Below are 56521 nucleotides of genomic sequence, written 5' to 3'. Positions count from 1 at the left end.
CCAAAGCGCTTGCCCAGCCAAGTCGAACCGAAGTTATCGGTTAAGAAACCCATCAGCGGGCTGACGACTGCATCCAGCACCCTTGCGGTAGCAAAGATGAAGGTGGCCTCGATAGGCGTTAAACCACAAAACGTTGTGTAGAAGTAGAGGAGCCACGCAGCGGTCAACGCTGTCGTCCCGGCCCCTAAAAAGTCACCGGATCCGTAGGCGAGGTAGTTCGCCAGTCCAATTTTACGTGTTTTCATTGCCGCCAACCCTTTTTGTTTTGGGAGTACTTACACGGCTAAAGTAAGAGGATGCGCCCGGAGAAACCTTTCTGTTTCTGCCACTGCGCAGATACGGTTGGCAAAAATACAAAGAGTCTCACTACGCGTGTCACTGATTTATAAAACAGTGTTTCTAGCACATCAAAAGGCGGGGTCAAAAATTGAGAGCCAGCCATCATAATCCCATTGAAAATGGTGATGACTGGCGAAGAATGAAGCGGTTAGCGGTAGTTAACGATAACCTCATTGCGGCTGACCTTCAGCGCTGGCAGCAGGCGTCCGCCGCCAGGTACTTCCCAGATAAAGCGCAGTGGCTCAGCGGCAGAAATGCCGCTGAAAGCGTGGGTTGTGCCGCTCTCTCCGTCCAGCTCCGTACAGCGGATCTGCGAGCAGAGGCGCACCCGCAGCCCGGCCGGGGTCGGGCCGTTAAGCTCGTAGCGCCACGCCACTAGCGTCATCTGACCGGAAACGGGCTGAGAGGAGGCCAGCGGTCGGGAAGAGATCGACTCCCCCCGGTGGTTGAGGGTGATGCCGATGCTGCTCGCCTGCCATGCCCCCTCGCCTGCCGCGTGAGCCAGCAGGGGCAGCGCCAGCAGAAGTCCTAAAAATCTACGCACTATTTACCTCCAATGGTGGCGGTCATGCGGATGTTGCGGTTATCCGACAGCTCCATATTGGAGAGCACCACCAGCTGGGTCAGGCTACGGCGCAGGAAGCGCGACAGCAGCGGACGCAGGGCGTGGTTCACCAGCAGCACCGGCGGCGCACCAAGCATCTCCTGACGGGCCAGCGCCTCCTGGGTCTGGGCCAGCAGACGATCCGCCAGCCCCGGCTCCAGGCCACCACCGCCCTGTAGCGCCTGCAACAGCAGACGCTCAAGCGGCGTATCCAGACCAATCACCTGCACTTCCCCGCTGCCCGGGAACCACTGCTGGGTGATCGCCCGGCCCAGCGCCACGCGCACGACGGCGGTCAGCTCATGCGGATCGCTCTGGATCGGCGCATGCTCGGCCAGGGTTTCCAGGATGGTACGCATGTCACGAATCGGCACCTTCTCATCCAGCAGGTTCTGCAACACCTTGTGCAGGGTGGTAAGAGTGACCACGCCCGGAACCAGATCTTCGGTAAGCTTCGGCATCTCCTGGCTCACGCGATCCAGCAGCTGCTGCGCCTCCTGACGGCCAAACAGCTCGGAGGCGAACTGGCCGATCAGGTGGTTAAGATGGGTTGCCACCACGGTGCTGGCCTCCACCACGGTATAGCCCTGGATCTGCGCCTGCTCTTTTAGGGCACTTTCGATCCAGATCGCCGCCAGGCCAAAGGCCGGATCCACCGTCTGCTCGCCGGGCAACGTACCCGCCGCCGTGCCCGGGTTAATCGCCAGCCATCGGCCCGGATAGGCCTCGCCGCTGCCGATCTCCACGCCTTTCATCAGAATACGGTAGCGCGCCGGGGGGAGATCCATATTGTCGCGGATGTGCACCACCGGCGGCAGGAAGCCCATGTCCTGAGCAAATTTCTTACGGATGCTGCGAATACGCCCGAGCAGCTCGCCATCCTGCTGGAAATCGACCATCGGGATCAGGCGGTAGCCCACCTCCATGCCGAGAGAGTCCTCCAGCTGAACGTCGTTCCAGGTGGCCTCTACCGCCTGGTTGTTCTCCGGCATCTTGACTGGCGCGGCCTCAACCGGCGCCTTCTGCTCACGTCCGCGCATCCACCAGGCGAGACCGAGCAGCCCGGCAGTAAAGAGCAGGAAGACAAAGTTTGGCATGCCCGGCACCAGGCCCAGCAGGCCCAGCACGCCGGCACTCAGCAGCATTACGCGCGGGTTACTAAACAGCTGACCCACCATCTGCTGGCCGACGTCCTGATCGGTCGCTACGCGGGTTACGATCACGCCCGCAGCGGTGGAGATCACTAGCGCCGGGATCTGCGCGACCAGACCATCACCGATAGTCAACAGGGTATAGCTCTCCGCCGCGTGGCCCATGTCCATGCCGTGCTGCAGAACGCCCACCAGCAGGCCGCCGATAACGTTGATCACCATGATCAGGATGCCCGCGATGGCATCACCGCGCACAAACTTACTCGCACCGTCCATGGAGCCGTAGAAGTCGGCCTCCTGGGTCACTTCCGAGCGGCGTTTTTTGGCTTCGTCCTCGCCAATCAGACCGGCATTAAGGTCGGCGTCGATCGCCATCTGCTTGCCTGGCATCCCGTCGAGAACAAAGCGCGCGCCCACTTCCGCGATACGCCCGGCACCCTTGGTGATAACCATAAAGTTGATGATAACGAGAATGACGAACACCACGATACCGATGGCAAAGTTACCGCCAACGAGGAAGTGGCCGAAGGCTTCAACCACCTTCCCCGCCGCCGCGCCGCCGGTGTGCCCCTCCATCAGGATAATACGGGTCGAGGCGACGTTCAGCGCCAGCCGCAGCAGGGTGGTAAACAGCAGAATGGTCGGGAACGCGGCGAACTCCAGCGTACGCTGGGTGAACATCGCCACCAGCAGCACCATGATGGAGAGCGCGATGTTAAAGGTAAACAGCAGGTCAAGGATGAACGCCGGAAGCGGCAGCACCATCATCGACAGGATAAGCAGAATCAGTATCGGTCCAGCAAGAATCTGCCATTGACCTGATTTCATGTTGCCAGGCAGGCGCAACATCGTCACCAGATTATTCATCAGTGTCCTTCTCGTCGTTCATAAAATCCAGTGCTTCAGGCACCGGAAGATTGGCGGGTTTCACCGGCGCTTGCCCACCAGCGAGCTTCCAGCGTTTGAGCTGCCATACCCAGGCCAGCACTTCGGCTACCGCCGCGTAGAGCTGCCCGGGGATCTGCTGGCCGACATCGGCATGGCGGTAGAGCGCACGCGCCAGCGGTGGTGCTTCCAGCAGTGGAATACGGTTTTCAGCGGCAATTTCACGAATGCGCAACGCCACCAGCCCGGCACCTTTCGCCAGCACCTTCGGCGCACTCATTTTGTTCTCATCGTAAAGCAGCGCCACGGAATAGTGCGTCGGGTTGGTGACCACTACGTTGGCCTTCGGCACGTCCGCCATCATGCGGCGGCGCGCGGCGGCGCGCTGCATCTGGCGAATACGTCCTTTCACATGTGGATCGCCTTCGCTCTGCTTATGTTCATCGCGGATATCCTGACGGGACATACGCAGCTTTTTGATGTGGCTGTAGATCTGCCAGATTACGTCAAAGCCCACCATTGGAATGATGCCCAGCACCACCAGCAGCACGCAGAGCCCAACTAAGTTGAGGGCATTGCTCATGGCCGACAGCGGCGACTCGCTCATCAGGCGCATCATATCTGGCCACTTGTGGGTCAGGTAGAGACCCGCCACGCCACCCATCAGCACCGCCTTCAGCACCGCCTTCACCAGCTCCGCGCCAACCTGGGCGGAAAAGAGGCGCTTAAGACCGCTGAGCGGGTTGAGCTTGGAGAACTGGAACTGCAGCGACTTGCCGCTAAACACCAGTCCGCCCAGCAGGATCGGGGCGATCAGCGCCACCAGCACCACGCCGGTGATGAGCGGCAGCAGCGCGATCATCGCCTCTTTGATCAGCAGAATGGTCTGGCCGAGGATCAGATGGGGATCGTTGACGATGCCGTGGTCGAAGCGAAGGCCGGATGAGAGCAGTCCCGCCAGCCTGCGGGCGAGTGACTCCCCTCCAATCCAGATCACGCAGATGCCGACCACCAGGATTAGGAGCGATGTCAGTTCTTTGGAACGGGGAACCTGGCCCTCCTCACGCGCCTTCTCTAGTCGGTGGGGTGTGGGGGCCTCTGTTTTGTCCTCGTTGTCTTCTTCAGCCACGATAGATACTCGCGATACATTTCGTCACGGGTATCATGCCAGACGCCTGAAGAGACAATGGGACGATAAGCTCGCTTTAACACGGCTTTTTTACTGTTTAGGCATAAACCCCCGCCCCCCTTTACCAGCAGAGGCGGGGTTGTTTATCAGAAGCCGAGGCTGTCCAGCAGGTCGTCGACCTGATCCTGGCTCGCCACGACGCCCGCTTTAGTGGTGTCGAGCTGCGGCCCATTGAGCAGGCTTTCGTTCTCGCGCTTCGGACGCGCAGAGGGCTCCGGCATGTTATCCAGCAGCACCATCAGCAGCTGACGCTCAATCTCCTGGATCACATCCATCATGCGCTTGATCACCTGACCGGTAAGGTCCTGGAAATCCTGCGCCATCATGATGTCCAGCAGCTGGGCATTGGTGAAGCTGGTATGGCCCGGCACGTCGCCAAGATACTGACGGGTGTCTTTAACCAGCTCTTTAGCATCTGTCAGCTCAATCGGGTTTTCAAACCATGCGTCCCAGCGTTTGCTCAGCGATTTCGCGCCGCTCTCCATCGCGTCCTGATGCGGCTGAGATGCCTCAACGCTGTTTAGCGCACGCTCGGCGGCCTGGGCCGTCATCTGCACCACATAGTCCAGACGATCGCGGGCATCGGGGATCGCTTCCGCCGCTTCGGCAATTGCCTGGTCAAGGCCAAGCTCACGCAGGCTGTCGCGCAGCATACGCGTCAGGCTGCCGATGCGGGCGATAATGTCCCCGGGCGATTGCTCATCCGTAGGTTTCATTTGCGATTGCATCATCATCATCCGGTCCTCACATGCCGAGTTTCTCGAAGATCTTGCCGAGTTTTTCTTCCAGGGTTGCGGCCGTAAACGGCTTCACCACGTAACCACTTGCACCCGCCTGCGCGGCCGCAATGATGTTCTCTTTCTTCGCCTCTGCGGTGACCATCAGCACCGGCAGCGAAGCCATTGCGCTATTGCCACGAATGGTCTTCAGCAGCTCCAGGCCGTCCATGTTCGGCATGTTCCAGTCGGAGATAACGAAGCCAAAGCCGCCCGCCTGGAGCTTGTTCAGCGCATCAACGCCGTCCTCTGCCTCTTCTACGTTATTGAAACCCAGCTCTTTCAGCAGGTTGCGCACGATGCGACGCATGGTGGAAAAGTCATCCACAACCAGAAACTTGAGCTCTTTGTCCGCCATAAAACTACACTCCTCGTTAAATACGTATTGCCTGTCCGGCACTGATTTTTGCCAGCATCTGCTGACTTACCTGACTAAGATCGACCACTTCGCTTACGCCACCCATATTGATAGCTTCGCGCGGCATGCCGAACACCACACAACTTGCTTCATTTTGCGCAATCGTCCAGGCGCCCGCCTGGTGCATTGCTAACATGCCGGCCGCGCCATCGTTGCCCATACCGGTGAGGATCACCCCCACGGCGTTGCGCCCCGCGTGTTTTGCGACCGAATGAAACAGTACATCTACCGCCGGACGATGCCGGTTAACCGGCGGTCCGTCGTGAATTTTGATCTGATAGTTTGCGCCGCTGCGCGCCAGCTCCATGTGCTTATCGCCAGGAGCAATATAGGCATGGCCCGGCAGCACACGCTCGCCGTCCTCAGCCTCTTTTACGCTGATCTGGCAGAGCTTGTTTAACCGCTCGGCAAAGGAGCGGGTAAAGCCCGGCGGCATATGCTGGGTAATAAGAATACCGGGACTGGAGAGCGGCAATGGCTGGAGTACATGGCGAATTGCCTCGGTTCCGCCAGTTGACGCACCAATCGCCAGCAACTTTTCTGAGCTTAATAGCGGCCCGGCTTTCAGGGTCGCCGGAGCAGAGACCGGATTGTGCGCGGCCAGTCTGGCTCGTGATGCGGTACGTACCTTCTCAGCAATCATTTCGCTGTAGGCGAGCATTCCTTCGCGGATCCCCAGCTGCGGCTTGGTGACAAAATCAATCGCCCCCAGCTCCAGCGCGCGCAGGGTGACCTCGGAGCCTTTTCCGGTCAGGGAGGAGACCATCACCACCGGCATTGGCCGCAGGCGCATCAGCTTCTCAAGAAAGTCGAGGCCGTCCATACGCGGCATTTCGACGTCCAGGGTCAGAACATCCGGATTGTATTTCTTGATCAAATCCCGTGCGACCAGCGGATCTGGCGCAGTAGCAACCATCTCCATATCACTGTGGCTGTTGATAATTTCCGTCATGATCTGGCGCATCAGCGCCGAATCATCAACAGACAGTACCCTGATTTTACTCATGCTTTATCCTTACTCAGCGCATAAACCGTCTGCCCACGCAGGGTAAACTCGCGCACAAGGTTGCTGAAATTCTCCGAATGCCCAGCGAACATCAGTCCGTCAGGCTTAAGCATTGGAGCAAAGCGGCGCAAAATGTCCTGCTGCGTCGTTTTATCAAAATAGATCATCACGTTACGACAAAAAATCGCGTCGAACGGGCCCGGCACGTTGTACTGCTTATCCAGCAGGTTGAGCGGCTGGAAGTCGACGAAGTTGGCGAGCTCCTGGCGCACCCGCACCAGGCCGGCATGGGGTCCGGTGCCGCGCATAAAGTAGCGCTGCAGCTGCTGGGGAGAGAGCGTTTTCAGCTCATCCAGGCGGTAGATGCCGCTGCGGGCTTTCTCCAGCACCTCGGTGTCGATATCGCTGGCGATCACTTTCCAGCGTCCCTGTACCATCCCCAGCGCATCCGCCAGGGTGATGGCAAGCGAGTATGGCTCTTCGCCGGTCGACGCGGCGGCGCTCCAGACGCGATACTCACCACTGTGCTTGCGGGCGTGATCGGCCAGCACCGGGAAGTGATGAGCTTCGCGGAAGAAGGCGGTCAGGTTAGTGGTCAGCGAGTTGATAAATGCCTGCCACTCGGCGCTGCTTTGGTTCGCTTCCAGCATGCTCAGGTAGCGGCCAAAATCATCCAGCCCCAGCGTGCGCAGGCGGCGAACCAGCCTGTTGTAGACCATGTCTCGCTTATGGTCAGCTAGCACGATCCCCGCACGCTGGTAAATCAATTGACATATCCGACGAAAATGCGCATCGGACAGCGCGAGGCGCTGAGGGAACTGCATAGTCAATGACGTTTGCCCGTTGGGCAGTGTTGATGTCATAGCGCCTTCTTAATTACATTCAGGATAGTGCCGGCACGGCCCTGGGCGGTGCCACTTCGGGTTGACCGACGTACTCTTCTAACTTAAATACCGCAACCTGGGATGTCAGACGATCCGCCTGGTGCGCTAACTGTTCCGTTGCCGCAGCCGCCTCCTCTACCAGAGAGGCGTTCTGCTGCGTGACCTGATCCATCTGGCTGACCGCCAGCGCGACCTGCTCAATACCCCGGCGCTGCTCATCGGAGGCAGAAGCAATTTCGCCCATGATGTCATTCACCTGGGTGACGGAGCGGACGATGTCCGTCATGGTCTGCGCCGCCGTATCCACCAGGGCGGAACCCTGCTGCACGCGGGCAACGGAGTCTTCAATTAATCCTTTGATCTCTTTGGCTGCATTAGCGCTGCGGCTAGCCAGGTTACGCACCTCGCCAGCCACGACCGCAAAGCCACGCCCCTGCTCGCCGGCCCGCGCGGCCTCAACCGCGGCGTTCAGCGCCAGGATATTGGTCTGGAAGGCAATGCCGTCGATCACGCTGATGATGTCGCCAATCTTTTGCGAACTGGTGGCAATTTCGTGCATGGTGTCTGACACCCGCGAGGTCTGCTCCCCACCCTTTCTCGCCGTTTCCGCTGCGCCGTGAGAGAGCACCGACGCCTGACGGGCGTTGTCCGCGTTCTGGGCAACCGTCGCGGTAAGCTGCTCCATGCTGGCGGCGGTTTCGGCCAGCGACGCCGCCTGCTGCTCGGTACGCGCCGAGAGATCGTTATTGCCCGCAGCAATTTCTGAGATGCCGGTGTGCATCGACACGCTGCCTTCGCGCACGTTAGCTACCGTGGCGCGCAGCGCGGTCTGCATCTTCTGCAGGCTGGCAAAAATGGCTGAGATTTCGTTTCGGCCATAGACCGAAATTGGCCGGGCCAGATCGCCCCCGGCGATACTGTCAAAGTGGCTGCTGATAATCGCCAGCGGCTGCACGATCATCCTGCGCGACCAGAACAGCCCCGCTGAGATCAGCCCCGCGGCCAGAATCAACACGGTAATAAAGGTTGCCGCCGACATGTGGTAGTTAGCGCGGCTGGCTGACGTCGCGGTCACCACAAAGCGATCGATATAGTGCTGCCAGGCGGTAAAGGTCGCCTCAAACGCCTCCTGGGACTGCTGCACCGGCGCGGTCATAAAATCAGAGAGTTGGTTGTTTTCCAGCCAGGTCGCCTGATGCTCTAAGTCACTCATCCAGGTGCTGTAGGTGGCCTTCGCCTGCTCCTTGAGCTTCTCCCCTTCCGGTGAGATCGCCTCGATCCCTTCAAACTCTTTAAGCTGGTCGGTGGCGAGCTGCAAATTGCTGCGCGCAGAACTCATCAGCCCTTTGATATCATCCGGCGGATAGCTTAAGGCGGTCAGCGTGCCGGCCTTGTTCAGCGAGGTGCTGGTCTGCAATAAAACGGCGCGCATCTGGGCCAGCGTGTTGCGCTGGTGGTTGCTCTTTTCAACCTGCTCCAGATGCTGAAAACCATCGCGGAAGGCCCAAAAAGAGAGGCCGTTGCTTCCCACAAGCAACAGGCCGCAAACAATCAGTAAGATAAACAGTGTGGTCGAGATACGAATACGATTAAACATCTACGCTCCCATCAGGCGGCTAACGCCGCAATATCAATACGATCAAAAAGTTTCCCAGTTATCATCCTGTCCGGTACTGAGCTGACTACCGACCGGGGCAGAAACGAACTTCCTCCCCTGCGAGCGGCGCTGCGCCGGATTTTCAGGGACGGCGGCAAGGCGGAAAGCAGAGACCGCCTGCGTGAGTCGACTGGCCTGTTCTTCTAATGCTGCGGCCGCGGCCGCAGACTCTTCTACCAGCGACGCGTTCTGCTGTGTCACTCTGTCCATCTCCGATACCGCCAGCGCCACCTGGTCGATGCCTTTGCTCTGCTCATCAGATGCGGAGGCAATCTCGCCCATAATGTCGGTCACCCGGGTCACTGCGTTGACGATATCGTTCATGGTCTCCCCGGCGCTCTCAACCAGCACCGAGCCGGTATCCACGCGCGAGACGGAATCTTCAATTAAGGCTTTGATCTCTTTGGCTGCGTTGGCGCTGCGGCTGGCGAGGTTACGCACCTCGCCGGCGACCACGGCAAAGCCGCGCCCCTGCTCGCCCGCGCGGGCAGCCTCTACGGCGGCGTTGAGCGCCAGAATATTGGTCTGGAAAGCGATGCTGTCGATCACGCTGGTGATGTCGGCAATTTTCTTCGAGCTGGTGGCGATGTCGTGCATGGTTTTCACCACGCCGTCCACCACTTTGCCCCCGCGTCCGGCCGTCTCGGAGGCGCTGAGCGCCAGCTGCGAGGCCTGACGGGCGTTGTCGGCGTTCTGCTTCACGGTGGCGGTGAGCTGCTCCATGCTGGCGGCAGTCTGCTCCAGCGCGGAGGCTTGCTGCTCGGTACGGGAGGAGAGATCGTTGTTACCGGCGGCGATTTCGCTGGTGCCGCTGTAGATGGCGTCCGACCCTTTGCGCACGTTAGTGACGGTATCGATCAGCGAGCGCTGCATATGTTCAACGCTGTCCGCCAGCTCGGTAATTTCGTTTTTGCCGTTAATGACCAGCGTCTGAGTGAGGTCGCCGCTGGCGATTTCACGAATGTGACGGATCACATTAGCCAGCGGATTAAGCAGGATATGACGAATGCCGTACCACACCGCAGCCAGCACGATCGCCAGCGCCACGGCGAGGATGGCTATCTGCCACTGGGCGAAACGGTAGTCGTGAGTGCTCTGGGTAAAGGCATCGTGATACAGCTCGCTGCTGAGCTGGGCATACTGCCCGAGCGCGTCACCCATTGCATTCTGCATTCCCTGGGTCGGCTGGGCAAAGAAGGCGTCCATATTGCCGCTCTCCAGGAACTGGATCAGCTCCGTGAGCGCAGCATTATAGGTGCGGTACTTCTCATCAAGCTGCTGGCTCACCTCGGCCATGGCAGGCACCGGCGGCAGCGCTTTGTAGGCGTCGTAGTGTTGTGCCGCATCGGCGAGCGAAGCATGAGCACTCTTCAGCAGATCGGTTTTGGCGCTGCTCTGCTGATTGGCCGGATCCATCATCATCCGGGCTGACGAACGGCTGAGGTTAATGCGCGTCTGCAACATCAGCTCCCAGGTTTTGGTCAGCTCGGTCTGCTGCTGGCGAAGATCGTTAGCGTCAGCAAAGCTCTGCTGATTCTGTTTCAGCGACGAAAACAGAAGCCCACCTGATACCAGCTGTAGAAGTGCGAAAACCACCAGCACCATCATCAGCATTGTGACAACGCGGATACGGTTCAACATGCAACACCTTATTGATGACTTATTAACGGTGTTATCGGCATGTGTGGTGGGAACTTTACATTTGCGAAAGGGAAATAATCCGCTACCCCCCTGGCTGATTAAAAGGCGATATCCACTACCACCGTATCGCTGTAGGTTCCGGCCGGAGGCGTCGCCTGGTTAGTTAATACCCGCGCCGTATAGTTATAGGTACGCACCAGGCCGTTGGCGCTGAGCAGTGACGAGGCGCTGCTGGCCCAGCGCTCGGTGCCGCTGCTGCCCCAGCGCTCGCTGGTACTGCCTTTGTAGATCTCGTAGCTCAGCCGATTATTGCCGGAGGCCATTCTGCGCACGTTGCCGCTGGCGTTGCTGCCGTTGTTGATCCCCACGCTGTAGACGCTGCCTTTGGTGCAGGTCACCGCGACGCCCTGCGACACGGCGGGGAAGTCTTTGACCAGCGGCGCGCTGCCAAAGTTGACGTTTGGCGCGGTGATGGTGATGCAGTCGTTAGTGATATTAATGGTTGCCGTGACGGCGACGGGCACGGTGCCAGTTTGCCAGGCAAGGCAACCAGCCAGCCCCAGCGAGCATATATTATAGGTTACGTTGAGGTTAAAGGTGGCCTGGTACTGGCCCGCCGCGACGGTCTGCCCGGAGAGGGTGCGAAAATAGATTGGCAGGGTAAAACGTCGGGTACTGAGCAGATCGAGCAGCGCGTTTCCGCTCCAGACGTAGCTGCCGCCAATCAGCGCCTCGCTGTTGTTATTGCACCCTGCGGCCCCGCACAGCCGCACCGGGATGGTATCGGTGCTGGCCGGATTATCAACGCGGCGCATAATTGCCCGGTTACTGACCGCGGCGCTGGCGCTGGTTAACCGCATGGTTATTGAGTTACCCGTTAACAGATTGAGCAGAACGGCATCGCACGCAACCACCAGGTTGCCGCTGATCTCCTGCTCGGTGCTGTTAAGCGCAAACGAGGTGACGGTACCAAAGACGCCGTTGGTCGGCGTCACGGTACAGGCTGACCACGCCAGCGGGCTGGCTCCCATCAGCAGCAGAAAAAGCAGAATAGCGCGGCGCATCAGCGTCTCTCCTCACAGGTAAGCGGCCCGTAGGTCTGTAATTTATGTTCGGGATTTGCGCCGATCGTCAGGCGGGCGTCGCAGGTGCGGTTATCTGGCGTGGTTACCCGCAGGGAGTTTACGTCGCCGAGGTTTTCCAGGAAGGCGATGCCGTCATAGCCCACCGGCGTCGGCGATCGGCCTTCCCGGTAGACCTGGCTGCCCACCGGCAGCGCATCTCCCCGATCGTCATGCAGGATGACGCTGGCGACCCGTTCCTGCTCCATCGGAAACTCCACCAGATAGCCGCTCTGGCGGCGCAGGGCGATCCGCTTCTCGGTCTCCTTCAGACGCGTATCGGCTGGCAGGTTGAGGGTGTTAATGCTGTAGCTGGCGGGATAGTAGGCTGAGACGCCGCTGACCAGCAGATACCCTTTGTCGTTAGTCCTGCCTACCGGCTGGTTCTCATAGCTGACCGGCACGTCGGCATTGCCGCCGGTGCTGACCACCACGAAGGCATCGTTGATCTTGTTAGCCGCAAAAACCTGGCCGTCCATTAGCACCAATGAACCCAGCGCCTCGCCCCACCAGGTCATCATCCCGCGCTCGCCGTAGCCGCCCCCCTGCAATTCAACGCTGTTATTGCGCCAGCCCAGCGTTGCCTGCTGGTAGTTATCCGACTGCGGCTGGCGGGCAAAGGCCATATTCCAGCCGAAACCGCCGTCGGTAGGCATCGCGTGGTTATAGTTGATGCGCTGGCTGGTGCCCGCATCCGGCGTTCTCTCCACGCTGATTGCCGCGCTGTCCCGCTCACCGATGGGGATCTGCAGCGACATAGCGAAGGTCCAGTCGTCCCGCTGCTTATCATGGCTGGCTGCCAGGTAGAGGCTGCTGCTGCCCCACAGGTTACGGCTCCAGGAGAGGTTCAGCAGCTCAGTCTTCTGATTATCAAAGCTGCGCACGCCAATCCACGCCGCGCCGACGTTGCCATAGTCGCCCATGTTAAAGGTCAGCGAATATTGATCGGTATTGCGGCTAAGCGTCGCCAGCGGCTGCGATCGTCGTCGTAAACGATGGTCTGATCGTAAAGAGCCAGGTTGCCAAACCCGCGCTCACGGCGAGTGTGCTGGGTGGCGATGCTGAAGGTGCTGGTGCTGTACTGGTAACCCCAGTTGAGCTGATTGCCGCTGTTGCCGCGCATCCGGCTCTCCGTCCACGATGAGTTGACGACGCCATACTGACCCAGCTTTACCACCGCACCCGCACCGCCGAGGGCCAGCTCTTCGGCGGCTTCACCGTGGCCTTCAAAGGTGAAGTAGTCCGTCACCCCGTAGCGCAGGGAGGCGCTGCCCGCCGCCGGACCGTAGTTGAAATCGTCAATGCCGTAGTTACGTCGCAGGCTGCCGAGAGTGATTGCCCCATCGGTGATGCCGCTTTTCAGCACGTCGCTGGAGACATAAAACGGCAGCGTGGTACTGACCTGCCGTCCCAGCGCGTCGGTGGTAACCAGCACCGCATCCCCTGCGCCGTTGATGTAGGGCAGATTGGTCAGGGTAAAGGGGCCGGGCTGGAGCTGGGTGGATCCCGCCCGGTAGCCGTTGATAAATACGTCCACCGCCGTGGGAACCGCCGCCTCCCCCGTAAAAGCGGGCAGCGGCCAGGTGACCAAATCGGGGCGCAGCGAGAAGTCGCGCCCGTAGCGGATGCCCCCCATCCGCACGCTGCTGCTCCAGCTCAACGAGTCGGAGATAACGTCCCCCAGCTGCCACTCGGTGGCATTCTCCTCGTTGGTAAACAGCAGCGTCGTGTCGTAGCGGGTATAGCCCTCGTTTTGTCCGGCGGTGCCGGAGAGATACTCCCGCAGCGTACCGGTTGAAGAGAAGACTGCGTTGCTGTCGAAGTAGCGAAACTCATGCCACAGAGAGGCCTGGCTACCGGCATGCTCGGTGCTGCTGGTATAGAAGTCATAGTTTACCAGCGCGCCCCGACCATAGTGCGGCTTAGCACGCGCCCTTTCGCCGTTAAAGGAGGTGGCGCGATCCCCTACCCACTCCCGGGGAACGAACAGTAGCAGCCGCTGGCGGTTGCTATCATATTCGGTCCGTACATCAGGCAGGGTCGAGAGATCAACGTCGCCTGCGGGCAGATGCTCTGCGGGGATCCCGGCCCGCTGCAGATCGCGGCTGGCGACAATATAGCGTCCCTGCTGCTGGGTGACCGGCACGACCAGATCGGTATCGTAGTGGTTGACCACCAGCGAGAGGTGAAAGACTGCCTGGGCGTTGATCGCCTGCGCATCCGGCGGCGGCGGCAGGGCATCATCCCCCTCCTCTGCCAGCGCATCCGTCACTCCCCCCAGCAGCACCATCAGCGGCAGGATCAGTTTGCGGGAGACGACTGCCATTGCGTATCCCTGGCATTAATCGTCGCCGTCATGGTAGTCGGATTGCTAAGACCTGAGGGGAGCGGCCAGCTACGCGCCCCGCCCGGCAGCACGTATCCCAGCAGGCCATCCGCCATCTGCCGGCGCTGGCTGCCCTGCTGCACGCTAACCTGGCTTAGCCTAACGTGTACATCGCTACGGTTGCGCACCTCCAACGCCGGTTTGCCCCCCTCGCGGATCACCCGCCAGCTTAAATCGCGGGTGTTAACCAGAGCATGGTTTGCCCCCTCGGTGGTGGTTGCCACGCCCTGGCCATAGACAAAGAGCGGAATCGAGTAGCGCATCTGAATTTTCAGGCCAATCTGCGGCGAATTGCCGTTAGCGGGCTGGGGGATCTCATCCACGATGATCCGGTAGCCTTGCTCTATGCCAGCGGGAACCTGAGTCTGCTTAATGAGACGAATAAGCTGCTTGCCACCTTTATCAATGCGCACAATGGGCGGGCTGGCGACTACATCCTGCTGGGCCTGGTAGCGCTCGTGTCCACCCTCCTGGGTCCAGCGCATGATGCGCACCTGCATGGTGGTTGGCGTATCGCCCTGATTCTGGATCCACAGCTCCGTTGCGTTAGCATCGGCGGCCAGCCACGGATCGATCGGCCAAAGTAAGATGGTTGCGGCGCCCTGCGCCTGCTGCGTCATGCCCGTCAGCGCCAGCAGGGCCCCTGCTATTAGGCTCCGGCCCATAATGGTTTTCATGATCCTTCTCCCTGTATGACCTTACCAGGACAACGTTACGGTCAGTTGATCGGTATAGTTTCCTGCGGGGCTAAACCCCGTGAGCTGCGCTGCACCAAACAGCGTCAGCGCAATGTTGTTGCTATCGCTATAGGTGATCGACCAGGCCTGATTCACACCTACTTCCGTATTGGCCGCCAGCGTACTGCTGCGATAGAGCCGGTAAGGCACCCGATCCGTGCCCCCGCTGCGCTGCATATTGCGTACGGTGCCGTAGTGCAGACCGCCGTTAATGCTCATGCTTAACGCTACGCCGGGAGTGCAGGCGAGCGAGAGCGCACTGTTAGGAACAAAGCTGGTGGTGACCTGACCGCTTGCTACGCCGCTACGGCTCCCGAAGTCCAGCGTGCCCAGCAGGCCATTGCTGCCGCTGGCTACCGAGCACCCTGCCGCAATCGTTGCCCCAACCTGAAACGACTGGGTGCTGACCGTCAGCGCGGCGGCGATCCCTGCCCATCCCAGCATTCCCAGCCCGAAGACGATGCACAGCATGCTTCGGCCTGGCGCCGGGAGAGTAGCGGCTCCCTCAGGTTTCATTGCGCTGGCGTCAGTAGATCACGCTCACGTTAATTGTATCGGTATAGGTACCGGGAACGACGGTCACGCTGTTGCCACCGCCCTGGATGCGGCCAAACAGGGTGTAGTTATTCACCCCGCCAGCGGTCGAGGCTACGGGCAGCGGCGCGTCATTGGCGATGATGTTACTGAAGCCGCTGTCGCTATAGAGGCTGTAGGCCACTCCCTGCGTTGCATTAGTGGTGTTAACCAGATAGCGCGCTGGTGTACCCGGCGTGCCGATCACTGTGGCAGGCGCCGTGGTATTGGTGGTGCCGGTGATCTGTACGGTGTAGGTATCGGTGGTGCACTGGATAGCGAAGCTGTTACCACCGTTAGCCCCGGTGAGCTGGGTTGTCAGCTCGGAGAAAGTCGCGGGATGGGTACCAAAGTCCAGAGAGCCAAAGTTGATGCCGCTCTGGTTTGGCGAGCCGTTAATCAGGCAGCCGTTGGTTAAGGTCAACGTCGCGTTGATGGTCCCACTGCTGGTTACCGCATGGGCAGAGTGTCCGGCCAGTGCCAGCGCACCGCTTGCCAAAACGAGGAGGATTTTTCTGTTCATGTTGTCGCCTCTGTTAAAAAGCAGGATTAACAGAAATTTAGCTTACGGGGTTGCAAAGAACCACCCTGTAAAGCCATGCTCAAACCATCGGCGTATTGACATAAAATTGCATTATCTTTCAATGGATTAACATTGTTAACGGCTCGTAACAAAGTGCAACAAGAATGATATATTCACTATCGCGTGATCTACTTCACAATATATTGTCTGGTGTTACATTCGCAGTTTTAGCAAAACTTAAATGTTATTAATGGGTAATGAAGAGGCGGCATGAAAAGCGGTTAAAAAACGCTCCCGGGGCCGGGAGCGTTGAGAGTTATCAGGCAACGTGAGCCGCTGCGCTGTCCAGCAGGGCCATCTCTTCGCTGTTCAACAGCTTCTCGATGTTCACCAGGATCAGCATCCGGTCGCCCAGCGCGCCGAGGCCGGTGAGATATTCCGTTGACAGGGTCACGGCAAACTCTGGGGCCGGGCGGATCTGATCGGCCGCCAGCGACAGCACGTCGGATACGCCGTCTACTACAATCCCGACCACGCGCTGGCCCAGGTTGAGCACGATCACCACGGTGTTATCGTTATACTCCACGTCCTGCTGGCTAAATTTAACCCGCAGATCGACGATGGGCACGATCACACCGCGCAGGTTGGTGACCCCTTTAATAAAATCTGGCGTGTTAGCAATACGGGTTACCTGATCGTAACCGCGGATCTCCTGCACTTTCAGGATATCGATGCCGTACTCTTCATCGCCTAAAGTGAATACCAGGAACTCCTGACCTGATGGCTCGCCAGCCAGTTTCGTTACATTACTCATACCGGTCATATTTTTACCTTTTTAACTAAATCAGGCGGCTGTGTACGCCACACGTTGCTCACGGTTTAATCCCTGTAACGCCGACACATCGACGATCAGCGCCACGCTGCCATCGCCGAGGATAGTTGCAGCGGAGATGCCCGGCACCTTACGGTAGTTGCTCTCAAGGTTCTTCACCACAACCTGGTGCTGACCAATCAGCTGATCTACCAGCAGCGCGTAGCGACGGCCTGCGCTCTGTAGGATCACCACAATGCCTGTCGTTGCCTCGGTTTTAGCACCGTCGACGTCAAAGACTTTCCACAGCTCAACCAGCGGCAGATACTCTCCGCGCACTTCCAGCACGCGCTCGCCCCCCGCCAGCGGATGCAGATCCTCTTCACGCGGCTGCAGGGACTCCATCACCGCATTCAGCGGCAGGATAAAGACTTCGTCCGCGACTTTTACCGACATACCGTCAAGGATCGCCAGCGTCAGCGGCAGTAGAATGCGGATGGTGGTGCCTGCGCCCTGCTTCGACTGGATCTCAACGTGGCCGCCCATCTCCTGGATGTTACGTTTCACCACATCCATGCCTACGCCGCGGCCGGAGACGTCCGTCACCTGCTCTGCGGTGGAGAAGCCTGGCGCGAAGATCAGCATGCCAACCTCTTCGTCGGTCATGTTTTCATTTACCGCCATACCCTGCGATACCGCTTTCGCCAGGATACGCTCGCGGTTAAGGCCTGCGCCGTCGTCGATCACTTCGATGCAGATATTGCCGCCCTGATGTTCAGCAGAGAGCGTCAGGTTACCTACCGGGGATTTCCCCGCAGCAACGCGGTTTTCCGGCAGCTCAATCCCATGGTCCAGGCTGTTACGCACCAGGTGGGTTAACGGATCGATAATGCGCTCGATCAGGCTCTTATCCAGCTCGGTGGAGCTACCCAGCAGCGTCAGTTCAATCTGCTTGTTGAGCTTGCTCGCCAGGTCGCGTACCAGGCGCGGGAAGCGGCTGAAGACGTACTCCATCGGCATCATACGGATGGACATCACCGACTCCTGCAGATCGCGGGCATTACGCTGCAGCTGGCCCATGCTGGTGATCAAATCGCCATGATTGACCGGATCCAGCTCGTTAGAGCGCTGGGCCAGCATCGACTGGGTGATCACCAGTTCGCCCACCAGGTTGATGAGCTGGTCAACTTTCTCGACGGCGACGCGGATGCTGGTGGACTCGCTTGCGCGGGCCGGTTTTTCTGCGCGCTCCTGACGGGCGGCAGGCTGCTCACGCGGCGCGCTTTGTGCAACCGGAGCCGCCGCGACCGGCTGGGCCACCGGAGCCGGGGCGACAGGTGCTGTCTCGCTGATAGCAACAGCCGGGGCTGGCGCATCGGCAAAGCTAATCTGATCCGGCTCGATGACAAAGCAGAGCACAGCAACCAGATCATCTTCGCTGACGCCACCTTCCAGCGTCGCGCTCAGAGAATCCGCGCCTTTTACCACGTCGCTGAGGGTCGCCAGATTTTTCAGCTCATCTTCCAGCAGGTTGACTTCGCTCTCTTTCAGGCGCGACAGCACAATGCGCAGTTTACCGTCGTTGCCAGCCGCCGGGGCGGTGACAGGCGCGGCATCGGCGACGGCCTGGGCATTATCTACAACGGTCAGCTTTGCGCCACCGGCCGCAGCGGGAGCCACTTCGCCTTTCGCTTCCAGCGCCAGCTGGCGCAGCGCATTGCAGATATATTCAAAGCTGGCGGCATCCGGCTCTTGCGAGCTTTTATAGGCGTCGAGCTGTTCCTGCATAATATCTTTGGTTTCCAAAAACAGGTTGATAATATCGGTATTGAGTTGCATCTCTCCCCGCCGGGCCTCATCCAGCAGGTTTTCCATCAGGTGCGTGGTCTCCTGCAAAATGGTAAAGCCAAACGTGCCAGCGCCACCCTTTATGGAGTGGGCCGCACGAAAGATGGCGTTGAGCTGCTCTGAATCCGGTGCTTCCGGCACCAGATCCAGCAGGTGTTGCTCCATGTCGGCTAACAGCTCGTCAGCTTCATCAAAAAATGTCTGATAAAAATCGCTAATATCCATGCTCACGCTATCACCTCGGATCGGGTTGTGGCGATGTGGGAACGGTCGCCTGGGGCTGCGCCCCCGGCTGTTGTAATACACTTACCGGCTCGTTTTGGCTTTCGGCGTTTTCGTGCAGAATTGCCTGTTCTGCTTGTTTGTTCAGCACCAGGAGGCTAATGCGACGGTTGATAGCGTCATCAGCCCCTTTGTCACTTACACGCATGGTGGCAGCCATGCCAACCACGCGTAGCACTTTCCCGTCGTCCAGCCCGCCCACGACCAGCTCGCGCCGCGAGGCGTTGGCGCGGTCCGCAGACAGCTCCCAGTTGCTATAGCCGCGTTCGCCGTTGGCATACGGGAAGTCATCGGTGTGGCCAGAGAGGCTGATACGGTTCGGAATGTTGTTCAGCACCGGCGCAATAGCACGTAAAATATCGCGCATGTAGGGTTCCACTTCGGCGCTGCCGGTTTTAAACATCGGCCGGTTCTGGCTATCGATAATCTGGATGCGCAGCCCCTCCTGCACCAGGTCGATCTTCAGGTGCGGACGCAGGGCGCGCAGCTTGGGATCGGCCTCGATCAGCTGATCGAGATCGCCACGCAGCTTGCTCAGGCGGGACTGCTCCATCTTCTGGCGCAGCTCGTCAACGTTAGGCTGGCGCTGCACCTCTCCCTTCTGCTGGGTGACGTCATCGCCGCCGCCGGGGATCGGGCTGTCGCTGTTGGAGATCCGCGGGCCACCGGCAATGGAGGTCGCCAGCGGGGTGCGGAAATACTCCGCAATCTGAATCAGCTCTTTCGGACTGGAGATTGAGATCAGCCACATCACGAGGAAGAACGCCATCATTGCCGTCATAAAGTCGGCGTAGGCAATCTTCCAGGATCCGTGCGAGCCGCCTCCGTGCCCCTTATGCTTGCGCCGTTTTACAACGACAATAGGATGGGCCTGGTTTTTCATGCGTCCTCAGTCGTGGTCTGCTGGTTTGGGTTACGTACCGCCCGGACGTGCTCATCCAGTTCCACAAAGGATGGACGCTCGCTGGAGTAGAGCGTTTTACGGCCAAACTCGACGGCAATCGGTGGCGCGTAGCCGTTCAGGTTGGAGAGCAGCGTGATCTTCACGCACTGCATCATCTTGGTGGTTTCTGCGCTCTTCTGGCGTAGCACGGTCGCCAGCGGCGAGATAAAGCCGTAGGCCAGCAGGATGCCGAGGAAGGTCCCTACCATCGCGTGAGCGATCAGCGCCCCCAGCTCGGCCGCCGGGCGATCTGCCGAGGCCAGGGCGTGAACGACCCCCATAACCGCCGCCACGATACCGAACGCTGGCAGCGAGTCGCCGACCATTGCCAGGCTATTCGCTGGCACTTCGGCTTCGCTTTCGTGGGTCTCGATCTCTTCGTCCATCAACGCTTCGATTTCGAAGGTGTTCATGTTGCCACTGATGATCAAGCGCAGATAGTCGACAATGAATTCCAGCATCACCGGATCGGCAAGGATCCGCGGATAGTTGGCAAAAATTTCGCTCTCTTTTGGATTTTCAATATCACGCTCAAGGGAGAACATCCCCTGCTGGCGTGACTTGGCCATCAGGCGATAGAGCAGCGCCAGAAGATCCATATAGACAGCTTTTGTGTATTTGGAGCGACGAAACAGCAGCGGAAGCGCCTTAAGCGTTCCTTTGATCGCTTTGCCGTTGTTGCCCACAATAAACGCACCCACGCCCGCACCGCCGATAATAATCAGCTCAGCCGGTTGATAAAGTGCCCCAAGGTGTCCGCCGGTCATCATATAACCGCCAAAGACTGTACCGAGAACAACAAGGTAACCTAATAAGATCAGCACGACATCATCCTTCCGCTGTTGACTAAGGCAAGGAAAAACAGTTTTGGGGCTAAAAACCCAACGGGGAGGCAAAAAAAAGCAGCGGTAATTGCTTACCGCTGCTGGAGTGTTACCCACGCCGTTACGTTAAACAGCCTGTTTGATCTGTTCATCCAGCAGTTGTGGAATAATATCGGCAGCTTCCGGGGAAAGTTTACGTCTTTTTACGGCCCTGGAAGGCGGCTGGCACAAACTGCAGGCAAAACTCCCTGCGGGCTGGTGAGCATGGGTAATAAAATTGCCGCCGCAACAGTTGCAGCTTGAAAGTTCCAGCATCCCGCTCTCAACAAAACGGACTAACGTCCACGCACGCGTCAGGGCTAACAGCGGCCCCTCTTCCGGCTGCGGGCACTGTTCCAGATAAAGGCGATACGCTTTAATTACCGCGTCAACGCCGCTGCAGAGGCCTGTTTTCAGCAAGAACTGCCAGGCGTTGCAGAACATTGAGGCGTGAATATTCTGTTCCCACGTCATAAACCAGTCGGTTGAAAATGGGAGCATCCCTTTCGGCGGCGGGCTGCCACGAAGTTCTTTATAGAGTTTGATGAGGCGGCCCCGGCTGAGCTGCGTTTCGCTCTCCAGCATTTGCAAACGCGCGCCCAGCGTAATCAGTTCCATTGCGAGTTGAATATCACGCGCTTCCTGGACAATGCTCTTCTCAGTCATCATTAAGCCCTTTTCTTCCGGGACGCTGCGTCAGCACCCTGGTTGCTCTCATTAAGCAGACGCGTTGAGAGCATAATACCGGTATGGATCTGCTGCAGATCGTCTACGCGGGATTCCTGAGTCAGACGAGTGATGGTCTGATGACTATCAAAACGAAACTGGCAGATAAGCTGATTGGTTTCAGCTAATTTAACCATCTGCGGCAGCGTCAATTCACCCATGGTAGAGGCCATCTCTTCGCTAATGCCCAGGCGGAACATGGCGGAGGCTTTGTCCTGACTAATTAAACGCTGTGCCAGCAGTAAATATGACAGGTTGATGTCATAGATATGTTTCAGCAGCTCGGATGTATGCATTTTTCCCATCCAAAATAACCAACTAGTGTCTTATGCGGCCAGGCCGCACCCCGTGATGTCGCCGGGAAAAAAACCCGGTATTAAAAAAGATAAGGCGAAATGCATCGTTTGAATTTTGTTGTTTAACGTGACGGCGATCGCATTGCTGTGCCACCTCTCTCCGTTACGCTCTCAATCAATTCTTACAATTGACTAAGATTTTTCCTAAAGCGACGCAACTGTACTCGCGACCCGTAGGACATACAATTGGCTCTAATGAATAATTTGAAAATAATGTGATCTACGTCACATAATTTACGTGAATATTTTAGAGAAATCCATACTTTCGACTTAGTGATTGTTTATTTTTTGTACTATTAAGCGCCTTTTCTATTCCTTTTCGACGAATAGACATGCAGATCTATGTGCTATTTGGTAACCAGTCATTAGACCTCCGACTTTGTGCTACCTTTTTAAACGCAATAGCCATGATGAAAATAGGGCTACAATAAAATAATGTTACTTATCAATTAATTGAAGCGGCGCTAAACTAACTCTGAAAAAGCGTAAAATGATTGCAAATTTGTTAATGGTTAGTAAATGCATATTATATTGGCCAATAAAATTCGCTAAATTTAGGTTAAGTTTTCAAATTTTGTTAACATATTCACTGAGGGCGCGATTCCTTCCAATGGAATAATTAATGAATATTTATGATAATGTTCACAGCTCTGTCACACTTTTTTAGTTGCAAGATTTGTAAGAAGAAGGTAAAGATACGTCAAAGGTTCATACTCTTTTAAGGAGCGAGATATGAGCTATTCTCACCTGTTGGTGGCGGTCGCCATTGACCCAGAAAGTCACCTGCTGCTCAAAAAAGCAGTCTCTATCGCACGGCCATGCCAGGCGCGTATTAGCCTACTTACTCTGGCTAACGATCCCGAAATGTATAATCAGTTTGCCGCTCCTATGCTGGAGAATCTGCGCGATCTGATGCAGGAAGAGACACAGCAATTTATGCAGGCGTTAATTGCGCAGGCGAATTATCCCATTGCAAAAACAATAATTGCCTCGGGTGAGCTGAGTGAAAATATTTCACATATTTGCGAGCGAGAAGGGATCGATCTGGTTATTTACGGTAATCACAATCAGCGTTTTTTTTCGCGGGCAGCCTGTTCGGCAAAAGGCGTGGTGGGAGCCTGTAAGGTAGATGTGCTGCTGGTACCGTTGGGTGACGTATAGCGCCCCCGCCACAGCGGGAGCGCTTGCCTTTCTACGCGAGTTTGGGGAATGTCGCCACGTTGTTCTGCAGAAGAGTCTCTGCACTACGAGGCGCTATACGCTTTAAATCGGCAATAAACCTCTCCTGCCAGCGATGAATGTCATTTTTTCTAATCACATCCATCATGTCAGCATGACGGGATATGCGCTCCGCCAGCGGCATTGTTAAGGCCCGGTTCATAGCGTTAGCCACATCATCCCGATCGTACGGGTTAACGATCAGCGCCGAGGTGAGTTCGTTAGCCGCACCGGCAAACTTGGAGAGCACCAGCACGCCTGGGTTAGCCGGATCCTGCGCCGCCACGTACTCTTTGGCAACGAGGTTCATCCCATCACGCAGCGGCGTCACCAGCCCGACATCGGCGTAGCGGAAGACCTTCATCAGCAGCTTGCGGTCGAAGTGTTGATTGAGGTAGTAAAGCGGCGTCCAGCCCAGCTGACCATATTTACCGTTAATACGTCCAGCTTCGGTCTCCAGCTGATGACGAATATCCTGGTAGGCCTGAACCTCGCCGCGCGAGGTAGGTGCAATCTGCGTATAGCGGATTTTACCGTGGTGCTGCGGGAACTTCTCCAGCAGAGTTTCATAGGCATGGAAACGTTCCGGCAGGCCCTTAGAGTAGTCCAGCCGCTCGACGGAGAAGATGTTTTTCACGTTTTTCAGCTCGGCCTTGAGCTGAGCCAGCTTGGGTGGCAACGGGCCTGAAGCCTGCTCGGCGATCTCTTCCGGTTCAATCCCAATAGGATAAACCTCGGTACGGAAAGTTTTGCCCCATGCGGTATGGGTTTTATCGCCCCGGGCAGTTAATCGCGTCTGGCTCGAAAGGCTATCCAGGAACGATACCCGGTCGCTCTCGGTCTGGAAGCCCAGCAGATCGTAGTCGCACAGCTGCTCCAGCAGCTCGGCGTGCGGCGGCAGCGCGTTGAAGATCTCCGGCGTTGGGAATGGAATATGCAGGAAGAAACCGATCTGGTTGTTCACGCCGCGCTGACGCAGTTCGTTGGCAAACGGCAGGAGGTGATAATCGTGGATCCAGAGAATATCGTCTTCTTCAAGCAGCGGTACCAGCTTGTCCGCCAGCAGTGCGTTCACGCGCTGATAGCCCTCCCAGGCCTCGCGCTGGAACTTGACTAAATCAAGACGGTAGTGGAAAGCCGGCCACAGCACGGCATTGGAAAACTGGCTGTAGTACTCATCATAATCCTGCTCGCTGAGGTTAAACGAGGCCCAGGTGATATTACCGCGGGTCACTTTCTTCAGCGGCTTATCTTCATTACCTATCTCACCGCTCCAGCCAAACCAGAGTCCGCCGGTTCCTTTCAGGGCACCCATAATGCCGACGGCCAGTCCACCGGCGCTCGATTTCTTATCATCCGGCGGTGCGATACGATTAGATACTACGACTAAGCGACTCATAGCCATCTCTCCTGTTAGTTAGCGCCATCTCTTCTTGTTTTTGGTGGTCAGTTATTTTTTCAAGCCATTGATGAACGTCCGCTACGCTCTCCAGCCGGTACTGCGCCTGCGTCGCGCCAATACCTACCTTTACGGATACGCCATCAAGGCGATTCACAACCTTGAAGCCTGCCTCGTCAGTGAGGTCGTCTCCCAGGAAAACAGGTTTACGCCCGCAAAAGGGCGGCTCCTGCATGAATGCTTCAACTGCTGCTCCTTTATTGATACCACGCGGTTTCAGCTCTACCACGCATTTACCCGGCTGCAGGGCTAAATTCGGATATTTCTCCTCCATTTCCTTCGCCAGAGTAAAAATTGTCTCTTCATGGTGAACGGCCTGGCGATAGTGCAGCGCAAACGCCATCCCCTTCGCCTCGAGCTCTGTCCCTTCCAGACGATCGAGCGCCGCAATCAGCTCCAGCTCCATCTGCTTAACCTGATCGGCCGGCAGGGTGATCTCGTGCGTATTTCCCTGATAGTCGCGCCGCTGCGCACCGTGCACGCCGGCAAGGGGAAAGTGCAGCGGGGAGGCGATGGCATCCAGCTCTTTCATCGAACGACCCGATACCAGCGCCACCGCGCCCTGATTCATTTCGGCCAGTCGTTTGAGCAGGGTTATCACCCCGGCGGGAATAAAGACCTGATCGGGACGAGGTTTGATTTCGGCGAGGGTTCCGTCGAGGTCAAAGAAGTAAGCATAGTTTGCGGAAAGTACAGGCGGTACAGCTAACTGGTCAGCCACCCTGATATCCTCCTTTCTGGTTTCGATGCCGCGTTCACGACCATCACTCATTATCATTAGCCATGTAAGTATAGACAGTGTCACGCTCCTCGCCATTCAAACGTAAAGAAACCAGCCGCAATTGCGGCTGGCTGAGAGGTAAAAACGATTAAAAAAGAGACCCTTTGGCAAAATAGCGGGTGTCAGACGGTGCGTTTCGCCTTCTGTTTGTAGCGGTCGAAGATCACCGCCGCCAGCAGGATCAGGCCACGCACAACGTATTGCGAGAAGGGAGAGATATTAAGCAGGTTCATGGCGTTCTCAACGGTACCGAGGATCAGGATCCCTGCCACAACATACGAGATTTTTCCGATGCCGCCCTTGAGGGAGACGCCGCCAAGCACGCAGGCGGAGATGACGATCAGCTCGTAACCAATAGAGGTCATCGGCTGGCCGCTTGTCATACGCGACGCCAGAATGATCCCGGCGGCGGCCGATACCAGCCCGGAGAGCACAAAGATAATAATTTTTGTGCGCACCACCGGCACCCCTGCCAGGCGAGCCGCCTCTTCGTTACCGCCGATGGCCAGCGTATTGCGGCCGAAGGTGGTTCTGTTGAGCAGGAAACCGAAGATGATAAGGCAGGCCACCGTCAGCCAGATGGGCGCAGGCAGGCCGAGCCAGTTGGTATAGCCGAGGGTAAAGAAGCGCTCGTCTTCAATACCTACCGCTTTACCATCGGAGATGATATAGGCCAGACCGCGCACGATCTGCATCGTGGCGAGGGTGGTGATCAGGGCGTTGATCTTCAGCTTTGCAATGACGAAGCCGTTAACGAGGCCGCTCAATACCCCGAGCATCAGGCCCGCAAAGACGCCGATCCACAGGCTCTCCGTCATGTTGATCACCACCGCGGCGGTGACGCCTGCACAGGCAATAACCGAGGCAACCGACAGGTCAAAGTCTCCGGAGGCCAGGCAGAAGAGCATGCCGCAGGCCACCATGCCCGACATTGAGATGGCGAGCCCCAGCCCCTTCATATTGACGAAGCTGGCAAAGTTAGGCACAAACAGGGCGCAGCCGATAAACAGTACGGCAAAGACGACCAGCATGCCGTAGTGATCCCAGATACGCCCCAGACTGAACGGCGACTTTCCTGCGCCAGAGCTTGTTACTGATGACATGATACTCTCCTCACTCAGGCGACGGCCTGGCTCACTTTAGGCATGGCAAGGCTTAGCGCCTGTTTCTCGTCTGCTTCGCCGTGCAGCAGCTCACCGGCGATCTCCCCTTCCCGCATCACCAGAATGCGATCGGCGACGCCGAGCACTTCCGGCAGGTCGCTGGAGGCAAACAGTACCGCTACGCCACGGGAGGCCAGGGCGTAGATAACGTTGTAAATCTCATGCTTCGCGCCGACATCGATGCCGCGCGTCGGCTCATCGAGCAAAATCACCTTCATCTCCTCCGACAGCCAGCGGCCAAGAATGGCTTTTTGCTGGTTGCCGCCGGAGAGATTCATAATCAGCTGCTCAGCGCCGGGCGTTTTGATATTAAGGGAGCGAATATGATGGTCGGCGTTTTCCACTTCCCAGCCGTCGTTGATCAGGCATCCGGCGCGAACCGACTTGCGCCGGGCGCTGATGTTGATATTGTCACGCACGGAGTGGACGGGAATAATACCTTCGGCCTTACGATCCTCGGGACAGAGCATCATCCCGGCGCGAATGGCGTGGGCTGGCTTTTGAATATCCAGCGGCTTGCCGTCAATGATCAGCTGGCCCGCCGTGATGCGCGTGCCGCCAAACAGTCCTTTCATCAGCTCGCTGCGCCCTGCCCCCACCAGCCCGAACAGGCCGACGATCTCACCGCGCCTCACCGAGAAGCTAACGGGATGGCGCACGCCGGGGGCTTTTACCGACTCCAGACGCAGCATCTCCGCCCCATATTCTCGTGGCTGCCAGCCGTAGATGTCGCCGAGATCGCGCCCGACCATCGCCTGCACCAGCGAGTCATGGTTGACCTGCTGCATATCGTCAAAGGTGCGCACGTAGCGCCCGTCTTTAAAGACGGTAATGGCGTCGCTGAGAGCAAATATCTCCTCCATGCGGTGGGAGACATAGAGAATCACTCGCCCCTCGTTGCGCAGCTCGCGGATCACACGGAACAGGTTGTCGATCTCCCGCGCCGAGAGCGAGCTGGTTGGTTCATCGAAGGCGATCACTTTCGCATTGCGCGCCAGCGCCTTGGCAATTTCAACCATCTGCCACTGGCCGATGGAGAGGTACTTCAACGGCGTCTGCGGATCGATATCCAGCCCAAGATGCTCCAGCTGGAGACGGGCTTCATAGTTAAGCAGCGAGCGATTCACCAGCCCGCCCTTCTGCGGTAGCTGGCCAAGATAGATATTTTCCGCGACGGTCATCTCGGGAACCAGATGCAGCTCCTGGTAGATGATCGCCACGCCGGCATTCAGCGCGGCGGTGGTGTCGGCAAAGCTGACCTCCTGGCCCTGCAGCACCAGCGTTCCGCCGGTGGGTGCGTAGTTGCCGCTAAGGATCTTTAACAGCGTCGATTTACCCGCGCCGTTTTCCCCCATCAGGGCGTGCACCTGACCGGCATAGCAGTCGAAGCTGATGTCGCTCAGGGCCTTAACGCCGGGGAAGGTTTTGCTAATACCACGGAAAGAGAGATATGGAGTTGACTGTTGCATAACGTCTCCGTGACGCATTGATGGTACGACTGGCCCTTCATCATGCGACGAAGGGCGCAACCAACGGCGTAAATTACTTCACGCCTAGCCCTTTCTTCGCTAACTCATCTTTGAAGTTGTCGCGGGTGATCAGCACCACGTCGGTAACCGCAGTGAACTTCGGCGGCTCAACGCCTTTTTCCACCCAGTTGTAGAGCATTTCACTGGTCTTATACCCATGCACGTCCGGGCTTGGCAGCAGCGAGCCGTAGAAGCCGGTACCCTGAGCCTTGGATAGCTCGCTCACGGCGTCAACACCGTTGATGCCGATGCCGATCACGTCAGCGGCCTTAAAGCCCTGACCTTCAGTGGCACGTACGCCGCCCAGCACGGTGTTATCGTTCATGCCGACCACCAGCCAGTGTTTTACCTCCGGGTGCTGAACCAGCAGGGAGTTACCGGCATCGAATGCGCCAGGAATATCGTTTGATTTGGTAGGAACCTGATAGATCTGTTTTTCCGGGAAGCCTGCGGCTTTCAGGGCATCCATCGAGCCGGAAGTGCGGCGACGGGCGGTATCCAGTTCGTTGGCGGTGATGGCCATCACACCAGTCTCTTTCACATCCCAGCCACGTTTTTGCATCTCTTTATAGAGCTCCTGACCCTGGCGAGCGCCGATCTCACTGGCGGCCATCATCACCAGCGGCACGCTCTCCATCGGCTGGCCTTTAGCGTTGACGAACTGGTCATCTACGGCAATGACCTTCATGTCGTAGCCGCGCGCTTTAGCAACAATTGCCGAGCCCAGCTTGGGATCCGGAGTACAGATAACAAACCCTTTCGCTCCGCTGGCCGCCAGGCTATCGATAGCGTTCAGCGTCTTTTCACCGTCCGGTACGGCGATTTTAATGACTTCAAAACCTAAATCTTTACCTGCCTTATCAGCAAATTTCCATTCGGTCTGGAACCACGGCTCCTCCGGCTGCTTGACCAGAAAACCGAGCTTCATATTTTCGGCGATAGCGGATTGTGACATAACGGCAGCTAAACCAATTGCCGCCAGCGCTTTAGTGAATTTGTGCATGGTTAACTCCAGCTTTAACACTTTTTTATGTAGGGAATGAGAGTTTATTAGCTGTCTAATCAGCCTTAAAACAAGGCATTAGCACACGTCTATCAGGAGATGCTATTGCTGAGGTGTAGTTTTAGCGGGAAATTGATCCTCCATAGGAGAGCGCCATCACACCGCAGAATTACAGTAAAAGCGTGCATAAATTCAGCGATTATCTTCATAAGAATTGGCGTATTTGTCAGACAAATCTGGAAGGGTATAGCAGAATTATCCATCAGGCCAGCCAGCTTATCCTTGTGGCCTGAAGGGAGTATCTTAGCGGTGGGACATTAGAGTGGATAATAGATGTGATCCGCGTGGTCGCGCACTGGCGCATCGTCACCCAAAAGGCGCGTCGAGACGGCAAAGGCAAAATCAAATACCCGGCCTAATCCTTTGCCGCTGATCAGGTTGCCATCCTCGACTACAGCAGCATCGATATAGTGGCCGTCGGTTACGGTTTCATGCAGCTCGCCTGAGCAGACGTAGCGCCGCCCTTTCAGCAGGCCGTTTCCCCCCAGCACGCGCGCCGCTGCCGAGCAGATGGGGCAGATCAGCTTTTCCGCCTGGTCATGGCGGGTCACAAAGGCAATTACCTCTGGGTTGGCTGCAAGGTTAACGCTCCCCTCCGGCCCACCAGGCAGGACCACAGCATCATAGAGCGTATCCAGTCGCTCACTCAGGGTAGCATCAGCCACCATAGGAATAGCGTGATAGCTCACCACGGCGCGGGACGTGGCACAGGCCAGCGTTTCGACCTCAATATGCAACCGGCGTAGTATATCAATGGTAACGATAGCTTCTGCTTCTTCAAAACCGGGGGCCAACAGCACAGCAACTCTTTTCATCTCCAACTCCTTAATATTTAACGATACCCTTCATTGCATACATTCACCAATGAATGTAAACCACTATTTTTATTCAGATTATTCGCTTATTCCGCTGAAAAGTGTTTGCTGGATCACAATTGTTAGATGCATAACGCTTTACGATCGTTTTGTCGACGCAGTACGGCTGGCATTAATCGCAGCCCCATCCAGGACAGAAGGAGGTCATTATGGCGACTCTCGGCATGGCACAAAAACTCAACTCGCAGGTTAACCTTGAGTTTCAGGCATCCAACCTCTGCCTCTCATTCAGTGAATGGTGTTCAGAGCACAATCTACCGGGTTCGGCAACGTTCCTTCGCGCGCAGGCGCAGGAGAAGGTAAACCTCATGATGCGCGTGTTCGACTTTATGAAACGCGCCGGAGCCTACCCGATTGTGAAAGCGCGGGAAAATCCCCCGGACAGTTTCAATTCGTTAGAGGAGCTGTTTGAGAAAGCGCTTGAAGAGTACAACGTGCGGTGTGAAATGCTGACGCGGCTGAGTGAAGAAGCAGAAGCCGTGAAGGATGAAAAGACGCTTAACTTTTTGCGCGAGCTGGAAAAAGCAGAGCAGCAGGATGGACTGCTGCTCCAGCTGTTAATCGGTGAAATTCATGGCTCTCTGCGCGACGGGAAAAATATCGCCCAGACCGATCGGGCGCTGCTTAACGTGGTGAACTGTCGCAGGCACTGATATTCACCACCCACCTCTCTGGCGGGAGTTCCTCCCGCCATCCCTGCCGCCCGGACTTAAACTCAACGCGGCACACAGCCACAGCGGCCAAAGAAAACATCCGTTTGAAAATAACAAAACAAAGGTTTACTTTGTTCGACTGTGTTCACGCTTTAGTGTGTCTCTTCCTGCGGCGTAAACTTCAGCTCAATTAAGGCAATGGCTTTCTGAATAGCACGCCGGGTAACCGGGTCGGCCACTGCTGGATGAGTAGTGAAGTCGATGGTTTTAAGCTGGTTAGCCATCTTTTCGCGCACTTCAACCGGGGCGATGACGTCAATAACGTCGAGGATCTGTTTGATCACCAGCTGGCAGGCCACAACGTCGGACACCAGCTCCTGATCGGCGCTAAGATTTTGAGACATAGGTTACTCCTGAGTTACAGAAACAAAAAAACCTGCCGCAGCAGGTTTTTTATCACAGCAACTTTATTAAAACATAGCGCCCGGCGGTACGTCTTTAAAAGTCTTGCAGTAGGTTTCAAAAATGCTTTTCAGGATCTTGCGCAATTTCATGTTTTGCTCCGGCTATTTTGTTGTGCAGGTGTTACTTGTCGATGGGCGTATAATATGACCTGCATCACAAAAATCAACCACTTTGTGATGAATATCACACCAACTTTTACGCGATTTCTTTAATTTTGTTAAATAATCGTTGATTAATCCTAAGGTTACGGCGATTTCATTTTTTTTAATTATTCTAATTTTTTTTGAAATGGCAGACCAAAAATGAGTGAAAACACCCTCCCGGAGAAGACGCGGGGCGTCTCGCCCGCCGCGCTGCTGGTAGCCGGGGCCTTTTTTATGGAGTTTCTTGACGGGACGGTGATAGCGACGGCCCTGCCGGATATGGCGCGAAGCTTTGGCGTCGAAGCGGTGGCGTTGAACATAGGTATCAGCGCCTACCTCATCACCCTTGCGGTGCTGATCCCGGCCAGCGGCTGGATAGCCGATCGCTTCGGCGCGCGCAAGGTCTTCACCGCCGCACTGGCGATCTTTACCCTCGCCTCGGTATTTTGTGGTCTCTCTACCAGCGTTGAGATGTTTGTCGCGATGCGCATTTTGCAGGGGATGGGCGGCGCGCTGATGGTTCCCGTCGGCAGGCTCGCCGTGCTGCGTACCACCCCTAAGCATCTGCTGATCACCGCCATCGCTACCCTCACCTGGCCCGCGCTGGTTGCGCCCATTATCGGCCCGCCGCTAGGAGGATTCATCACCCGCTACGCCGACTGGCGCTGGATCTTCTTTATTAACGTGCCGATTGGCCTGCTGGCTATTGCGCTGGCGCTACGCATTATTCCCGATATTCGCGACGACGAACGCCGTCCGTTTGATCTTATGGGCTTTGTCTCTACTTCAGTCGCAATGGTCAGCCTGGTGTGCGCCATGGAGATGCTGGGGGGTGAGCAGCAGCAGGGAGCGTGGACGTTGGGCCTGCTGGCGCTGGGCACGGCCACGCTGGTCTATGCGCTACGCCATTTTCAGCGTGCACGCTGGCCGATGATCCGTCTCGATGCCATGCAGGTACCTACCTTTCGCGTCACCATGTACGGCGGATCGCTGTTTCGTGCTTCCATCAGCGCAGTACCGTTTCTGCTGCCGCTGATGTTCCAGGTCGGTTTTGGGATGGATCCGTTTCATGCCGGGCTACTGGTGCTGGCGGTCTTCGTCGGTAACCTGACCATTAAGCCCGCCACGACCCCGCTGATCCGCTGGCTCGGCTTCAAAAAGCTACTGCTGATCAACGGTGCGCTAAACGTGCTGGCCCTGCTGGCTTGCGCCTTTATTACGCCAACGACGCCGGTATGGGTTATTTTTGTCGTGCTCTATCTGGGCGGGGTCTTTCGTTCGGTGCAGTTTACCGGCGTCAGCACGCTGGCCTTTGCCGATGTCCCCTCCGCGCAGATGAGCTATGCCAATACCCTGTTTAGCACCGCCACGCAGCTAGCGGTCGGGCTGGGCATCACGCTTGGGGCCATCGGGATCCGTCTTGGAGAGAAAGCCAGCGACTGGCTGGCCCTGAGCGGCGTACCGGGCATCAGCTTTCGGCTGGCGTTTGTGTTTATTGCGCTGATCTGTCTGGTGGGGATGGCCGATACCTTCAGGCTGGCTAAGGATGCGGGCAGCGCAGTATCAACGAAGAAACGTTAATCTGTGAGCCGGGTCAGCGTAGCGCTGCCCGGCACAATAGAACTTAGGCGAGCACTTCGCGAACGAACGCTTCGATCTCTTTATCCTGGCAGTGTTCAAAGAAGCACTGCTGGAAACGCTGGCCGGAGACGGCGGTTTTTACCAGCTCAGGATCGATCGCGCGCAGGGTGTCGAGATAGTTATCTTTTACTACTGCTGCTTTCACCTGATTGAGGATCCCGGCGTTGCGCACCTGCGGCTCTTTACGCTCAGGCGGGTAGCCTTCGCCTTTACGACCAGTGAAAGCTTTCTCAAAGATAAAGCGTACGTTCAGCTCTGCACCCCAGCCGAAGCCTTTGGCAAACGGCAGCGCCAGGGCATTACCGTTGTTGATCTGGGCAAACAGGAAGGCGTCGGCGGGATCGATACAGTAGCCACAGTTCACACCCGGATGGATGTTTAGCGACATCAGCGCCCCCTGACCGGTGCCGCAGCCAGAAATCACAAAATCAACCGCTTTTGAATTCAGCAGAATGCTGGCCATAATGCCCAGATGGATATAGGTCAGGTGATGGTCGTTCTCATCGCTCATCCCAACGTTGAAAACCGGAAAGCCTTTATCGTCAGCGACGGTTTTCAGCTCGTTGAGGATGGTGGCGTTTTTGGCAGCCTGGCTATTTTCCATCATCAGTGCAATTTTCATTATCTCTTCTCCTGAATGCGTTGCGGGGGATCCCGTCATAAAGAACTAATCAGGTTAAACCTTACTACCTGGCAAACATACTTTCAAATTTAATGAAAAATGGTTTTATAAATTAGAGATGCGGTCACAGTTTTGCCTGTACCCGCCCCTCTCCCACCTGCCGTTGCAATTAGAGAAGTAAGAATCTTTGGCTATTCCGGTCATTGCCTGGCGAAGCAGGCTGTAGGATGAGATCATCGAAACTGAATCAGAGCGTTTGCATGAAGAGACTCCTCCTTGCCGCTTCGCTGATGCTGCTTGCTGGATGCACCATCACGAAGGAACCTGAAGTCACCGACGTTAACCCGGCAACGGGCCTGGTGCGACTGCACTTTAACGAGACGATGCTGCAGAAGGCCCGCTATGACGACTACACCACTCAGGGAACGGCAAACCGTCAGTGCCAGCAGATGGGCTATGCCACGGCGATCGCCTTTGGTCAGCCGGTTAAAACCTGTAGCGTCATCAGCGGCTCGCTGTGCCTGAACGAAACCGTCACTATCCAGTACCAGTGTCAAGGGCGAGCCGTCAGCTATACCCCAGCGGGCGTCTATTATTAATGGTATTTGCCAGTGCAGCGACGCTGGCAAATAATAAAACAAATAATTCTCATTTATTTATTAAATAAGCGCCAATGCGTGTTATTCCCATTCGTATTTTTAAAAAGAACTTTTTTATTTTACCTTTTGCAAATAATTAAATAACAAATTATAGTGACGGCACTTAACTTTTCCCCACCTGTTATGGAATAACGCCATGCTTAAAATTGAAATGATTGAACAGCTCAATGAGCAGATGAATCTTGAACTTTACTCCTCTTTGCTTTATCAGCAGATGAGCGCCTGGTGTAGCTATAATAGTTTTGAAGGTGCAGCTGCGTTTCTGCGTCGCCATGCGCAGGAAGAGATGACCCACATGCAGCGCCTGTTTGACTACCTGACCGATACCGGCAGCCTGCCGCGCATTAACGCGATCCCCACGCCCTTCGCTGAATATGCCTCGCTGGACGAACTGTTCCGCGCTACCTATGAGCATGAGCAGCTTATCAGCCGTCAGATAAATGCCCTGGCCCACTTTGCAATGACCAACCAGGATTATCCCACCTTTAATTTCCTACAGTGGTATGTGGCCGAACAGCACGAAGAAGAGAAATTATTTAAATCAGTTATTGATAAACTCTCCCTGGCCGGTAAAAGTGGCGAAGGACTCTATTTTATTGATAAAGAACTTTCTACGCTCGACGCACAAAAATAATTATTGTGGCGGCACTCTGTGCTGCCTTAATTAATTCTGACTCGCTATTTACATTTTATTCTCGTTCCCCCGCGTTATGCGCCATCAAAAAACGTATCGTTATCTTTACACTGCTTGTAACGGTGGTTTGACGTCAACGCCGTTTTGCCTTACTCTGCGCCGCACAATTTTGGTGCGTAGTGCAGGTGTAAAGAGAAGCGTGAAGAACAGGACTTTTGGCAGTATGTTTATCGTTGCCGGGACCACGATCGGTGCTGGTATGCTGGCGATGCCGCTGGCCGCCGCGGGTGTCGGCTTTGGCGTAACGCTGGCGTTACTCTTTTTCCTCTGGGGACTAATGTGTTATACCGCCCTCCTGCTGCTGGAGGTCTACCAGCACGTTCCAGCCGATACCGGGCTGGGCACGCTGGCTCGCCGTTATCTTGGCCGCTATGGCCAATGGGCCACCGGGTTTAGCATGCTGTTTTTGATGTATGCCCTGACGGCGGCCTACATGAGTGGTGCCGGCGAGCTGCTGGCCTCTAGCCTGAGCGAGTGGCTAAGTCTCTCCGTTTCGCCTACCACCGGCGTCCTGCTGTTTACCCTGGTGGCTGGCGGTGTGGTTTGCATTGGCACCTCACTGGTAGATCTCTTCAACCGCTTTCTGTTTAGCGCCAAGCTGATCTTCCTGATCGTGATGCTGGCGCTGCTGATGCCCCACGTGCATAAAGTAAATCTCCTGACGCTGCCGCTGGAAAAAGGGCTGGCGCTCTCCGCTATCCCGGTGATTTTCACCTCCTTTGGCTTTCATGGCAGCGTGCCGAGTATCGTTAGCTATATGAACGGCAACGTGCAGAAGCTGCGCTGGGTATTTATTACCGGCAGCGCCATCCCGCTGGTAGCCTATATCTTCTGGCAGCTGGCAACCCTGGGCAGCATCGACTCCACCACCTTCTTTGGCCTGATGGCTAACAGCGCCGGGCTTAACGGCCTGTTGCAGGCGCTGCGCGACGTTGTCGCCTCGCCGCACGTAGAGCTGGCGGTGCACCTGTTTGCCGATCTGGCGCTGGCAACCTCGTTTCTGGGGGTGACTCTGGGCCTGTTTGACTACCTGGCCGATCTCTTCAACCGTCGCAACAACGCAGCGGGCAGGCTCCAGACCGGGGCGATTACCTTCCTGCCGCCGCTGGCCTTTGCACTGTTCTACCCTCGTGGCTTTGTCATGGCGCTGGGGTATGCGGGCGTGGCGCTGGCCGTGCTGGCGCTGCTGATCCCCTCCCTGCTGGCGTGGCAGAGCCGTAAGCATACGCCACAGACGGGATACCGCGTTCGGGGCGGCAAACCGGCCCTGCTGCTGGTGCTCTTCTGCGGCGTGGCGGTGATTGTAATTCAGGGTGGTATTGCAGCGGGACTGCTGCCAGAGGTGGGTTAGAGAGGTAAGCTCAACGTAGGCCGGCGTTGCAGCGTCAACAGAGTAATGCCCGGTGGCGCTACGCTTACCGGGCCTACAGTAATGGTATCAGTGCAGACAGCACTGCTTGTATTTTTTGCCGCTGCCACACGGACAGGGATCGTTACGCCCGACCTTATCACCGTTGACGATCGGCTGTTGTACCGCCCTCTCCTGCTGATTAGCTGCCCAGTAGTCAAACAGCGCCAGCGCAGCGGGTTTCAACGCCTCGACGCTCGCCTCAAACGCCTCTGGGGTCATCTCCTCTACGCGGGTAAAGTTCTCCTCAGTGCCGTGCAGGGCAATGGCCTCCAGCGCAGGCTGTAACGACTCTGGCAGCGACGACCAGTCGCTGAGCGATACGCCGCGCATATAACCGAAGCACCACTCTTCAACGATGCTGAGATCCTGGTCTTCAATAGTGCGAGTGCCAAACAGCGGCTCAAACTGCTCCGGGTAGTCGGCAAGGCGCTCGGCGATATCATTCATATGCTGGAACGAGAGCGTCATAAAGCGCTCCATCTCTTTCTCGGATGACCAGCGCGGAACGTGATTCGCCCCGCCCCAGATAGCCACCAGCCACTCGCTCGGCTCAATCTCCATCGGCGCGCTCAGCACCGCAGTGAGCAGGCCATCCAGCTCCGCCACATCGACAATGGATGCATCGGTACTGTACTTTGCCAGCACGTCATCCAGCCACTCCAGCTCTTGCTCGTTCAGCGGTCCGGTTTTCATAAAATTACTACCTCAGTTTGGGGCGGGCGTATATATAATAGACGATTGCAAATCGCAGGCACAAAAAAACCACCCGTAGGTGGTTTGACGACACTGCTTATTGCTTTGATTATTCTGTGAATTTCCAATGGTACCCGGAGCGGGACTTGAACCCGCACAGCCTTACAGCCGAGGGATTTTAAATCCCTTGTGTCTACCGATTTCACCATCCGGGCTCGGGAGGAAATTGGAGGCGCGTTCCGGAGTCGAACCGGACTAGACGGATTTGCAATCCGCTACATAACCGCTTTGCTAACGCGCCTTAAATCTTTGTCTTTCGACTAATACCCGCGCTGTTCAATACTATACAGTGCCGATATCTTAATTTGGAGCGGGAAACGAGACTCGAACTCGCGACCCCGACCTTGGCAAGGTCGTGCTCTACCAACTGAGCTATTCCCGCATCATCAGGTGAAGATGCTAATCACTTGATTTTACTCTCATCTGGCAAGCTACGCTGCCGTCTGATGCGATGCATTCTACTTACCTGACGCACTGAGTCAACGATATTTTTTAAATCCGGGATCGTTTGCTGAAAATTAAGCCGAAACGATCACTGTTCCAGCAGATCGCCCCGCGCCGCGTTTAAATACTGGAACATAGACCACAGCGTCAGCACCGCAGCAACCCACAGCAGGCCAATTCCCGCCCACTCTACCCAGGCGTTCGGCCGCCACAGCATCCACACCAGCGAGGCCATTTGCGCGGTGGTTTTTACTTTCCCAATCCACGACACCGCTACACTGCTGCGTTTGCCCAGCTCCGCCATCCACTCGCGTAGGGCAGAGATGATGATCTCACGTGCGATCATGGTGGCGGCAGGCAGCGTCACCCACCAGGTGTGGTAGTGCTCGGCCACCAGCACCATAGCGATGGCCACCATGACCTTATCAGCCACCGGATCAAGAAAGGCCCCGAAGCGGGTGCTCTGGTTCCAGCGCCGGGCCAGATAGCCATCAAACCAGTCCGTCACCGCAGCAACAAGAAAGATCAGCGCACATGCGAAGGGAGCCCAGACCACCGGCAGGTAGAACGCCAGCACAAAGAACGGGATCAGGATGACACGGAAAAGCGTGAGCAACGTTGGGATATTGAATCGCATAGTGGCAGGTAACTGTCTGTTGTCAGTAAAAATTAGCCCTATGTTGCTACAGAGCCCTCAATGTTTCAACGAGTAGAAGATCTTTTCTGCCAGCCCTTGCGAAATACCCGGCACTTTTGCAATGTCCTCAACGCTGGCGTTGAGCAAACCCTGCAATCCACCCATATATTTCAACAACATCTGACGACGCTTCGGCCCGACCCCTTCAATAGTCTCCAGGGTACTGGTATTTTTCACCTTGGCGCGTTTTTTACGGTGCCCGCTAATGGCGTGATTGTGCGACTCGTCGCGGATATGCTGGATCACATGCAGCGCCGGTGAGTCTGGTGGCAGGTTAAAGCCCTCCCCCTCCGGTTCGAAGAACAGCGTCTCCAGCCCTGCCTTACGGTCGGTGCCTTTCGCTACGCCCAGCAGCAGCGGATGGTGCTTATCCCAGGGAACGTCAAGCTCGGCAAAGACCGTCTTCGCTTGACCCAGCTGTCCCTTGCCGCCATCGATCAAGATTACGTCCGGCACCTTACTCTCTTCAATGGCCTTACCGTAGCGACGACGCAGCACCTGGTTCATGGCCGCATAATCATCGCCTGGGGTAATGCCGGTGATGTTATACCGGCGGTACTCGGCACGCACCGGCCCGTTGGCGTCAAATACCACGCAGGAGGCGACGGTCTGCTCACCCATGGTATGGCTGATGTCAAAACACTCCATGCGCCGCACCGCTGGCAGCTTCAGCAGCGTAGCGAGCGCCACCAGACGTTGGCTAACCGTTGACTGCTGGGAGAGCTTAGTGCTAAGCGCCGTAGCAGCGTTGGTGCGGGCCAGCTTGAGGTAGCGCGCCCGATCGCCGCGCGGTTTAGTCTGCACGTTGACGCGGCGGCCCGCCAGCTCGGAGAGCGAATCGGCAAGCAGGGTTTTATCGCTCAGATCGAAGTCGAGCAGGATCTCCCCCGGCAGGGTACGCATCTGACTGCCCTGCAGATAGAACTGCCCCACAAAGGTTTCCACCACTTCGCCCAGCTCGGTGCCGCCCGGCACTTTCGGGAAGTAGCTCCGGCTGCCCAATACCTTGCCCTGGCGAATAAATAGCACGTGCACGCAGGCCATACCGGCGTCGAACGAGACGCCAATCACGTCGAGATCGTCCCCGGTATTAGAGACAAACTGCTTCTCGGTAACGCGGCGTACGGCCTGGATCTGATCGCGAATACGTGCCGCCTCTTCAAAGTCGAGATCGCGGCTGGCCTTCTCCATGCGTTCAATCAGCAGGTTCAGGACCTGGTCGTCCTTGCCCGCCAGGAAGAGACGCACGTAGTTAACCTGCTGAGCGTACTCCTCCTCGCTGACCAGTCCCTCGACGCAAGGCCCAAGGCAGCGGCCAATCTGATACTGCAAGCAGGGACGGGAGCGGTTGCGGTAGACGCTGTTTTCACACTGGCGAATAGGGAAGATCTTTTGCAGCAGCGCTAAGGTCTCGCGCACCGCGTAGCCGTTGGGGAACGGCCCAAAATACTCCCCTTTCGCGTGCTTAGCTCCCCGGTGCGTCGCCAGACGCGGATGGGTATCGCCGCTAAGAAAAATGAACGGGTAGGATTTGTCGTCGCGCAGCAGCACGTTGTACCGGGGCTGGTACAGCTTGATATAGTTGTGCTCAAGCAGAAGCGCTTCCGTTTCCGTATGGGTCACCGTCACGTCGATCTGCTGGATCTGAGATACCAGCGCTTCGGTTTTTCGCGAGGCAAGGTTGCTACGGAAGTAGCTGGACAGGCGCTTCTTGAGATCTTTGGCTTTACCGACGTAGATAACAGTACCACCGGCGTCATACATGCGATAGACACCGGGTTTACTGGTAACCGTACTCAGAAAGGCTTTTGAATCAAAAACATCACTCACTGACTTGTTAACGTCTCCGCATTACACAGACCATGACGAATGGCCAAATGGGTCAGCTCCACGTCACCGTGGATGTTCAGTTTACTAAACATCCGATAGCGATAGCTGTTCACCGTTTTCGGGCTGAGATTCAACTGCTCGGAAATCTCATTCACCTTTTGGCCTTTGGTTATCATCAGCATAATCTGCAATTCGCGTTCAGACAAACTAGCAAAGGGAGATTCGGTCTTCTCTGGCTCAATCTGGCTGAGCGCCATCTGCTGGGCAATATCTGAGGCGATATAGCGTTGGCCGGCATAAACGGCGCGAATAGCGTTAACCATCTCTTTCGGGGCGGCTCCCTTACTGAGGTAGCCTGATGCGCCTGCCTGCATCACTTTGGCAGGCAGCGGATTTTCAGTGTGAACGGTCAGCATAATCACTCTGGTATCGGCCGTGGATCGCGCAATTTTACGCGTTGCCTCAAGACCACCAATACCGGGCATGTTCATATCCATCAGCACCACATCCACAGGATGAACACGGCACCATTTTACGGCATCTTCACCGCAACAGACCTCGCCGGAAACTTTTATGCCTTTAATATCTTCCAGAATGCGTCGTATCCCTGCGCGCACCAGCTCGTGGTCATCAACAAGAAGAACGTTGATCAAAGCAAATCTCCAAAAAGGGATAACGCGACTGACAGTAAAGTCGCTCTATGTTAGCGTTATTTTGGCAAAAACTAAAAGATTAATTGCAATGCGTACGATTTCGTCCGCAATTCTGGAAATAAAGCTGTACAAAACGTGGAAAGAGCCCCGTCTCGCTTGCCTTTAAAACAGGTGTCTTAAATACCACTTTTCAGTCGGTTATAGTCGCCAATATTATTTCGCCGCTGTAAAAACCCCATTTTTCTTTGTAACAAGAAATAACGCCTTTTATACCTCTTTTAAACATATACTTTACGTTATAAATTAGAGTAATTCGTAATAACACCCTATTTACGCGCAGACTTGTATGGCGCACAAAAAACAACCAGTGCTATTTTCTGTAGCGCTTGTGCTATACTCCGCCGCCTTCACCTTCACGGGCGCGCAGCAGCGCTGTAACAAATCGAGGAAAATAGATGAGCACTCCTGACTTTTCTACTGCGGAAAGTAATCAACACCTGTCCCAGGAAGTCTCCTGCCTGAAAGCAATGGTCACCCTGATGCTGCAGGCGATGGGCCAGGCGGACGCGGGCCGGGTTATCCTGAAAATGGAGCGACAGATCGCCCAGATGGAAAACGAAGGGCAGGCTGACGTTTTTGCCAATACGGTTAAGCAGATTAAACAAGCCTACCGTCAGTGATGAGTTACCGGCTGGCAGACGAACTGTCAGCCGGTGTTGCGTTCGGCACGCGAAACGCAGGCAGCGTTCATATAAATCCGGTCGCCGCCGCATAGCAGGCAATCTGCGTTTTATTGGGTGCGTTAAACTTCTTCTGCATGTTTTTCTGGTGGAAATTCACTGTGTTTTCAGAGATCGACAGAATCATTGCGATCTCCGCCGAGGTCTTCCCTTCCGCCGTCCACTTAAGGATCTCACACTCGCGCTTGCTGAATTTCATCTCGGGTGACATCACGATCTCCTCTTCCAGACGTGAAAGTGTCAACATGCTTAGCTGCGCCAGCAGCTGCAAAGAGAGCTCAATCTCATCAGCGCTCAAGCTCTTACCCCGTACCGAGTTTTTTGATACCGACAGGAAACCGGTAGCACGATTGGGCAGCATCAGGCACTGGGTGTAACCCTTGCGTAGCCCGTGATCGCGTGCGTCATCCCACATGGTCTGCGCATCTTCAAACAGGCGGTCGTTCCAGGGAAGATGACCCTGGCTAAAGTTATCCGGCTTCAGCACGGGATCAACGGCAAAATAGTTTTCCGCATAATATTGCGCCCTCCACGTATCGGGATAGGACGTTTCGAGGAAAATTTTAGGCCGTGTGAACGGCACCGGATGGCGTACGCACAAAGAGTAGTAATCAAATTCCATCCGCTGCGTCTGATTCTCTAACTCTTTATAAACCTCATCTGCTGTCGTCATCTCATTAAAACGCCGCAGCAGCTCCCTCCGCCATGTGAAAAAATCAATATCCTGCATACTGACCGCTAAAGCCCCGTTCGTTATATATTTATTATGTATGTATAAAACTATCACATAAATCTTATTTATAGATCCAAATTATCCCACCCAGGGGAAATTAACTGAACTTATATGCCAACCGAAGCCAGATTAGCGGGAGATATGGCGGGTCATTAGCAGGGTATTAATACCGGTGCGGGCCGCTGCGCCTACCGCCGCTATAAAGTGGGTAGGCGCATGAGCAGAACGTTATTGCATGAGGAATTTTTCCAGGAACTGACGGGTTCGCGGCTGCTGGGGGTTGGCAAACAGCTCTTTAGCTGGCCCCTGCTCCACAATCCGGCCCTGATCCATAAAGATGGCCCGATCGGCTACGTCCCGGGCGAAACTCATCTCGTGGGTCACAATCACCATGGTTCGTTTCTCCTGCGCCAGCTGGCGAATAGTGCTCAACACCTCCCCCACCAGCTCAGGATCCAGCGCCGAGGTCGGCTCATCAAAGAGGATCACGTCCGGGCGCATCGCCAGCGCGCGGGCAATCGCTACGCGCTGCTGCTGCCCCCCAGAGAGACGTTTCGGGTAGCTGGTCTCTTTGCCGCTCAATCCGACTTTTGCAATCAGCTCCCTGGCGCGCGCCTCGGCCCCGGCTTTCGCTTCGCCCTTTACAATTACCGGCCCCTCAATAATATTCTCCAGCACGGTGCGGTGAGGGAACAGATTAAAGCTCTGGAACACGAAGCCCACGTGCTGGCGCAGCTGGCGGATCTGCCCCTTCTGCTGGCTTAAGGCCCGCGCCGTATCGATAGTGATAGAGCCAACGCGGATGCTGCCGCTCTCCGGGTGCTCTAAAAGGTTAATGCTACGCAGCAGCGTCGTTTTGCCGGAGCCGCTGGGGCCGATGATCGCCACTACCTCCCCTTCGTTAACCTCTAAATCAATGCCGTGCAGCACCGTCTGGCCGTGAAACTTCTTCACCAGGTTTTTCACTTCAATCGCACTCATTTCGGATCGCGCTCCTGACGGTTAAGCTGGTTTTCAAAATAGTTCTGCAATGCCGAGAGTACCGTCGCCATCACCCAGTAGATCAGGGAGGCAGCGAGATACATGGTAAAGACCTCCAGCGTCCGGGAGGTGATCAACTGTGCCTGGCGGAAAAGCTCCGGCACCTGAATCGTTGCCGCCAGCGAGGTATCTTTTACCAGGCTGATAAAGCTGTTGCTCAGCGGCGGCAGCGCTACCCTGGCCGCCTGAGGCAGAATAGCGCGACGCAAGGTTTGCCATGGGGTCATGCCGATACTGGCTGCGGCCTCCCACTGCCCCTTATCGATTGAGGAGATGGCAGCACGCAGCGTTTCTGAGGTGTAGGCCGCCGTATTAAGCGACAGACCGATCATGGCTGCCGGGATAGGATCCAGCTCGATGCCAAACTGCGGCAGGCCGTAGTAGATCATAAACAGTTGTGCGATCAGCGGGGTACCGCGAAATATGGAGATATAGAAACGCGCCAGCCAGCGAACCGGTGCAATGGCCGACATGCGCATTAGCGCCAGCACAAAGCCGAGCAGCAGGCCAAAGAACATCCCGCCGATGCTGAGCTGTAATGTGAATACCGCACCCCGCAGCAGGTACGGTAATGACTCTATTACCAGTTGTATACTCTCTTGCATTATGGTTTTTCTGCCTGAAGTTTAAACGTGGGGGTGGTAGGCAAAGAGCGCAGGCGCGCCGCCGGTATGGATAAACAGAATTGGCCCACGATCTTTGAAACGGTTCTGATTGATGCCGTCGATCAGTCCGGCCATGGCTTTACCGGTGTAGACCGGATCCAGCAGAATTCCCTCGAGGCGGGCCAGCAGCTTGATGGCTTCCACTCCCTCTTCGTTCGGCGTGCCGTAGCCGGGGGCGAAGTAGTCATCCCAGAGTACAATATCTGCCGTCGCTTCGACCTCAAGCTCGCGGGCAACCGCCTGCTGAAGCGCAACGACTTTTGGTTTCTGCTCATCACGTTTGCGGGAGACGGTCACGCCAATCAGCTCCGCCTCCGGCATCAGCTGCTCCAGGCCAACCGCCAGTCCGGCGTGGGTTCCGGCGCTACCGGAGGCCACCACGATTGAAGAGAGCTCCACCGCCCCTTCACACTGCTGGGCGATCTCCAGCGCGCTCTCCACGTAGCCCAGCGCGCCCAGCGCGTTCGAGCCACCGACCGGAATAACGTAGGGACGAAAACCCTGAGCTTCAATGCGGGTCGCCAGCTCGCCCAGCTGCGCAACCGGATCGGTCAGGGCGTCGCACATCTCTATCTGGGCGTTAAAGAGATCCAGCAGCAGCCGGTTGCCGTTAGTGAGATAGTTCTCCGCCCGCGTGGCGATAGGATTCTCCAGCAGCGCCACGCAGTGCAGGCCCAGCTTCGCCGCCACGGCAGCGGTCTGGCGAACATGGTTTGACTGGATCGCGCCGGCGGTGATCAGCGTATCGGCCCCCTCCCGCAGCGCGTCGGCAGCAAGGAACTCCAGCTTACGCAGCTTGTTGCCCCCCAGCGCCATCGGCGTCACGTCGTCACGTTTGATGTAGATCTCGCGTCCCAAATAATCAGAGAAGCGCGGCAGGTACTCCAATGGCGTCGGTGCGCCAATAAATTCGAGGCGCGGAAAGCGGGTCAGGTTTTGCAAAGACATAGGGCCTCCGGTGGCCAATAGTAAACATGCTGCTGTTAATTATGTACCTTTAGCGGCAGAAATAAAAAAGGCGCTTAAATAAGCGCCTTTTTACCGCCGATGGACTTTACTTCGTCACGTCAGCGCCGAACCATTTTTCTGACAGCGCCTTCAGACTACCATCTTTCTGCATGGCAGCAATGGCATCATCAACCGCTTTCAGCAGGTCTTCGTTACCTTTACGCAGCGCGACGCCCGCTTCCTGACGGGAGAACGGCTCGCCCGCAACCGCCAGCGTATCCTTGGTCTTTTTCACCAGATCCAGCGCCGCCAGACGATCCACCAGAATGGCATCGATACGGCCTACACGCAGATCCTGGTATTTAGTCGGGTCATCATCATAGGTACGGATATCCACGCCCTGCACGTTCTGGCGCAACCACTCTTCATAGTTGGTACCCAGACCGACGCCCACCTTTTTACCTTTCAGATCGGCGGCGGTTTTGATGCCGCTCTCATTACCCTTCTTCACCAGCGCCTGGATACCGGAGACGGTATAAGGGGTAGAGAAGTCATATTTCTTCTTACGCTCGTCGGAGATAGTGACCTGGTTGATCACCACGTCGATGCGTTTAGAGTCCAGCGAAGCCAGCATACCGTCCCACTTGGTCGGCTTCAGCGAGGCTTTCACGCCGAGGTGTTTTGCCAGCTCGTTCGCAAACTCCACTTCAAAGCCGGTAAGCTTGCCATCATCGCCCTGGTAGCTGAACGGCGGATAGGTCCCTTCCAGCCCCACCAGCAGCGTGCCGCGATCTTTTACTTTATTCAGCAGGCCTTCGTCGGCGAAGGATTTCGCGCTCACGCCTGCCATCAGCGCAACAGCCATCACACCCATCAGCGCCTGACGACCCAAAAGAGCTAATTTCATAGTTACCCCGAAGAAAATAATTGGTTGATACGCAGTGTAAGGGGCTGAACCACAAGGTACAAACACCTGTACGCTACATATTATTCTCTTTTAATATATATCAGAAGTTGCGCCAGAAGCGATTTTCTGACTGGTCATAAAGTGCGACTGGGCTTTGAATTGCGCATACTTGCGCAGAGCAATCCGGTAATTATTAGTACTGGTGGTGGGTAACCACGGCTCCAGAACTTCATCCAGAAAACCGTCTTCAAGCTGGTCATAGGTGATGCGGTGGGCAGTAAGATGATTGCCAAGACGACGCAGGCGCACCACGTACTCACGCACCGTGCCGTGGCTCATCTCGGTTTGCTCAAAAAGATATTGCTTAAAACCGATAATATCAAAAAAGTCGCTCTGCTCTTTGCAGTGCAAATCACCGCAGAATCGGCACAGTGCTACCCACTCTTTCTGCTCCTGCTCCCAGCCCGCTTCGTCCAGAAGCGTGTCGAGGCGCGAAATAGCAATTTTGTTGACGATCTCGCCCCGACGCACCAGCGTGATGCGGTCGAGCAGTTTATGGCAATGGGCGCAATGCGTCTGGCTGTGTTTGAAGTCTTTAAGGTAGCGGCTTAGAGGCCGTCTTTTTACTTGTAGCACCGTCATGATAACTCCTGGTTGTCAATACGTTGTGCGACATCGTTCAGGCAGCACCCATTGCTGCCTATAACTTACCCAGTTTGGTACGTAAGCGTTTAATGGCCTGGCTATGGAGCTGGCTGACCCGCGACTCTCCAACATCCAGCACTGCGCCGATCTCTTTGAGATTCAGCTCTTCCTGGTAGTAGAGCGTCAATACCAGCTGCTCACGCTCCGGCAAGGCTTCGATCGCCTCCATCACGCGATGGCGGAGATTGCTCTCCAGCAGCTGATGTAACGGGTTCTCCTGCTGGTGATCGTCGGTCACCAGCTCAATACTATCGCCATGCTCTTCACGCCACTCGTCATAGGAGAAGAGTTGGCTATTATTAGTGTCGAGCAACATCTGACGATACTCCTCCACAGAAATATTGAGCCGCTGTGCAACTTCAGTTTCCGTTGCGTTACGGCCTAACTCCTGCTCCAGCTGCCCCATCGCCTGCGCTACTTCGCGGGCGTTACGCCGAACGCTGCGCGGCACCCAGTCGCGGCTGCGCAATTCGTCCAGCATCGCCCCACGAATACGCTGCACTGCGTAAGTGGTAAATGCCGTTCCTTGCAGAGCGTCATATCGGTCAACTGCATTCAATAACCCGATACCGCCCGCCTGTAGCAGATCGTCCAGTTCCACACTCGCCGGCAAACGCACCTGCAGGCGCAATGCTTCGTGACGCACTAGCGGTACATAACGTTGCCACAACGAGTGTTTATCCATTACACCTTCAGCGGTATACATTGAATTCACGATAAACAGCCCTGCGTTAAATGAGTTATCGGCATGATTATCCGATTCTGGAGGGGTTTTAATCGGATGAATAGTGGGTGAAATGGGGGGTTATTTGGGGTAATAAGCGAAATGAGCGACAAGAAAAGCACTTAACGTAGGCAAAAATGTTAAACAGAGATTCGCGCCATTTTACACCTTTTATAACCATGAAAACGGATTAATACTTGTAAAATAAGCTGTAACATAAGCGACATATTTTAAAAAAAATTGCCTGTCGTTTTATGTACATCACACTTTCTAACTGGTCAAAACCCTGTCGCCCATCTATCCGTTAATAAACGAGAGAAAATGACGTTTATTCCTCCCCTGGCTAGCCTCACTGCTGATTTACATTAGGATGATGGTGTCGACAGATTTTCTGTACCTGCTCCATGTTGAGCGGTTTGGTTACAACAGGAACAGGTTTATGGCCTGGCGTGGTAAAGGTTGAGGATAAGATGAAACTGGCAATCTATGGCGCAGGTGGGCTTGGCAGAGAAGTGCTTGAGCTCGCACAACAGATCGATGCCTGCCGTCCGCGCTGGGAAGGGATCTGCTTTATCGATGATATTAACGACGGGCGGCAAATCAAAGGCCACCCCGTAGTACATCTCGACGCCATCATGCCGAACGATTATGAGATTGTTATTGCCGTGGGGGAACCTTCACTACGGGATACGCTCGCGCAAAAAGCGACAGACAGACATTTTGCGCTCGCCACGCTTGTTCATCCAAACGCCAGGTTAAGCCAGTATATTACGCTCGGTGAAGGCTGTGTCATTGGCTATGGTGCCTTCGTCTCATGCGATACTGATATTGGTCGAAATGTCTATCTGCAACCCAACGCCAGCCTGGGCCATGATTGCGTCATTGGACAGCACTCCATCATCTCCTCCTACGCTAATCTGGCCGGCAACTGTAAACTCGGTGAGCGTGTATTTGTCGGCATGAATGCGGTTGTTCGCGAAACAACCCGTATCGGTAACGACTCCATTATTAGCATGGGCGCAGCGGTGTTTACTGACATTGCCCCTGCCATGATCGTGATGGGCAATCCGGCGCGTGCCATTCGCCCTAACGATGATAAAAAAGTTTTTAAATAACGCCGGGCGCATAAACCCTAAGCTCTTGAAACAATTGATTCACTTTGCCCTACAGGATGCATGTTCACCAGCAGGCGAAGCAGATATAAAGTTTGATTAAATTTCCACGCTACTCTGGAGAAAAGATAATGTCCAATCTCGCAACTTATAACCGTATTTTCGTTGAAACTTTTGAAGTGCCGGAGGATGTGCTGGCCAGTTACAAATACCAGGACACCCCATCATGGGATTCCGTGGGGCATATGACGATGATTGCTTCACTGGAGGATGCTTTCGATATTATGATGGATACTGATGACATCATCGAATTTGCCTCCTGGGAAAAAGGTAAAGAGATCCTGAAAAAATATGATGTCGAACTTCAGGACTGAGTAATGATGCTCAAGGCAAAAACGGCTGTTATCACAGGTTGTTTGCAGGGTATTGGTAAAGCAACGCTGGAAACCTTCGCCAAAAACGGCGCGACGGTGTTTGCCTGCTGCCAGGCCCCTGACCCTGCTTTTAGCGATTTTATCAGCAGCCTAAGCGAAAAATACCAGACGGAAATTATTCCGGTCTATTTCGATCTGCAGGACAGCGACGCGATTAAACACGCGGCGATAGCCATTCAAAAAACGAAAAAACATGTAGATGTGTTGGTCAATGTTGCTGGCGCAAACTTTGACGCTAACTTTCAGATGGTCACACTCGAGCAGTTACAAAAAACCTTCACCATCAACTTCTTCTCCCAAATTGCCTTTACGCAATACATGGCCCGTATCATGCTGCGCCAGAAAAAAGGGAGCATTATCAATATTTCCAGTATCTCCGCCCTTGATGGCAACCCCGGTCAACTCGCCTATGCCAGTGCTAAAGCAGCGTGGATTGCCGCAACAAAAACCCTGTCCGCAGAATTGGGGCCACAGGGCATAAGGGTAAATGCTATTGCGCCTGGGGTGATTAACACGGCAATGACAGCCTCGCTGCCAGAAGAGGTCATGGCTCGCCAGATGATGCGCTGCGAACTGAAACGGCCTGGACTTCCGGAAGAAGTTGCAAATACGCTGCTTTGGCTGGCATCCGACGCCTCCAGCTATACCACCGGGCAGGTTATCCGCATTGATGGCGGAATGGGTTGAGGTGAAAGATTATGTTAATGCAAGGTAAGAACGTCTTAATTACCGGCTGCCGGCGCGGTATGGGTCTGGCAATGGTTGAATTATTCGCTGCCAGCGGCGCCAATATTTACGCGCACGCCCGTGAAGCAGATGAAGCCTTTATAAGCAGCATGGCAGAGATTGCCCATCGACATCATGTTGAGATCTGGCCAATCGGATTCGATATGACCGATTACGACGCGATGAAGTTGACCATCAAAAAAATTATGTCTGATAAGCGTCCGCTGGCTGCCGTGGTCAACAATGCGGGGATCACCCTAAACAGCCTGTTTCAGATGACCAGTGAAACTCAGCTGCGCGCGCAGTTTGAGGTGAACTTTTTCTCGGTTTACATGTTCACCCAATACATCGCCAAATTAATGACCCGTAACCAGTATGGCAGCATCATTAATATTGCCTCAACCGCAGGCGAAGATGGGAATCCGGGTAAGTCAGCGTATGGCGCATCTAAAGCGGCCCTGATCGCGATGACTAAATCCATTGCAGCCGAACTGGGAGAAAAAGGCATTCGGGCTAACTGCATCGCGCCAGGTATCACCGATACCGAAATGCTGCTGACCATGCCAGCGCAGGTGGTGGAAGATGCAAAAAATAGCGCCGATCTGCGTCGGGCTGGGTTGCCCGCTGAAATTGCCGAAGCAGCGCTGTTTCTCGCAAGCGATCTCTCCAGCTATATCACGGGCCAGACAATCCGTGTCGATGGTGGTCTCAAATGATCCCGCCTCTTTCGGCTCTCCAGGGTGCCGCTCGGCGAATTCGTAGCCGTATTCTGCATGTGGCTCACCATGCGCCAAGCGATGGGGTGCATATCTCCCCCGCCCTGTCGATGGTAGATATCCTCACTGCGCTATATGGCGCAGTGATGCGTTACGATCCGGCAACCATTACTGACCACCAGCGAGACCTTTTTATTCTCAGCAAAGGCCACGCCGCACTAGGATTATATGCCACGCTGTGCGAGTTCGGCATCATTACATCTGAGCAGCTCAACACCTTTGAACTTAATGGTTCAGTATTACAGGTGCACCCAACAAAACACCCTGAGTACGGCATTGATTTTTCAGGCGGTAGTCTGGCACAAGGGCTCTCTTTCGCTACTGGCCGGGCGCTGGGCCGACGTCTGAAAGGTGAACCCTGGCATACCTACGTTTTAGTGGGTGACGGTGAATGTAACGAGGGAGCTATCTGGGAGTGCGCGTTTATGGCTGCACATCACAGAGTAGATAACCTTACGCTGATCGTCGATCGCAATGGGTTGCAATCCGATGGCTTTACTCAAGACGTTATGCGCATGGATCTTGAGGCACTGTGGCGCGCCTGCAATTGGGAAACGCGGGTCTGTGACGGACATGATATCGACGCACTGCAACGCGCACTGGCCGTACCGCACAAGGGTCGTCCAAAGGTCATTATCGCTGACACGATAAAAGGCAAAGGCGTCTCCTTTATGGAAAATAATAAAGAGTTTCACCGCAACCGCCTCTCCGCCCAGCAGTTAAGCGACGCGCAGGCTGAAATCGGAGGGGGCACATCTTGTTAGAGTTTAAACCTGCATCTATTCGCTCATGGTCAATGCTGGGCTCTCGGGGCACCTTTGGTATGGCGCTGCTCGAACTGGCGCGCCAGCATGAGCATATCGTGGCGCTGTCCGGCGATTTGTGTAAATCGTCTGGCCTCGATCGTTTTAGCACGACGCTGCCTGAGCGATTCTTCAACGCCGGCATTGCGGAACAGAACATGGTCGGCGTTGCCGCAGGGCTGGCCGCCAGTGGTTTTGTCCCCTTTGTAACCTCTTTTCCTAACTTTTTAACGCTGCGCGCTGCTGAGCAGGTGCGTCTAAATCTGGGGTACATGCAGGAGAACGTCAAGCTGGTTGGATTAGCCTCGGGGCTGGCAACAGGCATGTTTGGCGCAACGCATCACGGTATCGAAGAGCTGGCAATGCTGCGCTCGGTCTCTAATATCACCATTTTCTCCCCCGCCGACTGTACCGCGACGGTAAAAATGACTCAGGCGGCATTTGAACATCAGGGCCCGGTCTATTTGCGGCTGACTGGCGGTATGCGTTCGCCCATTGTCTACAAAGAAGATTTTGAACTCATCCCGGGTAAAGCAATCACCCTGCGTGAGGGACGAGATATCGCTATCGTTGCTACCGGCAGCATGGTCCACGTTGCTCTCACCTGCGCAGGACAGCTCTCCGATCACGGTGTCGATGCAGCTGTAATTGATATGCATACCATCAAGCCGCTGGATGAGGCGATGTTGGCTGCTCAGCTGGATAAAAAACTGCTGGTAACCGTAGAGGAGCACGGCATTATCGGTGGCCTGGGCAGCGCCGTTGCAGAATATCTGGCCGCGTTGGAAAACAGGCCGCGTCAGCTTTGCATAGGCATTCCACAAGGTTATCCGCATGCGGGCGATTACGCCTGGATGCTGGAGCAAAGTGGCTTGACAGCCGCACAACTCACTTCCCGTATCCTTAATGAATGTTGAAATGATGCCGTTTTATCACGTTGAGGAACACCCCAGCGATCGGGTTGCGCTGATTGACGATCGTGGCGTATGCCTGACCTACAGTGAACTGGCTCAGCGCGTCGCTGCGTTCGCCAACGGCCTCACGCCACGCTCGCTGATGTTTATTTTTTGTCGCAATCAGATTGAGGTCGTGATTGCCTATCTTGCCTGCCTGCAAAAAAAGACCGTCGCACTCCTGCTTGATGATGGGTTAGATGACGCTCGGGTACAGCAGCTGATCGATATTTACCGACCGGCATGGCTATGGAGAGCGCAGCACGAGGGGTATCAGTTGCAGGAGACAGGTCTGGCAGGCTGGCCTGTACACGATGACCTGGCGCTATTGATGACCACATCCGGATCAACCGGTAGTCCGAAACTGGTACGCCTAAGCTATCAGAATTTGCAAAGCAATGCGGCAAGCATTGGCAGCTATCTGGCGCTGGATGAGAGCGAACGAGGATTGGTGAGTTTACCGCTCAACTATGTGTATGGATTGTCTATTGTTAATAGCCATTTACACGCTGGGGCGACGCTACTCCTGACAGCGTATAGCGTTATGCAGCGTGAGTTCTGGACGTTTGTGCGTGAAAAACATGCGACATCGCTGCCAGGGGTCCCCTATACCTGGGAGATGCTGAAAAAGCTGCGTTTTATGCGTATGGATCTTCCTCACTTACACACGCTCACCCAGGCGGGTGGAAAGCTCTCTTCAGCGCTGCAGCTTGAATTTGCTGAGTATGCCCGGCAAAACGGTAAACGGTTTATCGTGATGTACGGCGCAGCGGAAGCAACCTCACGGATGGGCTGGCTCGCGCCTGAGTTTGCGGCCGAGCTTCCCGGCTCAATTGGCAAGGCGATTCCTGGAGGGGAGTTTATTTTGCTCGATGAGCAGGCGCTACCTGTAAAAGAAGCAGGATGCGTCGGCGAGCTTGTCTACCGTGGCCCTAACGTAGCGCTGGGCTATGCCCTGTGCGGTGACGATCTAGCGCGCGACGATGATTTTAACGGCGTGTTGTATACGGGTGACCTTGCCGTTTTTGATAATAACGGTTTTTACTCGATTACCGGACGAAAAAAGCGATTCCTGAAAGTGTTTGGCAATCGCGTTGGGCTTGATGAAATTGAGTCGCTCATTAAGCAAGCCTTTCCCGGCATTGATTGTGCCTGCGACGGCCGCGATGACTTAATTTGTCTTTTCCTTACCGATGCGTCGCAGACAGGCGCGGTTAAACAGTACATTTGCGATGTCAGCCGCTTGCATCACTCTGCCGTTCAGATTATTGAGCTAGAGACAATTCCAAGAAATGAGAGCGGCAAAACGCTTTACCACAGGCTGAAAGATTATGTCCCTCACACTTGAAGAGATTCTGGCGATCCCGCCATGGTCGCTGGCAAAAAACGATAAACAGCGGCTGCTACTTGACAGGCTAAAAACGCTCACTGTTCACCACTATCAACATTGTGAGCCCTATCGTCGAATGCTGGATGCGCAGTCGGTTGAGCCACATGCTATCCGCCGACTCGAAGATCTGCCGTTTTTACCCGTATCGTTATTTAAAACCCTGACGTTAAAAAGCGTGCCCGACAATGAGGTATTTAAAACTCTGACCTCCTCGGGTACCAGCGGACAGCAGGTTTCGCGGATCTATTTAGATAAAGCGACTGCCGCACTGCAACAAAAAACGCTGGTAAAAATTGTTAATCAGTTCACCGGCGAAGGCCGTCTGCCGTTGCTTATTATCGACTGCCCGTCGGTATTAAAAGATCGTCAGCAATTTTCTGCCCGTGGAGCCGGAATTTTGGGGTTTTCGCTGTTTGGCTCCGATCGCGCCTGGGCACTTAATGATGACATGACGCTAAATAGTGACGCTGTTGCTGCATTTTTAACTAAGCATCAGGGCAAACGCATCCTGCTGTTTGGTTTTACTTTTATGGTCTGGCAGCATTTTTACAAAGCGCTTGCCGCCAGTCAGCGCCGTTTCGATTTAAGCCAGGCACTGCTGATCCACGGCGGCGGCTGGAAAAAGCTCCAGCATGAAGCCGTCTCTCCCGCTGACTTCGCGGTACGTCTGCACGATGTCTGCGCGCTTCCCCGCGTGCATGACTATTACGGCATGGTTGAACAGACAGGCTGTATCTCTATGCAGTGCGAGCACGGTCATCTTCACGCCAGCATTTTCTCGGATGTCATTATCCGTAGACCCGCTGACTTTTCACCCTGCGCGCCCGGAGAGCCGGGTATTATTCAGGTCCTTTCCGTGCTGGCGGGCTCGTATCCCGGCCATTCGTTGCTCACAGAGGACGAAGGCGTGCTGGTTGGTGAAGACGACTGCGCCTGCGGTCGGAAAGGCAAATATTTTCATGTCTTAGGCCGCTTAAAACGAGCGGAATTACGAGGCTGCAGTGACACCTATGCCGCACAATTTTGATGCCTTAACGTTTGTAACAGGCGACCTTGTGACGTTGCAGTCCATCACATCGTTGCCCGCGTTACCTCCATTTTCACCAGAAGTGATGACGCTGCTGGATACGTTTTCACGCCTCACCCGTACCGATATTCAGGCCCGGGAGTGGCCGGACGTTGTCAGCCTGGGCTTCTGGTGCCGCCAGGCCGCCACCGTGCAGATGCGAGAAGCCAGTGGCGATCTGAACAATCGCCTTGGGCGCGGGGTCGTTTTTCACATCGCGCCGGGGAATGTACCGGTCAATTTTGCCTACTCGCTCTTCACCGGCCTGCTAACCGGCAATGCCAATATTGTACGCCTGCCGGGCCGCGAGCACCCGCAAACGGCTATCGTGCTGCGCCTGCTGAATCAGGCGCTGGCTGCCCATGCACCGTTAGCGCCTTATGTAATATTAGTGCGTTATGATAAGCAAACCGCCATTAACGATGCGCTGTCTGCGCTTTGTGAAACGCGCATCATCTGGGGTGGCGACCAGACTATCGCCCAACTGCGCCGTTCGCCGCTGCCTGCCCGGGCCCTGGATATTGCCTTTGCCGACCGTTACTCCATTGCCATTATTCACGCTGAGCGCTATCTCGCGCATGATAATAAAACAGCGCTGGCACAGGCCTTTTTCAACGATACGTTACTTAATGACCAAAACGCTTGCTCTTCGCCGTCGCTGGTAGTCTGGCTAGGTGAAAACAGTGATACCGCTCGCGACATTTTCTGGCAGCATTTTGAGACGCTTGCAGTGAAACGCTACACCCTTGAACCGGTCTCTGCCGTGAATAAACTCACGCAGCTCTGCCTGCTGAGCACGCAGGTTATGGGTGCAAAAAAAGTGCAGGGAAATAATAATCTGCTGGTACGCGTCCAGCTGCCATCGCTTTCTGAAGAAACACTCAGCCTGCGCGGTAACTGTGGTTTCTTTATGGAGTATGTCGGCCAGACCCTTGATGAGATCGTGCCTCTTTGCGACTCGCGCTGCCAGACCCTTGCCGTTTTCGGCATCGATAATAGAGAGGTAAGCGACTGGATTTCCCGTACTCGACCAAAAGGCATTGATCGTATCGTCCCCTTTGGACGCACGCTGGATTTTACACTGCACTGGGATGGTTACGATCTAGTCGCCATGCTGACCCGGGTTATTTCTTGCACCGGTTAAGCCTCACCCCGGCGTCGGACCAATCCAGGAAACGTTAAAAAGATAGGCTCTGTGAACATAGAGCCTGGCTTATTTTGTCAGGCAACCTGAAGATTTCGGCGTGGATTATTAGCATGACGTCGAACAATATCGATAACTCTCTGCTGCTCGGCTTCTGATAAATCCGGATAGATAGGCAGGCAAAGAATTTTTTCGGCAATGTCGTTGGCGAACGGGAGATTGTCGATGGCCGCCGATGGCAAATGACGATACATGGCAAATGAGCTTATCAGCGGATAAAAGTAGCGACGAGAGTAGATGCTCTCTTCTTTCAACGCATCGTACAGCTTATCACGGCTTAGCGGATAGTCGCTCCCGACCAGCACCGGATAGTAGGCATGGTTCCACTCAAATTGTCCGGCTGCGTCGAAATAATTTATACCTTCAACGTCTGCAAGTCCTGCACAATAACGGTGGTAAATCGTTTCGCGAGCAGCGAGCGCGCCGTCAATATGTTGCAGTTGCAGCAGGCCAAATGCGGCCTCTACTTCATTCATTTTGGCATTAATGCCGGGAGCAACCACGCGGGTTTCTCCGGCAAAACCAAAGTTTTTGAGATAATCAATGCGCTGTTTTGTTCTGGCATCGTGACATATGATCGCCCCACCCTCAAAGGTGTTAAACACTTTAGTGGCATGGAAACTCAGCACTGAAAGATCGCCATGGTTCAGAATACTGATATCTTTCTGCCTGACACCAAACGCATGGGCGGCATCATAAATTACCTTCAGACCATAAATATCGGCAATCTGCTGAATCTTATCAACTTCACATGGAATTCCGTAGCAGTGTACGGGCATTATCGCCGTTGTTTGCGGGGTAATAAGCTCTTCAATACGTTCAGGATTGATGTTAAACGTATGTGGATCGATATCGGCAAAAACCGGCGTCAGGCCATTCCACAGCAGAGTATGGGAAGTGGCAACGAACGAATAAGGCGTGGTGATCACCTCGCCAGTCACACGTAATGCCTGTAATGCGGTCAACAGTGCCAACGTGCCGTTGGAAAAGAGGCAGACATACTTGACACCAAGATATTGGGCCAGTGCCTCTTCCAACTGCTGGTGAAATTCACCACCGTTAGTCAGAATTTTATTCTGCCAAATTTTCTCAAGGTAAGGGATAAACTCCTCAAGCGGAGGC

The 56521-nt window shown here is 55.4% G+C and carries 57 protein-coding genes, 3 tRNA genes and 1 pseudogene (2 of these 61 only partly in view); 16 read left to right on the top strand and 45 right to left on the bottom strand.

What is annotated here, in order from left to right; all coding sequences use genetic code 11:
- From RTM13_RS00560 to flhD, 21 genes and pseudogenes are all read right to left on the bottom strand, one after another.
- Positions 1 to 245, bottom strand: partial view of an MFS transporter gene (locus RTM13_RS00560; protein ID WP_312209290.1) — the beginning only. Its footprint begins 1342 nt before the window's first position; only the first 245 of its 1587 coding nucleotides appear in the window; the start codon lies at positions 243 to 245; its stop codon lies off the left edge, out of view.
- Positions 246 to 487: 242 nt separating this feature from the next.
- Entirely contained in the window at positions 488 to 883 is a 396-nt protein-coding gene (locus RTM13_RS00555) for a flagellar protein FlhE (protein ID WP_312209288.1), read from the bottom strand.
- Complete coding sequence (gene flhA / locus RTM13_RS00550) at positions 883 to 2961, bottom strand: flagellar biosynthesis protein FlhA (protein ID WP_312209286.1); 2079 nt, start codon at positions 2959 to 2961, stop codon at positions 883 to 885. Before flhA ends, RTM13_RS00555 begins: the two co-directional genes overlap by 1 nt.
- Positions 2954 to 4108, bottom strand: coding sequence for a flagellar biosynthesis protein FlhB (flhB, locus tag RTM13_RS00545; protein WP_312209284.1), 1155 nt, complete (start codon positions 4106 to 4108; stop codon positions 2954 to 2956). The genes flhA and flhB overlap by 8 nt, the downstream gene beginning before the upstream one ends.
- A 146-nt stretch (positions 4109 to 4254) precedes the next feature.
- On the bottom strand, positions 4255 to 4899 hold the full coding sequence (cheZ, locus tag RTM13_RS00540) for a protein phosphatase CheZ (RefSeq protein ID WP_312209282.1): 645 nt from the start codon (positions 4897 to 4899) through the stop codon (positions 4255 to 4257).
- A 13-nt stretch (positions 4900 to 4912) separates the two neighbouring features.
- Positions 4913 to 5302, bottom strand: a complete 390-nt coding sequence (gene cheY / locus RTM13_RS00535; RefSeq protein ID WP_042391378.1) for a chemotaxis response regulator CheY — start codon at positions 5300 to 5302, stop codon at positions 4913 to 4915.
- Between the two features lie 16 nt (positions 5303 to 5318).
- Positions 5319 to 6368: a chemotaxis response regulator protein-glutamate methylesterase gene (locus tag RTM13_RS00530; protein ID WP_312209280.1), complete on the bottom strand. Its 1050-nt coding sequence runs from the start codon at positions 6366 to 6368 to the stop codon at positions 5319 to 5321.
- Complete coding sequence (gene cheR / locus RTM13_RS00525; RefSeq protein WP_312209279.1) at positions 6365 to 7231, bottom strand: protein-glutamate O-methyltransferase CheR; 867 nt, start codon at positions 7229 to 7231, stop codon at positions 6365 to 6367. The genes RTM13_RS00530 and cheR overlap by 4 nt, the downstream gene beginning before the upstream one ends.
- Positions 7232 to 7250: 19 nt before the next feature.
- The gene (gene tap / locus RTM13_RS00520) at positions 7251 to 8849 is read right to left on the bottom strand and encodes a methyl-accepting chemotaxis protein IV (protein WP_312209277.1); all 1599 of its coding nucleotides are present in this window, start codon (positions 8847 to 8849) and stop codon (positions 7251 to 7253) included.
- Between the two features lie 42 nt (positions 8850 to 8891).
- A complete protein-coding gene (gene tar / locus RTM13_RS00515; RefSeq protein WP_312209276.1) occupies positions 8892 to 10550 on the bottom strand; it encodes a methyl-accepting chemotaxis protein II in 1659 nt (552 codons plus the stop codon).
- A 98-nt stretch (positions 10551 to 10648) separates the two neighbouring features.
- Positions 10649 to 11614 (bottom strand): spore coat U domain-containing protein, encoded by a 966-nt coding sequence (locus RTM13_RS00510; protein ID WP_312209274.1) that lies wholly within the window; start codon positions 11612 to 11614, stop codon positions 10649 to 10651.
- Positions 11614 to 13997, bottom strand: a pseudogene (locus tag RTM13_RS00505) (fimbria/pilus outer membrane usher protein). Before RTM13_RS00505 ends, RTM13_RS00510 begins: the two are co-directional and overlap by 1 nt.
- Positions 13973 to 14734 carry a molecular chaperone gene (locus RTM13_RS00500; RefSeq protein ID WP_409455923.1) on the bottom strand — a complete coding sequence of 254 codons (762 nt, stop codon included), beginning with the start codon at positions 14732 to 14734 and terminating at the stop codon, positions 13973 to 13975. The pseudogene RTM13_RS00505 and the gene RTM13_RS00500 overlap by 25 nt, the downstream one beginning before the upstream one ends.
- 21 nt (positions 14735 to 14755) lie before the next feature.
- The gene (locus tag RTM13_RS00495) at positions 14756 to 15238 is read right to left on the bottom strand and encodes a spore coat U domain-containing protein (RefSeq protein ID WP_312210097.1); all 483 of its coding nucleotides are present in this window, start codon (positions 15236 to 15238) and stop codon (positions 14756 to 14758) included.
- A gap of 82 nt (positions 15239 to 15320) precedes the next feature.
- Positions 15321 to 15890, bottom strand: coding sequence for a spore coat protein U domain-containing protein (locus tag RTM13_RS00490; RefSeq protein WP_312209272.1), 570 nt, complete (start codon positions 15888 to 15890; stop codon positions 15321 to 15323).
- A 319-nt stretch (positions 15891 to 16209) separates the two neighbouring features.
- Positions 16210 to 16713: a chemotaxis protein CheW gene (cheW, locus tag RTM13_RS00485; RefSeq protein ID WP_268107556.1), complete on the bottom strand. Its 504-nt coding sequence runs from the start codon at positions 16711 to 16713 to the stop codon at positions 16210 to 16212.
- A 21-nt stretch (positions 16714 to 16734) separates the two neighbouring features.
- Complete coding sequence (gene cheA / locus RTM13_RS00480; RefSeq protein ID WP_312209269.1) at positions 16735 to 18780, bottom strand: chemotaxis protein CheA; 2046 nt, start codon at positions 18778 to 18780, stop codon at positions 16735 to 16737.
- A gap of 4 nt (positions 18781 to 18784) precedes the next feature.
- The gene (gene motB / locus RTM13_RS00475; RefSeq protein WP_312209267.1) at positions 18785 to 19714 is read right to left on the bottom strand and encodes a flagellar motor protein MotB; all 930 of its coding nucleotides are present in this window, start codon (positions 19712 to 19714) and stop codon (positions 18785 to 18787) included.
- Positions 19711 to 20598, bottom strand: a complete 888-nt coding sequence (gene motA / locus RTM13_RS00470) for a flagellar motor stator protein MotA (protein ID WP_312209265.1) — start codon at positions 20596 to 20598, stop codon at positions 19711 to 19713. The genes motB and motA overlap by 4 nt, the downstream gene beginning before the upstream one ends.
- Positions 20599 to 20724: 126 nt before the next feature.
- Positions 20725 to 21303 (bottom strand): flagellar transcriptional regulator FlhC, encoded by a 579-nt coding sequence (flhC, locus tag RTM13_RS00465; RefSeq protein ID WP_312210095.1) that lies wholly within the window; start codon positions 21301 to 21303, stop codon positions 20725 to 20727.
- 2 nt (positions 21304 to 21305) lie between these two features.
- On the bottom strand, positions 21306 to 21659 hold the full coding sequence (gene flhD / locus RTM13_RS00460; protein ID WP_312209263.1) for a flagellar transcriptional regulator FlhD: 354 nt from the start codon (positions 21657 to 21659) through the stop codon (positions 21306 to 21308).
- Between the two features lie 792 nt (positions 21660 to 22451).
- On the opposite strand from flhD, the gene uspC reads away from it, so the two are divergent.
- Complete coding sequence (gene uspC / locus RTM13_RS00455) at positions 22452 to 22880, top strand: universal stress protein UspC (RefSeq protein WP_312209262.1); 429 nt, start codon at positions 22452 to 22454, stop codon at positions 22878 to 22880.
- 31 nt (positions 22881 to 22911) lie between these two features.
- Here uspC and otsA read toward each other — a convergent pair whose 3' ends face one another.
- The 6 genes from otsA to RTM13_RS00425 all read right to left on the bottom strand — a co-directional run bounded on the left by otsA (position 22912) and on the right by RTM13_RS00425 (position 29747).
- Complete coding sequence (gene otsA, locus RTM13_RS00450) at positions 22912 to 24336, bottom strand: alpha,alpha-trehalose-phosphate synthase (protein ID WP_312209261.1); 1425 nt, start codon at positions 24334 to 24336, stop codon at positions 22912 to 22914.
- The gene (otsB, locus tag RTM13_RS00445; protein WP_312210093.1) at positions 24311 to 25117 is read right to left on the bottom strand and encodes a trehalose-phosphatase; all 807 of its coding nucleotides are present in this window, start codon (positions 25115 to 25117) and stop codon (positions 24311 to 24313) included. Before otsB ends, otsA begins: the two co-directional genes overlap by 26 nt.
- Positions 25118 to 25299: 182 nt before the next feature.
- Positions 25300 to 26280 (bottom strand): L-arabinose ABC transporter permease AraH, encoded by a 981-nt coding sequence (gene araH, locus RTM13_RS00440; RefSeq protein ID WP_238085055.1) that lies wholly within the window; start codon positions 26278 to 26280, stop codon positions 25300 to 25302.
- A gap of 14 nt (positions 26281 to 26294) precedes the next feature.
- The gene (gene araG, locus RTM13_RS00435) at positions 26295 to 27809 is read right to left on the bottom strand and encodes an L-arabinose ABC transporter ATP-binding protein AraG (protein ID WP_312209259.1); all 1515 of its coding nucleotides are present in this window, start codon (positions 27807 to 27809) and stop codon (positions 26295 to 26297) included.
- Between the two features lie 73 nt (positions 27810 to 27882).
- The gene (locus tag RTM13_RS00430; protein ID WP_312209257.1) at positions 27883 to 28872 is read right to left on the bottom strand and encodes an arabinose ABC transporter substrate-binding protein; all 990 of its coding nucleotides are present in this window, start codon (positions 28870 to 28872) and stop codon (positions 27883 to 27885) included.
- A 317-nt stretch (positions 28873 to 29189) separates the two neighbouring features.
- Entirely contained in the window at positions 29190 to 29747 is a 558-nt protein-coding gene (locus RTM13_RS00425; protein ID WP_312209256.1) for a DJ-1/PfpI family protein, read from the bottom strand.
- 209 nt (positions 29748 to 29956) lie between these two features.
- Between RTM13_RS00425 and RTM13_RS00420 the strand changes: the two genes are divergently transcribed.
- Positions 29957 to 30460, top strand: a complete 504-nt coding sequence (locus RTM13_RS00420; protein WP_312209254.1) for a non-heme ferritin-like protein — start codon at positions 29957 to 29959, stop codon at positions 30458 to 30460.
- 152 nt (positions 30461 to 30612) lie between these two features.
- Here the strand turns inward: RTM13_RS00420 and RTM13_RS00415 are convergent, their stop codons facing one another.
- Both RTM13_RS00415 and azuC read right to left on the bottom strand, forming a co-directional pair.
- Positions 30613 to 30864: a DUF2766 family protein gene (locus RTM13_RS00415; protein ID WP_312209253.1), complete on the bottom strand. Its 252-nt coding sequence runs from the start codon at positions 30862 to 30864 to the stop codon at positions 30613 to 30615.
- Positions 30865 to 30930: 66 nt separating this feature from the next.
- Complete coding sequence (azuC, locus tag RTM13_RS00410; protein ID WP_088218881.1) at positions 30931 to 31014, bottom strand: stress response protein AzuC; 84 nt, start codon at positions 31012 to 31014, stop codon at positions 30931 to 30933.
- A 213-nt stretch (positions 31015 to 31227) separates the two neighbouring features.
- Between azuC and RTM13_RS00405 the strand changes: the two genes are divergently transcribed.
- On the top strand, positions 31228 to 32649 hold the full coding sequence (locus RTM13_RS00405; protein WP_312209252.1) for an MFS transporter: 1422 nt from the start codon (positions 31228 to 31230) through the stop codon (positions 32647 to 32649).
- A 43-nt stretch (positions 32650 to 32692) separates the two neighbouring features.
- Here the strand turns inward: RTM13_RS00405 and RTM13_RS00400 are convergent, their stop codons facing one another.
- Positions 32693 to 33331: an RpiB/LacA/LacB family sugar-phosphate isomerase gene (locus tag RTM13_RS00400; protein WP_312209251.1), complete on the bottom strand. Its 639-nt coding sequence runs from the start codon at positions 33329 to 33331 to the stop codon at positions 32693 to 32695.
- 260 nt (positions 33332 to 33591) lie between these two features.
- Here RTM13_RS00400 and yecR point away from each other — a divergent pair, with 260 nt between their 5' ends.
- From yecR to tyrP, 3 genes are all read left to right on the top strand, one after another.
- A complete protein-coding gene (yecR, locus tag RTM13_RS00395; protein ID WP_312209249.1) occupies positions 33592 to 33930 on the top strand; it encodes a YecR family lipoprotein in 339 nt (112 codons plus the stop codon).
- Positions 33931 to 34126: 196 nt separating this feature from the next.
- Entirely contained in the window at positions 34127 to 34624 is a 498-nt protein-coding gene (gene ftnA / locus RTM13_RS00390; protein WP_312209248.1) for a non-heme ferritin, read from the top strand.
- A 199-nt stretch (positions 34625 to 34823) separates the two neighbouring features.
- Positions 34824 to 36035: a tyrosine transporter TyrP gene (gene tyrP, locus RTM13_RS00385; protein WP_312209246.1), complete on the top strand. Its 1212-nt coding sequence runs from the start codon at positions 34824 to 34826 to the stop codon at positions 36033 to 36035.
- Positions 36036 to 36122: 87 nt separating this feature from the next.
- On the opposite strand, the gene RTM13_RS00380 is transcribed toward tyrP, so the two are convergent.
- The 7 genes from RTM13_RS00380 to uvrY form a co-directional block, all read right to left on the bottom strand.
- Positions 36123 to 36788, bottom strand: coding sequence for a YecA family protein (locus RTM13_RS00380; protein ID WP_312209244.1), 666 nt, complete (start codon positions 36786 to 36788; stop codon positions 36123 to 36125).
- Between the two features lie 128 nt (positions 36789 to 36916).
- Positions 36917 to 37003 (bottom strand) — tRNA-Leu (locus tag RTM13_RS00375).
- A 12-nt stretch (positions 37004 to 37015) separates the two neighbouring features.
- Positions 37016 to 37089 (bottom strand) — tRNA-Cys (locus RTM13_RS00370).
- 65 nt (positions 37090 to 37154) lie between these two features.
- Positions 37155 to 37230, bottom strand: a tRNA-Gly gene (locus RTM13_RS00365).
- 150 nt (positions 37231 to 37380) lie between these two features.
- The gene (pgsA, locus tag RTM13_RS00360) at positions 37381 to 37929 is read right to left on the bottom strand and encodes a CDP-diacylglycerol--glycerol-3-phosphate 3-phosphatidyltransferase (protein WP_103819255.1); all 549 of its coding nucleotides are present in this window, start codon (positions 37927 to 37929) and stop codon (positions 37381 to 37383) included.
- A 57-nt stretch (positions 37930 to 37986) separates the two neighbouring features.
- Positions 37987 to 39819, bottom strand: coding sequence for an excinuclease ABC subunit UvrC (gene uvrC / locus RTM13_RS00355; RefSeq protein WP_312209242.1), 1833 nt, complete (start codon positions 39817 to 39819; stop codon positions 37987 to 37989).
- Positions 39816 to 40472, bottom strand: coding sequence for a UvrY/SirA/GacA family response regulator transcription factor (uvrY, locus tag RTM13_RS00350; protein ID WP_312209240.1), 657 nt, complete (start codon positions 40470 to 40472; stop codon positions 39816 to 39818). Before uvrY ends, uvrC begins: the two co-directional genes overlap by 4 nt.
- A 455-nt stretch (positions 40473 to 40927) precedes the next feature.
- Between uvrY and RTM13_RS00345 the strand changes: the two genes are divergently transcribed.
- Entirely contained in the window at positions 40928 to 41152 is a 225-nt protein-coding gene (locus tag RTM13_RS00345; RefSeq protein WP_312209238.1) for a DUF2594 family protein, read from the top strand.
- 67 nt (positions 41153 to 41219) lie between these two features.
- Here RTM13_RS00345 and sdiA read toward each other — a convergent pair whose 3' ends face one another.
- The 7 genes from sdiA to RTM13_RS00310 form a co-directional block, all read right to left on the bottom strand.
- Positions 41220 to 41942 (bottom strand): transcriptional regulator SdiA, encoded by a 723-nt coding sequence (sdiA, locus tag RTM13_RS00340; RefSeq protein ID WP_312209236.1) that lies wholly within the window; start codon positions 41940 to 41942, stop codon positions 41220 to 41222.
- A gap of 231 nt (positions 41943 to 42173) precedes the next feature.
- Positions 42174 to 42926 carry an L-cystine ABC transporter ATP-binding protein TcyN gene (tcyN, locus tag RTM13_RS00335; RefSeq protein WP_312209234.1) on the bottom strand — a complete coding sequence of 251 codons (753 nt, stop codon included), beginning with the start codon at positions 42924 to 42926 and terminating at the stop codon, positions 42174 to 42176.
- Entirely contained in the window at positions 42923 to 43591 is a 669-nt protein-coding gene (gene tcyL, locus RTM13_RS00330) for a cystine ABC transporter permease (RefSeq protein ID WP_103819249.1), read from the bottom strand. The genes tcyN and tcyL overlap by 4 nt, the downstream gene beginning before the upstream one ends.
- Before the next feature lie 21 nt (positions 43592 to 43612).
- A complete protein-coding gene (gene dcyD, locus RTM13_RS00325; RefSeq protein ID WP_312209231.1) occupies positions 43613 to 44599 on the bottom strand; it encodes a D-cysteine desulfhydrase in 987 nt (328 codons plus the stop codon).
- Positions 44600 to 44705: 106 nt separating this feature from the next.
- A complete protein-coding gene (gene tcyJ / locus RTM13_RS00320; RefSeq protein WP_312209229.1) occupies positions 44706 to 45506 on the bottom strand; it encodes a cystine ABC transporter substrate-binding protein in 801 nt (266 codons plus the stop codon).
- Between the two features lie 90 nt (positions 45507 to 45596).
- Positions 45597 to 46148, bottom strand: coding sequence for a flagella biosynthesis regulatory protein FliZ (fliZ, locus tag RTM13_RS00315; RefSeq protein ID WP_312209227.1), 552 nt, complete (start codon positions 46146 to 46148; stop codon positions 45597 to 45599).
- Between the two features lie 58 nt (positions 46149 to 46206).
- Positions 46207 to 46926: an RNA polymerase sigma factor FliA gene (locus RTM13_RS00310; RefSeq protein ID WP_312209226.1), complete on the bottom strand. Its 720-nt coding sequence runs from the start codon at positions 46924 to 46926 to the stop codon at positions 46207 to 46209.
- A gap of 479 nt (positions 46927 to 47405) precedes the next feature.
- Between RTM13_RS00310 and RTM13_RS00305 the strand changes: the two genes are divergently transcribed.
- The 9 genes from RTM13_RS00305 (at position 47406) to RTM13_RS00265 (ending at position 55339) form a co-directional block, all read left to right on the top strand.
- Positions 47406 to 48050 carry an acetyltransferase gene (locus RTM13_RS00305; RefSeq protein WP_312209224.1) on the top strand — a complete coding sequence of 215 codons (645 nt, stop codon included), beginning with the start codon at positions 47406 to 47408 and terminating at the stop codon, positions 48048 to 48050.
- 128 nt (positions 48051 to 48178) lie between these two features.
- Positions 48179 to 48421 (top strand): acyl carrier protein, encoded by a 243-nt coding sequence (locus RTM13_RS00300; RefSeq protein WP_312209222.1) that lies wholly within the window; start codon positions 48179 to 48181, stop codon positions 48419 to 48421.
- Between the two features lie 3 nt (positions 48422 to 48424).
- Positions 48425 to 49168 (top strand): SDR family oxidoreductase, encoded by a 744-nt coding sequence (locus RTM13_RS00295; protein ID WP_312209221.1) that lies wholly within the window; start codon positions 48425 to 48427, stop codon positions 49166 to 49168.
- 11 nt (positions 49169 to 49179) lie between these two features.
- Positions 49180 to 49923: an SDR family NAD(P)-dependent oxidoreductase gene (locus RTM13_RS00290; RefSeq protein ID WP_312209219.1), complete on the top strand. Its 744-nt coding sequence runs from the start codon at positions 49180 to 49182 to the stop codon at positions 49921 to 49923.
- Positions 49920 to 50747 carry a transketolase gene (locus tag RTM13_RS00285; protein WP_312209217.1) on the top strand — a complete coding sequence of 276 codons (828 nt, stop codon included), beginning with the start codon at positions 49920 to 49922 and terminating at the stop codon, positions 50745 to 50747. Before RTM13_RS00290 ends, RTM13_RS00285 begins: the two co-directional genes overlap by 4 nt.
- On the top strand, positions 50741 to 51703 hold the full coding sequence (locus tag RTM13_RS00280; RefSeq protein ID WP_312209215.1) for a transketolase family protein: 963 nt from the start codon (positions 50741 to 50743) through the stop codon (positions 51701 to 51703). The genes RTM13_RS00285 and RTM13_RS00280 overlap by 7 nt, the downstream gene beginning before the upstream one ends.
- Positions 51693 to 53087: an AMP-binding protein gene (locus tag RTM13_RS00275; protein WP_312209213.1), complete on the top strand. Its 1395-nt coding sequence runs from the start codon at positions 51693 to 51695 to the stop codon at positions 53085 to 53087. Before RTM13_RS00280 ends, RTM13_RS00275 begins: the two co-directional genes overlap by 11 nt.
- On the top strand, positions 53071 to 54156 hold the full coding sequence (locus RTM13_RS00270) for an acyl-protein synthetase (protein ID WP_312209211.1): 1086 nt from the start codon (positions 53071 to 53073) through the stop codon (positions 54154 to 54156). Before RTM13_RS00275 ends, RTM13_RS00270 begins: the two co-directional genes overlap by 17 nt.
- 28 nt (positions 54157 to 54184) lie before the next feature.
- Positions 54185 to 55339: an acyl-CoA reductase gene (locus RTM13_RS00265; protein ID WP_312209209.1), complete on the top strand. Its 1155-nt coding sequence runs from the start codon at positions 54185 to 54187 to the stop codon at positions 55337 to 55339.
- 77 nt (positions 55340 to 55416) lie between these two features.
- On the opposite strand, the gene RTM13_RS00260 is transcribed toward RTM13_RS00265, so the two are convergent.
- Positions 55417 to 56521, bottom strand: partial view of a DegT/DnrJ/EryC1/StrS family aminotransferase gene (locus RTM13_RS00260; protein WP_312209207.1) — the 3' portion only. It continues 35 nt past the right edge of the window; only the last 1105 of its 1140 coding nucleotides appear in the window; the start codon falls outside the window, past its right edge; the stop codon is at positions 55417 to 55419.

Origin of the sequence: Pseudescherichia sp., from assembly GCF_031979925.1 — a bacterium.
Classification (GTDB): Bacteria; Pseudomonadota; Gammaproteobacteria; order Enterobacterales; family Enterobacteriaceae; genus Pseudescherichia.
This window is presented reverse-complemented; position numbering and strand designations above follow the sequence as displayed.

What these genes read in the sequence shown, in the direction of transcription:
- flhA (WP_312209286.1), bottom strand. Translation starts at nt 2,961, where the DNA reads ATGAATAATCTGGTGACGATGTTGCGCCTGCCTGGCAACATGAAATCA.
- cheZ (WP_312209282.1), bottom strand. Translation starts at nt 4,899, where the DNA reads ATGATGCAATCGCAAATGAAACCTACGGATGAGCAATCGCCCGGGGAC.
- cheY (WP_042391378.1), bottom strand. Translation starts at nt 5,302, where the DNA reads ATGGCGGACAAAGAGCTCAAGTTTCTGGTTGTGGATGACTTTTCCACC.
- RTM13_RS00530 (WP_312209280.1), bottom strand. Translation starts at nt 6,368, where the DNA reads ATGAGTAAAATCAGGGTACTGTCTGTTGATGATTCGGCGCTGATGCGC.
- cheR (WP_312209279.1), bottom strand. Translation starts at nt 7,231, where the DNA reads ATGACATCAACACTGCCCAACGGGCAAACGTCATTGACTATGCAGTTC.
- tap (WP_312209277.1), bottom strand. Translation starts at nt 8,849, where the DNA reads ATGTTTAATCGTATTCGTATCTCGACCACACTGTTTATCTTACTGATT.
- tar (WP_312209276.1), bottom strand. Translation starts at nt 10,550, where the DNA reads ATGTTGAACCGTATCCGCGTTGTCACAATGCTGATGATGGTGCTGGTG.
- RTM13_RS00510 (WP_312209274.1), bottom strand. Translation starts at nt 11,614, where the DNA reads ATGCGCCGCGCTATTCTGCTTTTTCTGCTGCTGATGGGAGCCAGCCCG.
- RTM13_RS00500 (WP_409455923.1), bottom strand. Translation starts at nt 14,734, where the DNA reads ATGAAAACCATTATGGGCCGGAGCCTAATAGCAGGGGCCCTGCTGGCG.
- RTM13_RS00495 (WP_312210097.1), bottom strand. Translation starts at nt 15,238, where the DNA reads ATGCTGGGATGGGCAGGGATCGCCGCCGCGCTGACGGTCAGCACCCAG.
- RTM13_RS00490 (WP_312209272.1), bottom strand. Translation starts at nt 15,890, where the DNA reads ATGAACAGAAAAATCCTCCTCGTTTTGGCAAGCGGTGCGCTGGCACTG.
- cheW (WP_268107556.1), bottom strand. Translation starts at nt 16,713, where the DNA reads ATGACCGGTATGAGTAATGTAACGAAACTGGCTGGCGAGCCATCAGGT.
- motB (WP_312209267.1), bottom strand. Translation starts at nt 19,714, where the DNA reads ATGAAAAACCAGGCCCATCCTATTGTCGTTGTAAAACGGCGCAAGCAT.
- flhC (WP_312210095.1), bottom strand. Translation starts at nt 21,303, where the DNA reads ATGACTGAGAAGAGCATTGTCCAGGAAGCGCGTGATATTCAACTCGCA.
- flhD (WP_312209263.1), bottom strand. Translation starts at nt 21,659, where the DNA reads ATGCATACATCCGAGCTGCTGAAACATATCTATGACATCAACCTGTCA.
- uspC (WP_312209262.1), top strand. Translation starts at nt 22,452, where the DNA reads ATGAGCTATTCTCACCTGTTGGTGGCGGTCGCCATTGACCCAGAAAGT.
- otsA (WP_312209261.1), bottom strand. Translation starts at nt 24,336, where the DNA reads ATGAGTCGCTTAGTCGTAGTATCTAATCGTATCGCACCGCCGGATGAT.
- araH (WP_238085055.1), bottom strand. Translation starts at nt 26,280, where the DNA reads ATGTCATCAGTAACAAGCTCTGGCGCAGGAAAGTCGCCGTTCAGTCTG.
- araG (WP_312209259.1), bottom strand. Translation starts at nt 27,809, where the DNA reads ATGCAACAGTCAACTCCATATCTCTCTTTCCGTGGTATTAGCAAAACC.
- RTM13_RS00430 (WP_312209257.1), bottom strand. Translation starts at nt 28,872, where the DNA reads ATGCACAAATTCACTAAAGCGCTGGCGGCAATTGGTTTAGCTGCCGTT.
- RTM13_RS00425 (WP_312209256.1), bottom strand. Translation starts at nt 29,747, where the DNA reads ATGAAAAGAGTTGCTGTGCTGTTGGCCCCCGGTTTTGAAGAAGCAGAA.
- RTM13_RS00420 (WP_312209254.1), top strand. Translation starts at nt 29,957, where the DNA reads ATGGCGACTCTCGGCATGGCACAAAAACTCAACTCGCAGGTTAACCTT.
- RTM13_RS00415 (WP_312209253.1), bottom strand. Translation starts at nt 30,864, where the DNA reads ATGTCTCAAAATCTTAGCGCCGATCAGGAGCTGGTGTCCGACGTTGTG.
- azuC (WP_088218881.1), bottom strand. Translation starts at nt 31,014, where the DNA reads ATGAAATTGCGCAAGATCCTGAAAAGCATTTTTGAAACCTACTGCAAG.
- RTM13_RS00405 (WP_312209252.1), top strand. Translation starts at nt 31,228, where the DNA reads ATGAGTGAAAACACCCTCCCGGAGAAGACGCGGGGCGTCTCGCCCGCC.
- RTM13_RS00400 (WP_312209251.1), bottom strand. Translation starts at nt 33,331, where the DNA reads ATGAAAATTGCACTGATGATGGAAAATAGCCAGGCTGCCAAAAACGCC.
- yecR (WP_312209249.1), top strand. Translation starts at nt 33,592, where the DNA reads ATGAAGAGACTCCTCCTTGCCGCTTCGCTGATGCTGCTTGCTGGATGC.
- ftnA (WP_312209248.1), top strand. Translation starts at nt 34,127, where the DNA reads ATGCTTAAAATTGAAATGATTGAACAGCTCAATGAGCAGATGAATCTT.
- RTM13_RS00380 (WP_312209244.1), bottom strand. Translation starts at nt 36,788, where the DNA reads ATGAAAACCGGACCGCTGAACGAGCAAGAGCTGGAGTGGCTGGATGAC.
- pgsA (WP_103819255.1), bottom strand. Translation starts at nt 37,929, where the DNA reads ATGCGATTCAATATCCCAACGTTGCTCACGCTTTTCCGTGTCATCCTG.
- RTM13_RS00345 (WP_312209238.1), top strand. Translation starts at nt 40,928, where the DNA reads ATGAGCACTCCTGACTTTTCTACTGCGGAAAGTAATCAACACCTGTCC.
- sdiA (WP_312209236.1), bottom strand. Translation starts at nt 41,942, where the DNA reads ATGCAGGATATTGATTTTTTCACATGGCGGAGGGAGCTGCTGCGGCGT.
- tcyN (WP_312209234.1), bottom strand. Translation starts at nt 42,926, where the DNA reads ATGAGTGCGATTGAAGTGAAAAACCTGGTGAAGAAGTTTCACGGCCAG.
- tcyL (WP_103819249.1), bottom strand. Translation starts at nt 43,591, where the DNA reads ATGCAAGAGAGTATACAACTGGTAATAGAGTCATTACCGTACCTGCTG.
- dcyD (WP_312209231.1), bottom strand. Translation starts at nt 44,599, where the DNA reads ATGTCTTTGCAAAACCTGACCCGCTTTCCGCGCCTCGAATTTATTGGC.
- tcyJ (WP_312209229.1), bottom strand. Translation starts at nt 45,506, where the DNA reads ATGAAATTAGCTCTTTTGGGTCGTCAGGCGCTGATGGGTGTGATGGCT.
- fliZ (WP_312209227.1), bottom strand. Translation starts at nt 46,148, where the DNA reads ATGACGGTGCTACAAGTAAAAAGACGGCCTCTAAGCCGCTACCTTAAA.
- RTM13_RS00305 (WP_312209224.1), top strand. Translation starts at nt 47,406, where the DNA reads ATGAAACTGGCAATCTATGGCGCAGGTGGGCTTGGCAGAGAAGTGCTT.
- RTM13_RS00300 (WP_312209222.1), top strand. Translation starts at nt 48,179, where the DNA reads ATGTCCAATCTCGCAACTTATAACCGTATTTTCGTTGAAACTTTTGAA.
- RTM13_RS00295 (WP_312209221.1), top strand. Translation starts at nt 48,425, where the DNA reads ATGATGCTCAAGGCAAAAACGGCTGTTATCACAGGTTGTTTGCAGGGT.
- RTM13_RS00290 (WP_312209219.1), top strand. Translation starts at nt 49,180, where the DNA reads ATGTTAATGCAAGGTAAGAACGTCTTAATTACCGGCTGCCGGCGCGGT.
- RTM13_RS00285 (WP_312209217.1), top strand. Translation starts at nt 49,920, where the DNA reads ATGATCCCGCCTCTTTCGGCTCTCCAGGGTGCCGCTCGGCGAATTCGT.
- RTM13_RS00275 (WP_312209213.1), top strand. Translation starts at nt 51,693, where the DNA reads ATGAATGTTGAAATGATGCCGTTTTATCACGTTGAGGAACACCCCAGC.
- RTM13_RS00270 (WP_312209211.1), top strand. Translation starts at nt 53,071, where the DNA reads ATGTCCCTCACACTTGAAGAGATTCTGGCGATCCCGCCATGGTCGCTG.